The organism is Desulfosarcina sp., from assembly GCF_055467485.1.
The window spans coordinates 57,672-108,366 of record NZ_JBUOIV010000012.1 but is presented as its reverse complement, the minus strand read 5'-3'; the positions used below and the strand labels follow the sequence as shown (position 1 = coordinate 108,366).

General features: G+C 57.2%; 45 protein-coding genes and 1 tRNA gene (1 of these 46 running past the window's edge). 29 read left to right on the top strand and 17 right to left on the bottom strand.

All coding sequences use genetic code 11. The annotated features are described in order from the left end of the window. From ACZCED_RS08435 to gltX, 5 genes are all read right to left on the bottom strand, one after another. Positions 1-968 (bottom strand): porin family protein (locus ACZCED_RS08435; RefSeq protein WP_464860615.1); only part of this gene is annotated, 968 nt, incomplete at its 3' end. A gap of 722 nt (positions 969-1,690) precedes the next feature. Beyond that, positions 1,691-3,655 carry a B12-binding domain-containing radical SAM protein gene (locus tag ACZCED_RS08430; RefSeq protein ID WP_464860614.1) on the bottom strand — a complete coding sequence of 655 codons (1,965 nt, stop codon included), beginning with the start codon at positions 3,653-3,655 and terminating at the stop codon, positions 1,691-1,693. 187 nt (positions 3,656-3,842) lie between these two features. Then, on the bottom strand, positions 3,843-4,349 hold the full coding sequence (locus tag ACZCED_RS08425) for a hypothetical protein (protein WP_464860613.1): 507 nt from the start codon (positions 4,347-4,349) through the stop codon (positions 3,843-3,845). A 258-nt stretch (positions 4,350-4,607) separates the two neighbouring features. Continuing rightward, positions 4,608-4,681: transfer RNA gene (locus ACZCED_RS08420), tRNA-Gln, on the bottom strand. Positions 4,682-4,899: 218 nt separating this feature from the next. Continuing rightward, the gene (gene gltX, locus ACZCED_RS08415; protein WP_464860612.1) at positions 4,900-6,312 is read right to left on the bottom strand and encodes a glutamate--tRNA ligase; all 1,413 of its coding nucleotides are present in this window, start codon (positions 6,310-6,312) and stop codon (positions 4,900-4,902) included. Between the two features lie 409 nt (positions 6,313-6,721). On the opposite strand from gltX, the gene rpmF reads away from it, so the two are divergent. The 18 genes from rpmF (at position 6,722) to ACZCED_RS08325 (ending at position 24,144) form a co-directional block, all read left to right on the top strand. Beyond that, the gene (gene rpmF, locus ACZCED_RS08410; protein WP_319260488.1) at positions 6,722-6,904 is read left to right on the top strand and encodes a 50S ribosomal protein L32; all 183 of its coding nucleotides are present in this window, start codon (positions 6,722-6,724) and stop codon (positions 6,902-6,904) included. 181 nt (positions 6,905-7,085) lie between these two features. After that, complete coding sequence (locus ACZCED_RS08405; RefSeq protein WP_464860611.1) at positions 7,086-8,738, top strand: acyl-CoA dehydrogenase; 1,653 nt, start codon at positions 7,086-7,088, stop codon at positions 8,736-8,738. Then, a complete protein-coding gene (gene fabG, locus ACZCED_RS08400; protein ID WP_464860610.1) occupies positions 8,735-9,481 on the top strand; it encodes a 3-oxoacyl-[acyl-carrier-protein] reductase in 747 nt (248 codons plus the stop codon). Before ACZCED_RS08405 ends, fabG begins: the two co-directional genes overlap by 4 nt. Positions 9,482-9,614: 133 nt before the next feature. Further along, the gene (gene acpP, locus ACZCED_RS08395; protein ID WP_464860609.1) at positions 9,615-9,842 is read left to right on the top strand and encodes an acyl carrier protein; all 228 of its coding nucleotides are present in this window, start codon (positions 9,615-9,617) and stop codon (positions 9,840-9,842) included. 136 nt (positions 9,843-9,978) lie between these two features. Next, positions 9,979-11,220 (top strand): beta-ketoacyl-ACP synthase II, encoded by a 1,242-nt coding sequence (fabF, locus tag ACZCED_RS08390; protein WP_464860608.1) that lies wholly within the window; start codon positions 9,979-9,981, stop codon positions 11,218-11,220. 301 nt (positions 11,221-11,521) lie between these two features. Further along, a complete protein-coding gene (gene rpiB / locus ACZCED_RS08385; protein WP_464860607.1) occupies positions 11,522-11,974 on the top strand; it encodes a ribose 5-phosphate isomerase B in 453 nt (150 codons plus the stop codon). Between the two features lie 20 nt (positions 11,975-11,994). Beyond that, complete coding sequence (glyA, locus tag ACZCED_RS08380) at positions 11,995-13,272, top strand: serine hydroxymethyltransferase (protein ID WP_464860606.1); 1,278 nt, start codon at positions 11,995-11,997, stop codon at positions 13,270-13,272. Further along, positions 13,272-13,781, top strand: a complete 510-nt coding sequence (locus ACZCED_RS08375; protein WP_462971742.1) for a deoxycytidylate deaminase — start codon at positions 13,272-13,274, stop codon at positions 13,779-13,781. Before glyA ends, ACZCED_RS08375 begins: the two co-directional genes overlap by 1 nt. Positions 13,782-13,957: 176 nt before the next feature. Next, positions 13,958-14,419 carry a transcriptional regulator NrdR gene (nrdR, locus tag ACZCED_RS08370; RefSeq protein WP_462971740.1) on the top strand — a complete coding sequence of 154 codons (462 nt, stop codon included), beginning with the start codon at positions 13,958-13,960 and terminating at the stop codon, positions 14,417-14,419. Continuing rightward, the gene (gene ribD / locus ACZCED_RS08365; RefSeq protein ID WP_462971739.1) at positions 14,419-15,519 is read left to right on the top strand and encodes a bifunctional diaminohydroxyphosphoribosylaminopyrimidine deaminase/5-amino-6-(5-phosphoribosylamino)uracil reductase RibD; all 1,101 of its coding nucleotides are present in this window, start codon (positions 14,419-14,421) and stop codon (positions 15,517-15,519) included. The genes nrdR and ribD overlap by 1 nt, the downstream gene beginning before the upstream one ends. A 39-nt stretch (positions 15,520-15,558) precedes the next feature. Beyond that, positions 15,559-16,224 (top strand): riboflavin synthase, encoded by a 666-nt coding sequence (locus ACZCED_RS08360; RefSeq protein WP_464860605.1) that lies wholly within the window; start codon positions 15,559-15,561, stop codon positions 16,222-16,224. A gap of 149 nt (positions 16,225-16,373) precedes the next feature. Further along, positions 16,374-17,600: a bifunctional 3,4-dihydroxy-2-butanone-4-phosphate synthase/GTP cyclohydrolase II gene (locus ACZCED_RS08355; protein WP_462971737.1), complete on the top strand. Its 1,227-nt coding sequence runs from the start codon at positions 16,374-16,376 to the stop codon at positions 17,598-17,600. Between the two features lie 18 nt (positions 17,601-17,618). Beyond that, the gene (ribH, locus tag ACZCED_RS08350) at positions 17,619-18,092 is read left to right on the top strand and encodes a 6,7-dimethyl-8-ribityllumazine synthase (protein ID WP_462971736.1); all 474 of its coding nucleotides are present in this window, start codon (positions 17,619-17,621) and stop codon (positions 18,090-18,092) included. A 2-nt stretch (positions 18,093-18,094) separates the two neighbouring features. Next, positions 18,095-18,550 carry a transcription antitermination factor NusB gene (gene nusB, locus ACZCED_RS08345; protein ID WP_462971735.1) on the top strand — a complete coding sequence of 152 codons (456 nt, stop codon included), beginning with the start codon at positions 18,095-18,097 and terminating at the stop codon, positions 18,548-18,550. Positions 18,551-18,695: 145 nt separating this feature from the next. Then, positions 18,696-19,346, top strand: a complete 651-nt coding sequence (locus ACZCED_RS08340; protein WP_464860604.1) for an MBL fold metallo-hydrolase — start codon at positions 18,696-18,698, stop codon at positions 19,344-19,346. An 11-nt stretch (positions 19,347-19,357) separates the two neighbouring features. After that, complete coding sequence (gene ispG, locus ACZCED_RS08335; RefSeq protein WP_462971733.1) at positions 19,358-20,473, top strand: flavodoxin-dependent (E)-4-hydroxy-3-methylbut-2-enyl-diphosphate synthase; 1,116 nt, start codon at positions 19,358-19,360, stop codon at positions 20,471-20,473. A gap of 9 nt (positions 20,474-20,482) precedes the next feature. Further along, a complete protein-coding gene (proS, locus tag ACZCED_RS08330) occupies positions 20,483-22,003 on the top strand; it encodes a proline--tRNA ligase (RefSeq protein WP_462971732.1) in 1,521 nt (506 codons plus the stop codon). After that, positions 22,003-24,144, top strand: coding sequence for a RelA/SpoT family protein (locus ACZCED_RS08325; protein ID WP_462971731.1), 2,142 nt, complete (start codon positions 22,003-22,005; stop codon positions 24,142-24,144). Before proS ends, ACZCED_RS08325 begins: the two co-directional genes overlap by 1 nt. Here the strand turns inward: ACZCED_RS08325 and rpmB are convergent. From rpmB to ACZCED_RS08305, 4 genes are all read right to left on the bottom strand, one after another. Beyond that, positions 24,141-24,332 carry a 50S ribosomal protein L28 gene (gene rpmB / locus ACZCED_RS08320; protein ID WP_464860603.1) on the bottom strand — a complete coding sequence of 64 codons (192 nt, stop codon included), beginning with the start codon at positions 24,330-24,332 and terminating at the stop codon, positions 24,141-24,143. The two genes, ACZCED_RS08325 and rpmB, sit on opposite strands and share 4 nt — an antisense overlap. A gap of 167 nt (positions 24,333-24,499) precedes the next feature. Then, positions 24,500-25,177 (bottom strand): outer membrane protein assembly factor BamD, encoded by a 678-nt coding sequence (bamD, locus tag ACZCED_RS08315; protein ID WP_462971729.1) that lies wholly within the window; start codon positions 25,175-25,177, stop codon positions 24,500-24,502. A 134-nt stretch (positions 25,178-25,311) separates the two neighbouring features. After that, positions 25,312-25,641 carry a thioredoxin gene (gene trxA / locus ACZCED_RS08310; protein WP_462971728.1) on the bottom strand — a complete coding sequence of 110 codons (330 nt, stop codon included), beginning with the start codon at positions 25,639-25,641 and terminating at the stop codon, positions 25,312-25,314. Positions 25,642-25,825: 184 nt separating this feature from the next. Continuing rightward, positions 25,826-27,043 (bottom strand): EAL and HDOD domain-containing protein, encoded by a 1,218-nt coding sequence (locus ACZCED_RS08305; protein WP_464860602.1) that lies wholly within the window; start codon positions 27,041-27,043, stop codon positions 25,826-25,828. 202 nt (positions 27,044-27,245) lie between these two features. On the opposite strand from ACZCED_RS08305, the gene purN reads away from it, so the two are divergent. Next, a complete protein-coding gene (purN, locus tag ACZCED_RS08300) occupies positions 27,246-28,049 on the top strand; it encodes a phosphoribosylglycinamide formyltransferase (RefSeq protein WP_464860601.1) in 804 nt (267 codons plus the stop codon). A gap of 106 nt (positions 28,050-28,155) precedes the next feature. Here purN and ACZCED_RS08295 read toward each other — a convergent pair whose 3' ends face one another. Next, on the bottom strand, positions 28,156-29,325 hold the full coding sequence (locus tag ACZCED_RS08295) for a TraB/GumN family protein (protein ID WP_462971724.1): 1,170 nt from the start codon (positions 29,323-29,325) through the stop codon (positions 28,156-28,158). Positions 29,326-29,498: 173 nt separating this feature from the next. Between ACZCED_RS08295 and ACZCED_RS08290 the strand changes: the two genes are divergently transcribed. Genes ACZCED_RS08290 through ACZCED_RS08280 form a run of 3 tightly spaced genes read left to right on the top strand, consistent with a single transcriptional unit; the run spans position 29,499 to position 33,520 of the window. Continuing rightward, the gene (locus ACZCED_RS08290; RefSeq protein WP_462971723.1) at positions 29,499-30,311 is read left to right on the top strand and encodes an AAA family ATPase; all 813 of its coding nucleotides are present in this window, start codon (positions 29,499-29,501) and stop codon (positions 30,309-30,311) included. Between the two features lie 13 nt (positions 30,312-30,324). Next, positions 30,325-33,057: a nitric oxide reductase activation protein NorD gene (locus tag ACZCED_RS08285; protein ID WP_464860600.1), complete on the top strand. Its 2,733-nt coding sequence runs from the start codon at positions 30,325-30,327 to the stop codon at positions 33,055-33,057. Between the two features lie 22 nt (positions 33,058-33,079). Beyond that, positions 33,080-33,520 (top strand): hypothetical protein, encoded by a 441-nt coding sequence (locus tag ACZCED_RS08280; protein WP_462971721.1) that lies wholly within the window; start codon positions 33,080-33,082, stop codon positions 33,518-33,520. A 70-nt stretch (positions 33,521-33,590) separates the two neighbouring features. On the opposite strand, the gene ACZCED_RS08275 is transcribed toward ACZCED_RS08280, so the two are convergent. The 4 genes from ACZCED_RS08275 to ACZCED_RS08260 all read right to left on the bottom strand — a co-directional run bounded on the left by ACZCED_RS08275 (position 33,591) and on the right by ACZCED_RS08260 (position 41,148). After that, positions 33,591-35,006 (bottom strand): NAD(P)/FAD-dependent oxidoreductase, encoded by a 1,416-nt coding sequence (locus ACZCED_RS08275; RefSeq protein ID WP_462971720.1) that lies wholly within the window; start codon positions 35,004-35,006, stop codon positions 33,591-33,593. A gap of 407 nt (positions 35,007-35,413) precedes the next feature. Next, positions 35,414-37,804, bottom strand: a complete 2,391-nt coding sequence (locus ACZCED_RS08270; RefSeq protein ID WP_462971719.1) for a PAS domain S-box protein — start codon at positions 37,802-37,804, stop codon at positions 35,414-35,416. A gap of 99 nt (positions 37,805-37,903) precedes the next feature. Next, positions 37,904-39,538: an ABC transporter substrate-binding protein gene (locus tag ACZCED_RS08265; protein WP_462971718.1), complete on the bottom strand. Its 1,635-nt coding sequence runs from the start codon at positions 39,536-39,538 to the stop codon at positions 37,904-37,906. Positions 39,539-39,612: 74 nt separating this feature from the next. Then, entirely contained in the window at positions 39,613-41,148 is a 1,536-nt protein-coding gene (locus tag ACZCED_RS08260; RefSeq protein WP_464860599.1) for a YifB family Mg chelatase-like AAA ATPase, read from the bottom strand. A 323-nt stretch (positions 41,149-41,471) separates the two neighbouring features. Between ACZCED_RS08260 and lpxC the strand changes: the two genes are divergently transcribed. From lpxC to ACZCED_RS08225, 7 genes are all read left to right on the top strand, one after another. Beyond that, complete coding sequence (gene lpxC, locus ACZCED_RS08255; RefSeq protein WP_462971716.1) at positions 41,472-42,344, top strand: UDP-3-O-acyl-N-acetylglucosamine deacetylase; 873 nt, start codon at positions 41,472-41,474, stop codon at positions 42,342-42,344. 307 nt (positions 42,345-42,651) lie between these two features. Further along, positions 42,652-43,185: a DUF4390 domain-containing protein gene (locus ACZCED_RS08250; RefSeq protein ID WP_462971715.1), complete on the top strand. Its 534-nt coding sequence runs from the start codon at positions 42,652-42,654 to the stop codon at positions 43,183-43,185. 21 nt (positions 43,186-43,206) lie between these two features. Beyond that, positions 43,207-45,447: a sensor histidine kinase gene (locus tag ACZCED_RS08245; protein WP_462971714.1), complete on the top strand. Its 2,241-nt coding sequence runs from the start codon at positions 43,207-43,209 to the stop codon at positions 45,445-45,447. Between the two features lie 28 nt (positions 45,448-45,475). Beyond that, positions 45,476-46,819, top strand: coding sequence for a sigma-54-dependent transcriptional regulator (locus ACZCED_RS08240; RefSeq protein WP_462971713.1), 1,344 nt, complete (start codon positions 45,476-45,478; stop codon positions 46,817-46,819). Continuing rightward, positions 46,816-47,370 (top strand): 16S rRNA (guanine(966)-N(2))-methyltransferase RsmD, encoded by a 555-nt coding sequence (gene rsmD, locus ACZCED_RS08235; RefSeq protein ID WP_464860598.1) that lies wholly within the window; start codon positions 46,816-46,818, stop codon positions 47,368-47,370. The genes ACZCED_RS08240 and rsmD overlap by 4 nt, the downstream gene beginning before the upstream one ends. A 66-nt stretch (positions 47,371-47,436) precedes the next feature. Then, the gene (gene coaD, locus ACZCED_RS08230; protein ID WP_462971711.1) at positions 47,437-47,919 is read left to right on the top strand and encodes a pantetheine-phosphate adenylyltransferase; all 483 of its coding nucleotides are present in this window, start codon (positions 47,437-47,439) and stop codon (positions 47,917-47,919) included. Between the two features lie 3 nt (positions 47,920-47,922). Next, on the top strand, positions 47,923-48,828 hold the full coding sequence (locus ACZCED_RS08225) for a selenium metabolism-associated LysR family transcriptional regulator (protein ID WP_464860597.1): 906 nt from the start codon (positions 47,923-47,925) through the stop codon (positions 48,826-48,828). An 88-nt stretch (positions 48,829-48,916) separates the two neighbouring features. On the opposite strand, the gene ACZCED_RS08220 is transcribed toward ACZCED_RS08225, so the two are convergent. The 3 genes from ACZCED_RS08220 to ACZCED_RS08210 form a co-directional block, all read right to left on the bottom strand. Then, complete coding sequence (locus tag ACZCED_RS08220; protein WP_462971709.1) at positions 48,917-49,732, bottom strand: MBL fold metallo-hydrolase; 816 nt, start codon at positions 49,730-49,732, stop codon at positions 48,917-48,919. Positions 49,733-49,734: 2 nt separating this feature from the next. Then, positions 49,735-50,193: a dUTP diphosphatase gene (dut, locus tag ACZCED_RS08215; protein WP_462971708.1), complete on the bottom strand. Its 459-nt coding sequence runs from the start codon at positions 50,191-50,193 to the stop codon at positions 49,735-49,737. Between the two features lie 75 nt (positions 50,194-50,268). Next, a protein-coding gene (locus ACZCED_RS08210; RefSeq protein WP_464860596.1) for a M16 family metallopeptidase crosses the window boundary here: on the bottom strand, positions 50,269-50,695 show its final stretch. Its footprint extends 785 nt past the window's final position; 427 of the gene's 1,212 nt are visible here — the last part of the coding sequence; its start codon lies off the right edge, out of view; the stop codon is at positions 50,269-50,271.

Genomic DNA, 50,695 nt, shown 5'->3' with positions numbered 1-50,695 from the left:
TCCTGCGGGGCGGCGTCCTGGCTGGTTTTAATCATACCAACTTCGGGGACGATGAAGAAGCCCTTGGTGATGTTGATCGTGGCGTTCACGTAGATCTGATCAGCCTCTTGTGTATTGTTGAGGCCATCGTCCAGCTCGGTTTCTTCATGACCGTAGCCAGCTTCGATGGTGAACATGTCGGAGGCTTTGAAACCGACAACCGCCAGGTAGCCCAGACCGTCGTTGTCTACAACGTCGGTAGCCCCAACAGCGGCATCGTCGTTAAGATACGGCTGGTAGGCGCCGTAGTTGCCCAGGTTCTGGCCGATGTGGCCACCCAGGTTGACAAAAAGCGGGCCGAAGTTCAGGCCGACGCCGATACCGGCAACGTAGGAGTCGTAATCGAGATCGCCAAGTGCGGTACCCTCATCGGTGGTCGAGTTGTAACCGGCAAAACCCGTGATGGAGAACATGTCGGCTTTGAAGGTGTAGCCTGCTTCGATTTTGGGAAGGGTGGTGTCGGTATCAGTGGTCGGGCCAACGGTGCTGGGGGTAATGAAGGCCAGCTTGAAGCCGCCGAAAGACAGCTGGATCATGGGAACACGGCCTTCGTAGAACTCACCGATGCCGAGCAGGTCGCCGTCACCGTCGAAGACGCTGTTGGAGGCGAAGATGGCGCTGGGAGCGTAGGTCTGGCCGAGCAGCAGCTGGCCGGCACCAAAGTTGTAGGTACCGTAAAGTTTACGTTTACCGAAGGAGTCGCTCATTTCGAACCCGCCGCCGATCTCGTCGTTGAACTTGACGGTCGCGCCGATACGGCTGTTGCCCTGCTGGGCCCACTGGGTGTCGGTATCGCTGTCTGCACCGGTGTCGGGATCCACATCCACGCTGAAAGTGGCCATACGGGCGCTGCCGTAAAAGTTCCAATCGGCGGCCATGGCCGGAGCGGCCAGGCAAAGGATGGCAAAAATGATAAATAGTTTTTTCATCTGGGTCTTTCCTCCTTAACGATTTTAATCTGATTTACTGCAACCTAATAATTGTCATTGTATTGCGTATTACAGGTACTGCGCGTTGCTCTTGAACCACCTCCTTTCCATTGGTATTTATTTTAAAATTTCAGGTCCTCAGCGAAGGAAAGAATACCTGAAATCTTAAAATACAAAAAAATCCATTTTCAAAGCAGGTTCTGAAAGAGCGGGCGGTTTGTGATAAAACAATTGAATTTACATCACAATTTCACACAACCGCAGATATACACCTAATAATTTAGTGGATTTCTACCAGCAGCACTTGAGCCTGTCAAGCATTTTTACCTATGTGAACAGCATTGGGGACGCTGTTCATCATGGCCGCAGACGACCGTTTGGCGGGAAACGACACTACATCATGGGGAGCCTGCGCTACCAGTCGTCATATTTGGTGTTATTAACACTAATAACCTGCAATTAATCGTTAAAGAAATATTTCTATGTTTAATTACCTATAATTAGGCTTAACATCACTTTTGGGGTTTCAGGTACCGTTTGACAACTGAAAGCGGACAAATGGCTGGAAAGAGAAGCCGGAAAGCGGCCCGGAAGAACGTTCGACAGAATCTATACCGGGGGGATATCAGGCGGGCGTATCCGTGCAGCTTCCAGGTGCAAAAAACGGCGGCTGCATGATGCACGACCACGGCCGAAAACCGTTGTTGTGAATTTAAATGGTATTATTCGCACGTCGAAAGCTGCTGGTGAAAAAAATGCCTGAATTTCGAATAGGGGTAGGAATACCCGACGGCTGCCGTCACAAAGGCCTGCCGGTCACCGGCAACTAGGGGGTATTGACGCCCGGGCCCCATGTGGGTGTCCGAAAAGTGAAGGATGGTTTCCGCGGGCGCCAGATCTGCCGCTTCGAAAAAATAGTCCTGCCAGTTGTATCGGCAGATGATGGTTTTGCCGCGTCCGGGATCATATTCCGGTGCCAGCATGATCGCCTGCTGGTAATGCCACAGGTCATCCAGCGATGGATCGCGTTCGATTCCCCGTGAAGCCAGAAAGTCGGCCACCGACCGGTAAAATTCTGTCCGGTCCTCACAGATGCTCAGCCACAGCCAGGTCCACAACGGCCAGCCCCTGCGGGTCGGGTGATACCGCCGCAACAGTTGCAGCATATCCGGCTGGGTGAGGATCCGGTTGACCTGGGGCATGTCCGGATCCGCGTGGTAATCGTCGATGAGCTGTTTGAGACGGTTGAACGCGCGCCCGATGCCCCTGGCACTTGCCAGCAGGTGACCGAGGAGCCCGTCATAGAACTGCCGGTAGGACAACCGTCCTTCACGATCCAGGTAGATGGCGACAAACCGCGTAAAGGCCCCGTTGTGCAGGGCTTGAATCATCTCGGCAAACAGCAGGCAGTAAGCCCAGTCCGCATAGGGCATCGTCCGGGTGCCGAAAACCAGTTCCACGACCTCTCTTTGAAAACCGGCCTCGGTAATCCGAATGGGTTTGAATCGGGTCTGCAGGCCGTATCGTTCGCGCATGCCGGGCTGGCTGAGGGGCGCATTGGGCAAAAGGGCCAGTTCGAATACCCGGATGTCGTCATGCATGCCGATTTCCAGCAGCCGGCCGATGCCTTCCACAAATGTCTCCCGGGTTTCCTGGGGAAGCCCCAGGATCAGCTCCGTGTAGGTGGGGATATGGTGCCGCTGATAACGGTTTTTCAGTTCGGCATACACGCCGATATCGACATGGGGCCGCGCCACCGCCTCCAGCACATCCACATCGACGCTTTGCATCGACAACGTCGTTCCCCAGAGCATGTCGTTTTCGAACAACAGCCGGCTGATGGCAAACACCGTGTCATTGGACGTCTTGGCGAACTGGATCCGGACGCGCTTGGGGAATCCGGTTCGATGGCGCGCAGCGACCAGAAGCCGGGCGATCTCAAGATCCCGCTTGAACAGACCAAAATTGGAGTCGGTGATGTAGATGTCGGCGACGCCCTTCTCGGCCATATAGTCGATTTCTTCGGCGATCCGATCCATCGCGTGCAGGCGGACCTTGTTTTTGGTGCGCACACCCCAGTCGCAGAAACAGCAGGCAAAGGGACATCCCCGGTTGGTTTCCCACAGCGCGATCCGGTTGCCGAATTCCTCCCCGATAAACGGATCCAGGTCGCCGTTTAAATAGGGACTGGGCACCGGCAGGTCTTTGCCCAGCCGCTTCCCCATGGGGGTGGTGACGGTGGTGCCGGATTGGTTGAACGATATCCCCTCCAGGCGCCCGAAATCGGGATGCTCCTCGAGCAGTTCCTCCAACAGGCGAACGAAGGGAATCTCCCCCTCCCCGTGGACCAGGACGTCCGCCTGGGGAAACCGTGAAAAAAAGTCGCCGGGCCGGTCGGGGACGTGCGGCCCGCCGCAGACCACCAGACACCCTGGATAGTTCTTTTTCACCTGTTGGGCGATGGCCATCTGGTGGTTGTGATTCCAGACGTAACAGGAGAGGCACAACAGGTCGGGATCATGGATAGCCGCCGCCACGGCATCGACCGGCTGCGGTGTGGTCAACGGCGGATGCCAGCGGTAGGCCGCAGCGATCAGGGGGTTCTGCCGGGCGTAGCTCTTTAAAAAACCGAAGGCGTAGGGAACGAATGAAATCATGTTGAAACTGAGGAAATAGATCGATTTCATCCGGGTCTCCCGCCATCGTTAAATTGTATCGGCTTAACTGCCTGCATTCGGATACCCGCTTTATTGCCACTTCGATTGGGTGTCGATCAAATTTAATACTGTCGGCAATTCAGCCGGGCTGGGGTCCCCACCCTGTCGCGAACGGGATGGGGCGGCAACCCGGTTTGCCCGGTCAAGCAATCCGATTTCATTGCCAATCGCCATGACCGCTCAATCCGATCGAGAGGCTGCGGCTGTTTTCCGGGTTTGGAAACAGCACTTCGACCGTCCGGTTTTGCTGATCGACGCTCACGCTATAGTTGTAGACATTGGAAAACCAGACACCGATGATCGTTCCGTCAGGGTCCAGAATATGATACCCGGCAGGATCGGATGAAAGCTTCCCGTAAATATTGCCACTCATTTTCCTGAGCATTTCCGGTTCCGGGTCAAAAGGAACCCAGTAGCGCGATGGAACGGTGTAGCTGCGGTCGATGCCGATGATGGCATAGGGCATATTGTCTCTGCCCGCATAAAAATACTGGTAGTCGGCCTGGTGATTTCCCTGGCGAAATGCGCGATCGACCTCGGCGCTCTTGGAGAAATGACCGTAATTTTTAGAACATCCGGCAGCCATCAGAACGAAGGCAACCAGTGCAAGACACCCGCCAAGGCGGACGCGCATTTTTGCTTGGTGACGTTCAAGACGTGTCATGAAAACCTCCTTAGTCCGAAATTCGAGGTGTGGTTTGCCAGCAAAATATAGGCATGAATGGTTTCTAAACAACAACCGTCCCGCCGCTGCATGCATGTCAGCCACCGTTTCCGTCACCACAACCGATGATGCAGGCGCCGACACACCGGGCCGCAGCCGGCAGGGGGGCTCGTAGTAAGCGGTGTTGCACCCAGATCGTTGTCGGTCGTCAAAACCAAAAAAGGCTTACAGCGGATGCCGTAAGCCTTTGATGTGCAGTGGCTGAGGGACAAGGATTCGAACCTTGATTGACGGAGTCAGAGTCCGCTGTCCTACCATTAGACGATCCCCCAGTGACGGGTAGGTGCCCGTTTACACAAAAGCGGCAGGGGAGTCAAGACCAAATTGCCAACACCGGCTGGGATGCGGCGGCAGTCGGGAGGACGCGGGCCGAGTATGAAATCTCAAATCACAAGCACCAAATCCCAAACAAGACTCGTCCCCCTTTTGATTATAAATTCGATAATGGAATTTGGAATTGGTTTGAGATCTGAACATTGGGATTTGGAATTTATTTATCCTCCATGGACTCGATAAATGCGACCGCCGTTTTCAGCCTTGCCAGCACCCGGCCCTTACCCAGCACTTCTATCATTTCAAAGATGCCGGGGCTCACGCTCGTGCCGGTCAGGGCGACCCGCACCGGCTGGGCGATCTTGCCAAAGCCCAGGCCGGTTTCATCCATCACTCGTTGAAAGGCACCTTCCTGTGTCTTTTCCGACAGGTTGTCCAGCGCCTCCAGCTGTTCGGCAAGCAGGATAAGCACCTGCGCCGCCTCCGGCTTCAGGAACTTTTTGGCCGCCTTGTCGTCGTAGGGTCGTACATCCTCACGGTAGTAAAAATGGGCGCCGTCGGCCATCTCCACCAGCGTCTTACTGCGGGTATGCAGGGTGCCGATGACACCCGCCAGATAGTCGTCATCGGCGGCATCGTAACCCTTTTCCGCTAAGAAAGGCAGCACCCGTGGGGCGAGCTGCCGGGCAGACGCGGCCCGGATGTGGTCGGCATTTAAGGCGGTGAGCTTGTCCGTGTCGAACACACCGGCGGATTTGCCGATGTTCTTCAGGCTGAATTTTTCCACCAGTTCCTGGCGGGTGAAGAACTCCTGGTCGCCGTGGGACCATCCCAGCCGGGCCAGGTAGTTGATAAAGGCGTCCGGCAGGAAGCCCATGTCCCGGTAGGCGGTCACCGACATGGCGCCGTGGCGCTTGCTGAGCCGGGTCTTATCCTTTCCAAGCACCATCGGCACATGGCCGAACACGGGCAACGGCGATCGAAGCGCCCGGTATAAAAGAATCTGCTTGGGTGTATTCATTACGTGGTCGTCTCCACGGATCACCGTGTTGATGCCCATGGTGATGTCGTCCACCACGACCACGAAATTGTACGTGGGCGTTCCGTCGCTTCGGCAGACCACAAAATCGTCCTGCTCGGTGTTCTGGAAAACGATGTTGCCCTTGATCACGTCCTCCACCACCGTCGTGCCGGCAAGGGGGGCCTTGAAGCGGATCACGGCGTTGTCGGTCTTTTTCAGGCCGCGTTCCCGGCAGCGACCGTCGTATTTGGGCTTTCCGCCTTCGGCCATGGCCTTCTGGCGCATGGCCTCCACCTCCTGCTGGGTGCAGGTGCAGTAGTAGGCGTCCCCCGATTCCAGCAATTTTTGGAGGTATTCCCGGTACAGGTCGAACCGTTGGGTTTGAAAATAGGGCCCCTCGTCCCAGTCCAGTTCCAGCCAGCGCATCGCTTCGAAAATGGCATCCACGGATGCCTGGGTGGAACGCACTGCATCCGTATCTTCGATGCGCAAGACAAACTTGCCCTTGTTCTGCCGGGCGTACAACCAGTTGAACAAAGCCGTACGGGCACCGCCCACATGCAGGTAACCCGTAGGACTCGGGGGAAATCGGGTAACGATGGTTTCCATGTTATTCTACCTTATGTTAGTCGTTCTTGACCTGGCTACAAATGGCATATCTAGTAAAACGACAAGTTATTTGCCGGGTACAACGCGTCGTGCCGTTTCGATGCTCACCGGCAGCCGCTGGCCTTCAATCCGTAAGTCAACCGCCGGTCTGCCCGTGGCGCTCCGATCACATCAAGAAGACCTTAACCGGTCGTAATAACAGTCAATGAAAACGGAACCAGCCAGTCAGGGCCGGCTGTAGGCCACCTCATTATCACATCCCCAGATGGGGAACAAGGGTGCAGCAGGAAAGATTTTTTGGAAAAGCCTTGACATTCGCCGGCTTTTTAATTACTACAGGCGCAACCAATTGAAAACAGGGCTGATTCTGGAATAGTTATAAATATTTTAATAGGTTAGGAGATTACTAATGGCTGTACCAAAGCACAAGACATCTAAGTCAAAACGGGATAAACGACGCGCCCACGACAAAATTGACGCCCCGGCAGTGGGAACCTGCCCGGGATGCGGCGAAGCCAAACTTCCCCACCATGCCTGCCCCGAATGCGGCGAGTACAAGGGCAAAAGCGTTATCGTTAAGGACGACGACTGATTGATTGCTATCGGGTCACCCCCTTCAGTCGGTTTCGCAAGCAGCCTGAGTCAGAGCTGGCGAATCCCGGGGAAGGAGGCGCACTGGACATGCGCTGCAGTGGCCGGACGTGGAGCGTAGAGAAAATAGTGAACATCTTACGAAACCGTCAGGACTGATTTCCCCAAAGGAAAAGCCAATCATGACCGACACCGGATCCCATCGCCCGCAAGGGGGTTTGGACGAAGAGACCCGGCAGATGGTGGTCGACACCGTCCGCCAGCTGTCCAAACGACTGCTTACCAAAAAAGCCATCCTTGAATGGGACCGCGACGAAATTTTCCCCGAAGCCGCCGTCCGGGAGATGCTGAGCCCGGAGATCGGGCTCCAGCTGCTGTTCATTCCCGAGGCCTACGGCGGAATGGGCGGCGGCGCCATGGACTGTTGCGCCGTCACCCGGGAAATGAGCAAAATCTGCCTGGGTGTGGGAACCGCCTTTTTTGCCATCCAGCTGGGGTCGGACCCCATCATTGTCGGCGGCACCGAAGCCCAGAAAGAGAAGTGGCTGGGTGCCGTTGCCGAAGGCCACAGCCTGGTGGCCTACGCGGTGACCGAAGCGGAAGCCGGCAGCAACCTGGCATCGCTCAAGACCAAGGCCGAGCCGGTCATGGACGAATCCGGCGCGCTTACCGGCTACCGGATCAATGGTTCCAAGCAGTTTATCTCCACCGGCGGCTACGCTGATTTCGTGACCGTATTGGCGCAGACCCCCGAAGGCCCGACCTTTTTCGTGGTCGAAAAAGGCACCCCGGGCTTCGAGCAGCACAAAGGGGAAGAGAAGCACGGCATCCGGGCATCCAACACCTCCCCCCTGACCTTCACCGACGTCCATGTCCCCGTGGAAAACATGATCGGCGACGTCCCCGGCAAAGGACTCAAACAGGCCAACCAGGTGTTCGGCTACACCCGGCTCATGGTGGCGGCAATGGCTTTAGGGGCCGGAGAGGCCGCCCTGGAAGGGATCGCCATCCCCTATGCCCACGAACGGATCCAGTTCGGCGGCCCCTTGTCCGAAAAAAAGGGCTACACCAACAAACTGATCGTCCCGCACTGGGTCAACCTGAAGGCCGCCGCCGCCCACATCGAAGCCATCGCCCGCCGAATAGACAGCGAAGACGAGGACTTTCAGGTGGAAGGCTCCATCGCCAAGCTCTTCACCTCCGAAGCCGCCAACCGGGCGGCGGACGATGCCATGCAGGCTCTGGGCGGCTATGGCTACATCAGTGAATTCGGTGTGGAAAAGATCAAAAGGGATGTAAAAATAACCTGTATCTACGAAGGCACCAGTGAGATCCAGCAGAACATCGTATCCACGTTTCGCTGGAAAAAAACCCGCAAGACCAAAGGCGCCTTCTACGAAGAAATAGCCAAGCGGCTGGATGGACTCCACGGCGACTGCAATCGAGCCGGCTGCCGGACCCTGGCCGCCTGTGCACGGGCGTTGAACCGCACCATCGACTTTGCCCACGAAAACCGCCTCACCCGCCACCAGCAGGTCATGTTCGCCCTGGCCGACATGATGACCCACGTTGAGGTGGGGGAGAGCATGGCGCGCCTGGCCGCGACCCGGGCAGACGAAACCACCCTGGCTACGGCTCGGGTCTTTGCCAACACCTGCGCCCGCCTGGTGTCCGAAAAAATCAGGTTAATCGTGATGGGCAGCGACGTCGTCGCTGCTGAAACCGCGGATCAATTCATTCCATCGTTGAATCTGGCCGTGCTGGAAGACAGCTACCGGGGGCTGATCGACGACATGGACCGCATCGCCGACCGCATTTTTGAGAGGGCATCATGAGCGGACCGGACAATCGAATCGTCGTGGTAACCGGAGGGTCACGAGGCATCGGGCGGGCTATCTGCACCACCCTGAGCGCCCCGGGAACCACAGTTTATTTCAACTACAGCAGCAATCTGGATGCGGCCCTGACCACGGCAAAGGGCATTTCGGCCGGCGGCGGCAAGGCATGCTACCACCAGGTGGACGTAGCCTCGGAAAGCGCCGTCACCGACTACCTGGGCGCTGTGTTGAAGGAGGCCGGACGGATCGACGTGCTGGTGAACAACGCCGGCATCACCCGCGACGGTCTGCTGGTGCGCATGAAGGAAGCCGACTGGGACACGGTGATAGATGTCAACCTGAAAGGGACCTTCAACTGTATGAAGGTGGCCGCCAAGGCCATGATGAGACAGCGTTACGGGCGTATCATCAACATCTCTTCGGTGGTGGGCGTTTCCGGCAACCCGGGGCAGGCCAACTACGTGGCTTCAAAAGCCGGCATCATCGGTCTGACCAAGGCCGTGGCCCGGGAGCTGGCCAGCCGGAACATCACGGTAAACGCGGTGGCCCCCGGTTATATCGACACCGACATGACCGGTGATCTCGACGACAAGGCCAAAGCGGCCATAACCGCTCAGATCCCTATGGGACGCATCGGGACCCCCGAAGAAATTGCCGGGGTCGTCGCTTTTCTCGCCTCTGCCGCCGCGGATTATATCACCGGCCAGGTCATCCATGTGAGCGGAGGCATGTATATGTGAGAATCAATGAATTGGGGAATTGTGAATAGAGGAATTCAATGCTTTCAATTTCAAAATTCCTCAATCTCTTAATTCCTCATTTCCTGAATACCCAAATCCCTTAATTCTGTTTTATTCGTGAAAGGAGAACATCATGTCAGTTGAAGATAAGGTAAAAAAGATTATCGCAGAAAAACTCAGTGTGGATATTTCCGAAGTGATCCCGGAAGCTTCTTTTGTGGACGACCTCGGGGCCGACAGCCTCGATCTGGTGGAGCTGATCATGTCCATGGAAGAAGAGTTCGACGTGGATATTTCAGATGAAGACGCCGAAAAACTGGTCACTGTCAAAGACGCCTTCGACTACATTAAAAACCACTGAAGCTAATTTTGAATTGAGAATGATGAATTTTTAATTAATAAAAATCGGCTATTCTTCCTTAAAACGACAGAATACCTTCATTCACAATTAAAATTCAAATTGTTAACTGTATTGGGTACCAGAAGGGAAGGGATCGTTGAGCAGACGGGTCGTCATCACCGGATTGGGACTTATAACACCGCTGGGTATCGGCGTCGATGAAACCTGGTCGGCTTTGTGTGAAGGCCGGTCCGGCATTGGCGAAATCACGCGTTTCGACACCACTGATTTCATCACCAAAATCGCGGGGGAGGTAAAGCATTTCAACGCGGAGGATTTTCTTCCCAAAAAAGATGCCAAACGCACCGAAAGGTTTATCGCCTATGCCGTGGCAGCCGCCAGGATGGCCGTTGAAAACGCTCGCCTGACCATCGACGGCACCAACAGCCACCGGGTGGGTGTGATCACCGGATGCGGCCTGGGCGGGCTGGAAATGCTGGAGGTAACCGCCCGCACCGTTCAGGATAAAGGCCCCAAACGGGTCAGCCCCTTTTTCATCCCGATGATCATCGGCAATATGGCCCCGGGAATGATCTCCATCCATCTGGGCGCCAAAGGCCCCAACATCTCGGTGGCCACCGCCTGCGCAGCCGGCGCCCACGGCATCGGCGATGCCTGCAACACGATCCTGCGCGGACAGGCCGACGCCATGATCACCGGTGGTGTGGAATCGGTCATCACCCCCACCTGCATTGCCGGTTTCAACTCCATGAAGGCCCTGTCCACCCGCAACGACGATCCGCAAAAGGCCTCCAGGCCTTTCGACCGAGATCGTGACGGCTTCGTGGTCGGCGAAGGCGCCGGGATGCTGATTCTCGAAGAGTTGGAACACGCACTCGAGCGGGGGGCCCCGATTCTGGCGGAAATGGCCGGCTACGGCCAGAGCGGTGACGGCTATCATATGACCTCCCCGTCTCCGGACGGCGACGGCATGATCCGGTGCATGCAGGCCGCCATTGACAGCGCGGGGATTACCTGTGAAGCCATCGACTACATCAACGCCCACGGCACGTCCACCCCGCTGAACGACCTCTACGAAACCCGGGCGATCAAAAAGGTCTTCGGGGATTTCGCACCAAAGGTGCCTATTTCTTCCACCAAGTCCATGACCGGACACCTGCTGGGCGGAGCCGGCGGAATCGAAACCGCATTTACCGTAATGACCGTAAACACCGGCATCATCCCGCCGACCATCAATCTTGAGCACGCCGGTGACGAATGTGATCTGGACTACGTACCCAAGGTGGCCCGCAAGGCGGACATCACCTACGCCATGTCCAACTCCTTTGGCTTCGGCGGTACCAACGCCAGCCTCGTGGTAAAGCGATACGTCCCATAAACGGTTGTTGGCCGTCCATCGACCTTCATCGACAATTACACCGCGGACGCCCACGATGCCCCGCCACCTGCAGCGGGGCATCGTGGGGACGTTTAATCGTGGTTTGCAATTCGAAGCTGAATGGCCGACGGTCCGTTTGAGATCCGCCCCCCCTCTCCACCTTTGCCCGTCAGCCTTCATTTTCCCATAACCGACCTAAACACTTCCCTTTTTTTTCTTGCGGTGTTCGCTGGTTCTGGATATGTAAACACGTTAGGCCTTTTACCGATCACTCTTTTCCCACCGAAAGGAACCAGAGACCATGACCGAGGCATCCGGCCCAAAGCGAATCATCATCGGCTGCGACCATGCGGCCTACCAGCTCAAGGAAACGCTCAAAAAGGCAATGACGGCGCAGGGCATCGCCGTTACCGATGCCGGCACCCACAGCGAGGCCTCCATGGACTATCCGGAGACCGGCAGGGCCGTGGCCGCAAAGGTGTCCTCGGGCGAGTACGAGCGGGGTATCCTCATCTGCGGCACCGGACTGGGCATGTCCATGGTGGCCAACAAATACCCGCATGTTCGCGCGGCGCTCTGCAACGACCTGTTCTCCGCTGCCATGAGCCGTCGGCACAACAACGCCAACATCCTGGTGATGGGTGGCCGGGTCATCGGTGATGTCCTGGCCCTGGAAATCCTGAGGACCTGGCTGGAAACCCCCTTCGAGGCGGGTCGGCATCAGCGCCGCCTGGACATGTTTGACAGCATTTGATTGGAAAGCGAGAAAAGCTGATGATTGTCGACTTGATTCGAGAAACCGATCCTGAGATCGCACGAGTCATCCAGGACGAAGCGATGCGCCAGCAGTCTCACCTGGAGCTGATCGCATCGGAAAATATCGCCAGCCCGGCCGTCATGGCGGCCCAGGGTAGCGTCCTGACCAACAAATACGCTGAAGGCTACCCGGACAAACGCTACTACGGGGGCTGTGAGTTCGTCGACCGGGCCGAACAGATGGCCATCGACCGGGCTCTGGCCCTGTTCGGCGCCGATTGCGCCAACGTGCAGCCCCACTCGGGTTCCCAGGCCAACATGGCCGCCTACTTTGCCCTGCTCGAACCCGGCGACACCGTGCTGGGAATGGACTTGGCCCACGGCGGCCACCTGACTCACGGTGCCAAGGTCAGCTTTTCCGGTCGTTTTTTCCACTTTGTCCACTACGGCGTCAACCGGCAGACAGGAACCATCGACTACGACCAGGTGGAACAGCTGGCCAGGCAGCACCGTCCGAAAATGATCGTCGCCGGCGCAAGCGCCTATCCCCGGTTTTTCGATTTCAAGGCGCTGTCGGAAATTGCCCGATCGATCGAGGCGCTGCTGATGGTCGATATGGCCCACATCGCCGGACTGGTGGCCGCCGGGGTTCACCCCTCACCCATTCCCCATTGCGACGTGGTCACCTCCACCACCCACAAGACACTGCGAGGCCCACGCGGGGGCCTGATCCTGGCCCGGGAAGCCTGCGGTAAAAAAATCAACAGCCAGGTATTCCCCGGTATTCAAGGCGGTCCGCTGATGCACGTCATCGCCGCCAAGGCCGTGGCCTTCAAGGAGGCACTGGGCGCCGCCTTCAAACAATACCAGAAAAATACCGTAATCAATGCGGCGACGCTGGCCGACTGCCTGAAGGATAACGGCCTGGATCTGGTGTCCGGCGGAACGGACAACCATCTCATGCTGGTCGACCTCACCCGCATGGGCATTACCGGAAGGGATGCGGAGGAGGCCTTGGGACGTGCCGGCATTACCGTAAACAAGAATGCCATCCCCTTTGAAACGCGCAGCCCCCATGTGACCAGCGGTATCCGGATCGGCACCCCTTTCGTGACCAGCCGGGGAATGATGGCCGAGCAGATGAAGATCATCGGCGGCCTCATGGCCGAGGTCCTGCGCAACCCAGGAGACGAGGCACTGCTGAAAAAGACAGAGGGCCGGGTGCAGGCGCTGTGTGATGAATTTCCCCTTTATCCGCAGGCAGACGGCCCTGGACGGCACAAGGAACATTCGTGATGACTTCTACCGGCAAGGCCAAGCGATCGGGCTATCTCTCATGGGATGACTATTTCATGGCCGTAGCCCTGTTATCGGCCCAGCGCAGCAAGGACCCCAACACCCAGGTGGGCGCCTGTATCGTCAATCGCCAGAAGCGAATCGTTGGCGTCGGCTATAACGGCTTTCCAACCGGTTGTTCCGATGACACCCTGCCGTGGTGCCGCGAGGGAGAATTCCTTGACACCAAATACCCCTATGTCTGCCACGCGGAGCTCAATGCCATTTTAAACAGTGTCCCCGGAAACCTTGGCGATTGTTGTATCTACACAGCACTGTTTCCGTGTAACGAGTGCGCCAAGGTGATTATCCAAGCGGGAATCCGCGAGGTGGTCTACCTGTCTGACAAATATGCCGGCACCGATTCCGTGCGTGCCTCAAAAAGGATGTTCGACCAAGCCGGGGTGGCCTGTCGCCGGCTGGTGCCGGCCACTGCGGTGGTGTCCATCCAGTTTTCGGAAAACGGATAGTGTCTGATCCGTTGCATGATGAGCCGGTGATTGACCCCTCCCCGCGGCAAGCCGCGGGGAGGGGTCACCGTAAAGATAAAAATCGATTTTCAGTTCGCTCGCTTACCCGCCGGAAGCGGCGGGTAATGCGCTCGCTATCGCGGTTCAACATTACGCAGCCATCGGGAGGGTATTGAATGAAATGTCCATTTTGCGGGGAGCTTGACAACAAGGTTATCGATTCTCGAGTGAGCAAGGATGGCAGCGTGATCCGACGCCGACGGGAGTGCATCGACTGCAGCCGGCGCTTCACCACTTACGAGCACATTGAAGAGATTCCCATCATGATCATCAAAAAAGATGGCCGCCGGGAAGTCTTCAGCCGCGAAAAGGTGGGGTCAGGGATCCGCAAGGCCTGCCAGAAACTGGACATCAGCATAAATACCATCGAAGAGTTCATCGAAGACCTGGAACGGGATCTTCGGGAGACCGGCGAAAAAGAGATCCCTTCCCACGAGATCGGTGAGCGCGTCATGGTCAAATTGCACGAACTCAATGACATCGCCTATGTCCGTTTCGCATCCGTCTATCGCGAGTTCAAGGACGTCAACGACTTTGTATCGGAACTCAAGCGCCTGTTGAGCCATCCGGCCAGATAATGAACGACCTGAGCTACATGAAGCAGGCATTGGCCCTGGCCGAAAAGGGCCGGGGCTGGACCTCGCCCAACCCGATGGTCGGTGCCGTGCTGGTCAGGAACGACCGGGTTGTGGGCCGGGGGTATCATCAGCGGCCGGGCGGGCCACACGCCGAAGTCAACGCCATTGACCATGCGGGCGAAAAGGCCCGGGGGGCGACCCTTTATGTCACCTTGGAGCCGTGCAACCACTTCGGCCGCACCCCTCCCTGTACCCGCAAAATCCTGGATGCCGGCATCCGGCGCGTGGTAGTGGCGATGGCCGACCCGAACCCCGCCGTCCGGGGCGGCGGCAACACGTACCTGCAGGACAACGGTCTTGACGTGACCACGGGCATTTGCGAACAAGAGGCCCGGACACTGAACGAGGCCTTTATCACCTGGGTGACCACCGGCCGACCCTTTGTGGTTGCCAAATGCGCAGCCACCCTCGACGGGCGCATTGCCACCCGCACCGGCGACTCTCGCTGGGTCACCGGCCCGGCCTCCCGTCAGTTCGTCCACGGGCTCCGCCATGCTGTCGACGGCATCATGGTGGGCGTTTCGACCGTCAAAAAAGACAATCCCAGCCTGACCACGCGCCTGGATGGGGCCGCCGGCTCGGATCCGACGCGCATCATCCTGGACACCCACTTGTCGATCCCGCTGGCGTCCAAGCTGCTGCACCAGACGTCACCCGCCCCCACGTGGGTGGTCTGCGGGGCGGAAGCACCGGCCGACCGCCAGATGGCAGTGGAGGCCAGCGGCGCGCGGGTCGTCACCGCCGCGTTAACAGAGGGGCGCATCGACCTGTCGGCACTGATGCAGCAACTGGGAGAAATGGGCATCACCAGCTTGCTGATCGAAGGGGGCGGTACGGTCATCGGTTCAGCGTTTGCAGCCGGCATCGTGAACAAAATATGTTTCTTTTACGCGCCGAAAATATTGGGCGGCGATGATGGGATTCCCATCTGCCGGGGAGTGGGTCCGGAGCGCATGAACCAGAGCATCGCCGTGCATGATTTGTCGGTGCACCGGTTCGACACGGACGTTATGCTGCAGGGCTATCTGAAACCCTTTTGATTCATTGACAACAAGCGTTTACACATTATTTTAACGGACATGTTCACAGGAATCATTGAAGGTCTGGGCACCATCTCAGCCATCCACCCGTCCGGCCAGGGAAGCCGGATATCAATCGCTTCGGATTTCGATCTCACAGGAACCCGCATCGGGGACAGCATTGCCGTAAACGGCGCCTGCCTGACCGCCGTGACGCTGCAGGGGAACCGGTTTACCGTGGACGTCTCCCCCGAAACCCTGAAGCGCAGCGTGTTGGGCAACATCAAGCTCGGTGAGCGGGTCAACCTGGAACGGGCACTGCGGTTGTCGGACCGGCTGGACGGCCACCTGGTTTCGGGTCATATCGACGGGATCGGCACCCTGCGCGAAAGAAAAACGGTGGCCAACGCCATCGTCATCACCTTTGGCGTAGGCCAACCCCTTTCCCGATACATGATTGAAAAGGGTTCCGTGGCCGTGGACGGCACCAGCCTGACGATCAACCGTTGCGACAGTACCACGTTCGAGGTAAGCATCATTCCCCATACCGCGGGCCTGACCACCATCGGCCTGAAAAAAGTGGGCGATGCGGTCAACATCGAAACCGATATGATCGGAAAATACGTTGAACGCTTTGTTCTGAACCGCGAACCATCGGGACGTCGGTCCGGAAAATCCGATGGCGGCGTCGATATGGCCATGCTGGCCAAGTCCGGGTTTATCTGATCCTTCGGACTGATCAGGCCGATTGATCAGGAAAGCCCTGACCCAACTCGGCAAGGGGGACGTTTTCGTCAACCCCGCGCCGAAAACCCTATTATCCATCGCCTGACAAGGCGATCGACGATCAACGCACTGCAGGAGAAAGATCCACCATGCCAAAAATTACCATCGACCAGGCCATCGAAGATATCCGTAATGGTAAAATGGTCATCCTCGTCGACGATGAAGACCGGGAAAACGAAGGCGACCTGACCATGGCGGGGGAAAAGGTGACCCCGGAAGCCATCAACTTCATGGCCAAGTATGGCAGGGGCCTCATCTGCCTGTCACTGACCGCCGAAAAATGTGCTCAGTTGAACCTGCCCATGATGGTGCAAAACAACACCAGCCCTTTTGAAACCGGATTCACCGTCTCCATCGAGGCCAAATGCGGGGTCACCACCGGTATCTCGGCCGCCGACCGGGCCACCACCATCGCCGCCGCCGTGGCCGACGACGCCAAACCCGGCGATCTGACCCGGCCCGGCCACATCTTCCCGTTGCGGGCGCGTGATGGCGGGGTCATGGTTCGGGTGGGTCAGACTGAAGGAAGCGTGGACCTGGCCCGGCTGGCCGGACTCAGGCCGGCAGGCGTCATCTGCGAAATCATGGACGACGACGGCAGCATGGCGCGGATGCCGGCGCTTGAAGAATTCAGCCGGCAGCACGGCATCGGCATCTGCACCATCGCCGATCTGGTGGAATACCGCATTCGAACGGAAAGTTTCGTTCACCGGGCCGCGGAAACCATTATCCCCACGCTGCACGGCGGCGACTTTAAGATGATCGCTTTCGAAAACGACATAGACAACCTTACCCACATCGCCCTGGTGAAGGGGGAGATCGATCCGGAAATGCCCACCATGGTGCGGGTGCACTCCGAATGCATGACCGGTGACATTTTCGGTTCCATGCGCTGCGACTGCGGCGATCAGCTGCACAAAGCCATGGCGATGGTGGCTGCCGAAGGGTCCGGTGTGATTCTCTACCTGCGCCAGGAAGGCCGGGGCATTGGCCTGATCAACAAACTCAAGGCCTACGAGCTGCAGCGATGCAAGGGCATGGACACGGTGGAAGCCAACCTGAAGCTGGGGTTCAAGGACGACATGCGTGACTACGGCATTGGCGCCCAAATGCTGGTCAACATCGGCGTGCGCAAGATGCGCCTGTTGACCAACAACCCCAAAAAGATGGTTGGGCTTCAGGGCTATGGACTCAGCATGGAGGAACAGGTCCCCATCGAGGTCGAACCCAACGAGCACAACCGTTGCTACCTCGAGTGCAAGAAGCTTAAGATGGGCCATACGCTCAGTTTTGAAGAAACCGTCAATCATCAATAAGGAGAGGAAAACCGTCCTATGCCGAATATCATCGAAGCCGGCCTGGTCGCCAAAGGTAAACGGTTCGGTATCATCGCCAGCCGTTTCAACGATTTCATTACCGACCGACTCGTGGGAGGCGCCATCGACGCGCTGACCCGCAGCGGTGCCGACGACGCGGACATCGATCTGGTCAAGGTGCCCGGTGCCTTCGAAATTCCCATGGTTGCCCAGCGCATGGCCAGAAGCAGCAAATACCATGCGATCATCTGCCTGGGAGCAGTCATTCGCGGGGCCACGCCCCACTTTGACTATGTATGCGCCGAGGCCTCCAAAGGCATCGCCCAGGTGAGCATGGAGACTCAGGTGCCCGTTATTTTCGGCATCGTGACCACAGACAGCATCGAACAGGCCATCGAACGGGCCGGCACCAAAGCGGGCAACAAGGGCTGGAGTGCGGCCGTATCAGCCATCGAGATGGCCAACCTGATGGAGACGGTGGACAAGGGCTGACTATGGGAACCCGCCGATTATCCAGAGAGCGCGCCCTGCAGGCCTTGTTTTACATGGACATGCACCGGGACCCGGTGGAGGACCCCGTCGCCCAGTTCTGCAGCAGTTTCGCCCCGGACAAGCCCACCCAGCCGTTTTTCCACCGCCTGGTGGACGGGGTACGGGAAAACCGCAAACGGATCGACACGGTGATCGAACAGTTCTCCAGCAACTGGAAACTCTCGCGCATGTCCTGCGTGGATCGCAACGTATTGCGCATCGCCGTATTCGAACTGCTCTTCTGCGCAGACATTCCTCCCAAGGTTACCATCAACGAAGCCATAGACGTCGGGAAACGCTTCGGCACCGATGAATCCGGCGCCTTCATCAACGGCATCCTGGACAGCATCCGCTTGGCCATGAAGGAAGACAAGATCGTCTTCATCCCCAAGACACCGGAGGATGGTTCCCAGGGCTGAGTGCATGGGTCAAAGGACTTAATGATTTATTTTACATGTTGAAAACGGTATGCTGCCCGTCTGAAGACAGACATCAGCCACTGATTCCATCAACATCACCCGGGATGTGCAATCACCCGGGTTTATTTCCGTCAGGAGGAACGCATTGATTATCCGTCAAATGGCCCTGGGCCCCATTCAGGCAAACTGTTTCATTTTAGGATGTGAAGAGACGCGCCAGGCCGTGGTCATTGATCCCGGGGACGATGCCGACCGCATCCTCACCAGCCTGGCAGGTGACAGGTTGACCGTCGTTCAGATCATCAACACCCATGGCCACTTTGACCACGTTGGCGCCAACAAGCGGCTCAAGGATGTCACCGGTGCAGATATACTCATTCACCGTGCCGACGCCCCGATGCTCACTCAGTTGTCGGCCACGGCGGCCGCCTGGGGACTGGCGGCGGAAAACTCACCCACAGCGGATCGACTGCTGGAGGACGGGGACACCATCTCCTTTGGCACTCACTCCCTGAAGGTGCTTCACACCCCAGGCCACACCACCGGCGGCATTTGCCTCTACGTCGAATACATCAACGAGGGCGCCCCGAAAAAGGCGGTATTTGTTGGCGACACCCTCTTTGCCGGCTCGATCGGCAGAACCGATTTCCCCGGCGGCAATTTCGACACCCTGATCAACAGCATCCGGACCAAGCTGTTTACCCTGGATGAAGACGTCAAGGTTTATCCAGGGCACATGGGCAATACCGCCATCGGGGTCGAAAAGCGAACGAATCCGTTCTGCGGGATGGGATAACCGACACAACCATGCCTCTATCCGTATCCAGAAAGAAAACCCGCCGCATCACGGTGGGTAGCGTTGCCGTGGGTGGCGGGGCACCCATCAGCGTTCAGTCCATGACCAATACCAAAACCGATGATGTCACGGCTACCGTGGGGCAAATTAAGCAACTGGCCCAGGCCGGCTGTGAAATCGTCCGCGTGGCGGTCCCGGACCGATCTGCTGCCGACGCCATTACCCGGATCAAAAAACAAATTACCATCCCGCTGGTTGCGGACGTCCATTTCGACCATCGCCTGGCCATTGCATCGGCCAGGAGCGGTGCCGATGGCCTGCGGTTCAACCCCGGCAACATCGGCAGCCGAAGGCACATCAAAGCACTGGTCGATTGCGCCAGGGACCACCGGATTCCCATCCGCATCGGCGTGAATGCCGGATCCCTGGAAAAGGACATTCTCGACGCACACAAGGGGGTGACCGCCGCAGGCATGGTCCAAAGCGCGCTGCGGCATGCGACCCTGCTGCAGGAATTGGATTTCCACGACATTAAGATATCCATCAAGGCCTCGGACGTGCCCAGAACCCTCGAGGCATATCGCCTGCTGTCGCAAAAGACCGACCTGCCCCTCCACGTGGGTGTTACCGAAGCCGGATCCCTGTATTCGGGCATCGTAAAATCGGCCCTGGGCATCGGCACCCTGCTGGCCGAGGGCATCGGGGACACCCTGAGGGTTTCGCTCACCCGCGATCCGGTAGAGGAGATCCGGGTGGGCTACGAAATTCTTCGGGCGCTGGACATCCGCCACCGCGGACCGGAAATCATCTCGTGTCCCACCTGCGGACGATGCGATATCCCCTTGTTCGACATCGTGGATAAGGTGGAAAAAGCGCTGATGACACGCACCACCCCCGTCAAACTGGCGATCATGGGCTGCGTGGTCAACGGACCCGGAGAAGCCCGCGAAGCAGACATCGGTGTGGCCGGCGGATGCGGCGTGGGTATCCTGTTCAAAAAGGGGAAGGTCGTAAAAAAATTTCCCGAAGACCGCCTGGTGGAAGTGGTATTGGAAGCCGTGGACGAATTTGAACGGTACGCCGAAACTGCGCGGACAACGTTTTCTGAAACCGATAGAAAGAGTTAGGAACGACACATGGGCAAACCGCAGAAAAACGCCATCTCTCCCTCACGGGATGAAGATTACCCGGAATGGTATCAAGAAGTGATCAAGGCATCCGACATGGCCGAACGCGCGCCGGTGCGCGGCTGCATGGTCATCAAACCGTGGGGATACGCCCTGTGGGAAAACATCGTGGCCCGCATGGACCGGCTGTTCAAGGCCACCGGCGTGAAAAACGCCTATTTTCCGCTCTTCATTCCGATCAGTTTTCTGGAAAAGGAGGCTGAGCATGTGGAAGGGTTTGCCAAAGAATGCGCCGTGGTCACCCACCACCGGCTGGAAAAAGGGGCCGGCGGCGGACTGGTTCCGGGCGGACCCCTCACCGAGCCCCTGGTAGTCCGCCCAACGTCGGAAACCATCATCGGCGATTCTTTTTCCAAGTGGGTGAGCAGCTACCGTGACCTGCCCCTGCTGATCAATCAGTGGGCCAACGTGGTGCGCTGGGAAATGCGCACAAGGATCTTCCTGCGCACCAGCGAATTCCTGTGGCAGGAGGGGCACACCGCCCATGCCACGGACACGGAAGCGATCGAGCGAACGAAAATGATGCTCAAGGTTTATACCCGCATGGTCCAGGACGATCTGGCCATACCGGTCATCGAGGGCAGCAAGACGGCGGCGGAGCGGTTCCCCGGCGCCGTGGACACCTTGTGCATCGAAGCCATGATGCAGGACCGCAAAGCCCTGCAGGCGGGCACTTCCCACTTTCTGGGGCAGAACTTCGCCAAGGCCTCCAATATCCGGTTCCAGACCGAAAAAGAAACCGAGGACTTCGCCTGGACTACATCATGGGGCACCTCCACGCGCATGATCGGCGGACTGATCATGACCCATGGCGATGACGACGGCGTGATCATGCCCCCGCGGGTCGCCCCGGCACACGTGGTGCTGCTGCCCATCTTCAGAACCCCGGACGACCGGCAACAAGTGATGGATTACGTCAATGGACTGGCCGCGACCTTAAGGGAGATGGTCTACGCAGGCCGGGACCTGGTTGTGGAAGTGGACGAACGGGATATCGGCGGCGCCCGGGGCTGGGACTGGATCAAAAAGGGCATCCCCGTACGGGTCGAAATCGGCCCGCGGGACATGGCCGAGGATTCCGTTTTCGTTGGCCGGCGCGACAAATCGCATCGCGATAAAACGGCCATGAAGCGCGAAGCCTTCGTGGCCCGGCTGCCGGCCATCCTGGACGAGATTCAGGGCCACCTCTTCGAGCGGGCCTGCCGTTTCAGGGATGAACACACCCGCACGGTGGATGACCGCAGTGATTTCTATGACTGGTTCACGCCCAAGAACCTGGAGAAACCGGAGATCCACGGTGGCTTTGCCATGTCCCACTGGTGCGGGGAGGGCGCCTGTGAAGCCAAAATCAAAGCGGATCTCAACGTCACCATCCGCTGCGTCCCGCTGGGGGCCGAAGAGGAACCGGGGACCTGCATCTGCTGCGGCAAACCCAGTCACACGCGTGTGGTATTTGCAAAAGCATACTAATGATTCGAATCACCGACATCCTTGACAAGGTCCTCGAAAACCATCCGGATGCGGACGTGGACATCGTCGACCGGGCCTATATTTTCTCGGCCCGGGTCCATGACGGACAGGTGCGCCTGTCCGGCGAGCCCTACCTCTCCCACCCGCTGGAGGTCGCCGGCATCCTGGCGGAAATGAAGCTGGATTCGGTTAGCATCGCCGCCGGCCTGCTCCACGATGTCATCGAGGATACCCATGCCACGGAAAAGGAAATCGGTGAGATGTTCGGACGTGACGTTCTGCACATCGTCTCCGGGGTCACCAAGCTTAGCAAACTGCCCTTCAACAGCGCCCAAGCCAGGGAGGCGGAGAGCATTCGCAAGATGCTGCTGGCCATGGCCGACGACATCCGGGTCATCCTGATCAAGCTGGCCGATCGTCTCCATAACATGCGGACTCTTCAATTTCACAAAAGTGAAGCCAAAAAGAAGAAGATCGCCCGGGAAACCCTGGATATCTATGCGCCCATCGCCTCCCGGTTGGGCATCTACTGGATCAAGAACGAACTGGAGAACCGATCCTTTCAATTCCTGAACCCCGAAGCCTACGAAGACATCCACCGCCGGGTGGACAAGGACAAGGAGGACAGGGAGAACTATGTGGAAACCGTCAAGCGCTATATTCAGAAAAAGCTGGACGAGAACGGTCTGAACGCCGAGGTCAGCGGACGCTACAAGCATTTTTACAGCATTCACCAGAAGATGATGAACCAGAACCTGCCTTTCGAAGAAGTTTACGACATCATCGCCTTCAGGATCATCCTGGACACCATCCCCCAATGCTACGAAGCCTTGGGGCTCATGCACAGCCTGTGGCGTCCCATCGCGAAAAAGTTCAAGGACTACATCGGCATGCCCAAGCCGAACATGTACCAGAGCCTGCACACCACCGTCATCGGCCCTTTTGGCGAACGCATCGAAGTCCAGATCCGCACCCACGAGATGGACCGGGTGGCAAAATCCGGCATCGCCGCCCACTGGAGCTACAAGGAAGGCAAGGTCATCGACGAAAATGTCTCAAAAACCTTTGCCTGGGTGCAGAATCTGGTTGAAAACCAGGAAGCCTTCAGGGACCCCAATGAATTTCTTGAGAATGTGCGCATCGATCTTTTTCCCGACGAGGTCTACGTATTTACCCCTCAGGGGCAGATCAAGTCGCTGCCAAAGGGAGCCACACCGGTGGATTTTGCCTACCTGATCCACACGGAAGTGGGTGCGCAGTGTGTCGGTGCCAAGGTAAACGGCCGGATGGTGCCCCTGAAATACGAGCTTCAAACCGGTGAAATCGTCGAGGTGATCACCAGCAAAGGGCATCACCCGTCAAAGGACTGGCTCAATTTTGTCAAGACGGTCAAGGCGCGGTCCCGCATCCGCCAATGGATCAAGACCCAGGAAAAGGAACGCAGCGTCTCATTGGGCCGGGAGATGTGCGAGAAGGCTTTCCGCAAGTTTCGACTCAACTTCAATGCCCTGATCAAAACCGAAGAGATGGAAAAGGTTGTGGAGAGCTTCGGGTTTAAGCAGACCGAAGACCTGATCGCCAGCGTGGGCTATGGCAAGATCACCCCGCTGCAGATTATCCGGAAGATCACGCCCAAGGAAGAGGTGGACGACACCGAGTCCCTCTTCAACAAGATCGTCGCCAAAGACAAAAGGAAAAAGGAAAAAGGCGGGGTGGTGGTCAAGGGGGTGGACGACATCCTGGTCCGCTTTGGCAAATGCTGCCAGCCGGTGCCCGGCGACCCGATCACCGGCTACATTACCCGGGGATACGGCGTAACCGTGCACCGCACCACCTGCGTCAATGCAATGAAATTGAATCCGGAACGCCAGATCGAGGTGGAATGGAACCAGGAGATGACCGAATCCTACCCGGTCAAAATAGTCGTGCGTTCATTAGACCGGGTAGGCTTGCTGGCGGATGTGGCGGCCAATATCAGCAAGAGCGGCGCCAATATATTGAGTGCCCATACGGAAACCCAGGACAATCAGACCGTGGACAGCTATTTTACGCTGTCGGTCCAGGGCACGGAACATCTGACCCGCGTGGTGGAGTCGCTAAAGCATGTCAAGCAGGTCCTGGAAGTCAAACGGTTGGGTTAGGCGGCCTTGACCACATTGCCCGATTTGATGCATTGGGCGCAAACCACTATCTTTTTCACCTGCCCCTTATGAACTGCCCGAACGCTCTGCAGATTGGGGTTGAACCGGCGTTTGGTGATGTTATGGGCATGGCTGATGTTGCTTCCCACCATGGGTTTCTTGCCACATATTTCGCACATTTTTGACATGATTGGTAATCTCCCTCGCTTGGCTTTGTCAAATCACGGGCCATTCGGCGCCGACTGGTTTTCAAACTCGGACTTGTTACATTAAATCTAAACGGTTGTAAAGCACTTTTGCACTGCGTTTAGGAATCGAAGCATCCCCCACAAGCCAGAACAGGCGCGGACGAGAATCACGGAGCCGAAGGCACTTCCGGCGGCTGCAATTCGGATTGAAGCCAGGCGTCACAGTTGGCCAGGTAGGTCAGGGCCTCGTAAAGATAGCCCACATCCGGATACTTCTCCACCACAGCCGTGAACCGGGCCTTGGCCGCCTTGTAGTTCTTGTTCTTGTAGTAGAAACGCCCCACGTAGAACTCATGCCCGGAAAGGCTCTGGTAGCAGGCCACCATATCACTCCTGGCCATGCCGGCATAGGCATCATCCGGGTATTGCTGGACCAGTCGCTGGTAGGTGTCCAAGGCCTTGGCGGCATTGGACTGGTCCCTGTCGATCGTGTCGATCTGGTTGAAATATGAACGACCGATGCGAAAAATCACATAGGGAACGGCCTCGTTGCGAGGGTGGAGTTGCTCGAACTCTTCGTAGGCGAAAATGGCATCGGCATAGGACTCCATATTGAAATAGGCATCGGCAATCTTAAGCTCCGCCAGAATGGCATACCGGGAAAACGGATACCAGTCCCGCAGTTTCTCGAAGGATTCGACGGCTTTTTTGTATTTGCCGGCCTCAAAAAAATCGACACCGTCTTGTACCAGCTCCTGGGCGGACTTTTCCTCTTTGGATTCAAACCACGCGCACCCGGAAAGAATCAGCAGGCCAGCAAGGCAGGCGAGCAGCAACCGTTTCATGATCAGCGACACCCCGCTGCTAAATGGAACGCAATGGTTCCCGTTGGTATAACCGACACCGGCGGTGTTCCCTTGCGGGTACCGCCGGCCAATCGCCCCATAGGTGAAAGGGCGTAAAAGTAGACGATGTCACATCATGACAGAACGTTTTTCAGGGCCTCTTCCAGTTTTGATTTGGCCACCATGCCGGTAATCTGGTCCGACACTTCACCATTTTTGAAGAATATCAGGGTGGGAATCGCCTTGATGCCGAATTTTCCCGGGGTTACCGGATTGTCGTCGACATTGCACTTGGTGAATTTCACTTTATCCCCATAGGATTTGGCCAATTCATCGAGAATGGGGCCGATGGCCTTGCACGGGCCGCACCAGGGAGCCCAGAAATCAACAACAGCGGGTTTATCGCTTTTGATTACCTCTGCATCAAAGCTGCTGTCTTCTATTTCCATAATACTTTCTGCCATGATAAGATATCCTTTCAATATTGGTTGGGGAAGCTAAAAATTCTAATCAAGATAATAATACGGCCCTTGATTGTCAACCGTTCCTGTAGGTTTCCGGAATAGGCGACCGGGTCGCCAGACGGCCAGCTGGTATTTCACACCAAAGGCGCTTGAAGGCCAAAGGAATGGCTGTCGCGGCTTATCCTCAAGACGCTTTAGCGGCGGTGTCGCTCCATTGGCAGGCCTGCAGATACAAGGCCGGGAGGATTGTGCCGTCTATCTTCAGCGCCTGGGACAAGCGGGCCACCCGGTCCCACTGCCCGGCCTCATATGACCGCACCAGCTCGATGTATCCGGCCAGGCGCCCCTTGGCGTTAACCAGGGCGTGTTTGATCGGGTTGGAAAGGGGCAGTTCGTCCAATATCTTTTCCATAGGCTGGTCAATGACTGCATCGATCAGGGAAAACATACCCAGGGTGAACATCTCCGATGGGCATGCTAGCTCATGGGCGTCGGCGCCCAGGAACTCGCAGAACTTGCCCCGGATGCAGGCCGCCCGGATCAGCTCGTCCGGCTTCCCTTCCGCCAGTCTCGACATGGCAACAAGAGAAACAAAGCGGCGGATCTCTTTTTCTCCCAAATAAACGAGGGCCTGCTTCACGGAAGTCACTTTGTTGGCACGTGCAAAAAAGGCCGAGTTGAGATACTTGAACAATTTGTAGGAAAGTCCCATGTCCCGGGCAATCAGCCGTTCCAGTTCGTCGCAATTGAACGTATCGCTGTTGATCTGGGCCATGATCATCATCAGCGTAAGCTGGGATCCTTGGATTTCACGCCCCTGAATAATTTCCGGCTTGCAGAAAAAGTAGCCCTGGAACAATTCGAAGCCCATTTCCTGGGCCGCCTCAAATTCTTCGTGGGTCTCCACTTTTTCGGCCAGCAGGCACAGGCTGTTTCTGGAAAGCTGTCTCAGGTAGTCTTCGATCGCCGCTTTTGGCGTAAGCCGGAAATCGAACTTGATGATGTCCGCCATGGCGATGAGCGGTTCCAGTTCCGGCAGGTACACGAAATCATCCAAGGCGATGGTGTAGCCTTCGGCCGCCATTTGAACGCAGGCATCCACCAGCACCGGGCCCGGCTTGACGTCTTCGAGAATTTCGATCACCGTGGTTGCTTTGGGCAACAGCAGGGGAACCCTCTTTTCCAGCAGGTTCTGGGTGAAATTGATAAACGCTTTTCTTCCGGACGCCAGCGCATCGATCCCGATGGTGAAGAATGTGTTGGCCAGCAGGCTCGTGGTGGCCACATCCCCGTCGATTTCGGGAACATAGTTGGCTGTTCCGTCACGAAACAGGAGCTCGTAGGCGAAGATTTTCTTGTTTTTATCGAATATGGGCTGCCGCGCGACGTAAACATTTTGCATATGGGTTTCCACCACGTTGTTTCCGCAGGGTTATTTCGCGAGGGGCATTGACCGGATCCCGCAGGGTTCATTATCGACCGCAAGGACCGTAACTTTAACCATTGCCGGACCACCTGCAAATTGACATGAACCGGCCATCTCTGCTACCTCTTTTTCAACGGCGCAATCACCCGGAAACACACTTCAAAAAAAGGGGATGCAAATGGCTGAAAAAATCCGAATCGGTTCACTGATTTCAGGCGGGGGGACCAACCTTCAGGCGATTATCGACGCCTGTGAAGACGGCCGGATCGATGGCGAGATGGCCTTCGTGGCATCGGACCAACCCGGGGTCAAAGGCCTGGAACGGGCCCGCAGCCACAACATCCCCAGTTTCGTGGTGGAATATGGGCCGTTCATTCAAGCCTACCGGGAGGATCCGGAAAACTTTTCGCTGCCGGACGATTTCGACTACTCCGAGATCCGTGCCAAACAGCACCTGGTTCCCGCCGATAGCCCGGCGGAGCGCATCCGGTCATTTCTTTGCACCCGGGCGGCTGCCGAGAATCGCCTGCTGTCCGAAATGAAGTCTTACGGACCGGTGGACCTGCTCGTCCTGGCCGGCTTCATGCGCAATCTGACCCCCTATTTTATCGACCGGTTCAATACCGATCCGGGCAATCCGCGGATCATGAACATTCATCCGGCCATTTTACCTTCATTTCCCGGCGTTGACGGCTACGGGGACACCTTCCGTTACGGGTGCAAGGTGGGCGGATGCACGGTACATTTTATTGATTACGGGGAGGATTCGGGACCCATCATCGGCCAGCGGGCTTTTCCCATCCTGGAAACCGACACCCTGGACGACGTCAAGCGCAAGGGCCTGGAAGAGGAGTGGCAACTCTACCCCAGTTGCATCCAGAATTTTGCCCGGGGACTGCTGAAAACCGTGAACATGACCCACCGCCTCGACGACGGCCGGGTCGTCCGGCGCACGGTGGTCAAAATCGCTCAACCCGCATAGCGGGATTGAGGTAGTGGGGGAATTAAGGGCAACAACCGATCTTGATCAACATTCGAAGACAAACCGTCAATCCCTCAATTCCCGAATCCCGGAATTTCTCAAGTCTTTACAGATACTTCATCATCATGGGGATGGCCACGAAGGTACCGGCGGCGCTGCCCAGATTGGTAAACACCACCACCAGCAGGATGCGGGTCACTTTATTGCGCCAGAAGCCCTTGACCGAGAGGATATCCAGGGGCAGGCTTTCGAAATCCTTTACCTTGGGCCTGCGGGAGAAGGCCTCCACGAGGCCGGACACCCATCCGGCGGCAATCATGGGGTTGAGGGAGGTCAATGGTGCCGCCAGGATGGACGAAAGGATCGTCAGCGGGTGACCCAGGGCGACGAGGGCGCCCAGTCCGGCCAGAATGCCGTTGGCCAGGATCCACCAGGTGACCATATCGGCACCGGCGCCGGCACCGCCACGGAAAAAGCCATAGATGATCAGTATGCAGATAAAAAAAGGGATGAACCATTTGAAAAATTGGGGCAGCGCGCCCTTGGCCGGCAGGGACTCCAGGGATTTGATGTCGATAGGTTGGTCCCAGTATTGCTTGATGCCGGGTACGTGTCCGGCACCCACCACGGCGACAATGGTCTGCCCGGGCGCCGTTCGGATTTTTTCAGTCAAGTAGCGATCCCGTTCGTCGATGAGGCAGGTGCGCACCTGGGGCATGGATTTGCCCACCTCGTCCAGAATAGAAGCCAGCATGTCCTGCTGCTTCATCTTTTCCACATCCGCTTCGCTGATCTCGTCAACCTCTCCCAAAGACAGGACCAGTTGGAAGAGCAACTTGACCTTCCCCCAGAGCCCCATGCTCCGCCAAGTCCGCGACAAGGTGATGCGGATATCCCGATCCGCCAGATGAACAGCGGCGCCGACGGCTTCGGCTGAATCCATGGCCTGGATCATCTCCTGGCCAGGGGCCACCTCCAACCGGTTGGCAATGCGTTTTTGAAAGGATGCCAGCATCAGGTTGGAAAGCAGGAGAAAGGCCTTTTTTTCTTTGATCACCTTGACGATGTCCATCTCCTGCCAGCGGTCCTTTTGGCGAATGGACTGGGCGCGGCTCTCGCATAGCTCCACACAGACCGTATCGGGCTTCACGTCGGCTATCGTTGCTTCGACCAGGTCCACGCTCTCCTTGGACACATGGGCGGTGCCGACGACAATGATCCGTTTGCCGTCGTGATCCAGATGGTGGAGCATCTCGCTGTTGAGTTTATCGTTCATCGAATATATGCTACTTTCCTTATCGTCCGGGATGTTCCCGGCAGTTAAAAGCTGAGCCAATATATACGCTCTGCCGGTGATGTCAAATAATGAATCCCGACGCGCTGCTCTATCGAAAGCGATAAGCCGGCATCCATGGTGTCGGCAAACACGAAACTGGGATGGACAACCTGATGCCGAACCATCACCCTTCCAAAAACCCGTTTACCATCGACACCGAACCCTTTTACCTGGAAACCGGCGACGAGATCCGCATGTTCGACGCCGCGGCCTCGGCCCGCCTGCCGGTCATGCTCAAAGGCCCGACCGGATGTGGAAAAACCCGTTTCGTGGAGCACATGGCTTTCAGGCTCAAGCGTCCGTTGATCACCGTGGCCTGCCACGAGGACCTGTTTGCTTCGGACCTGATCGGCCGCTACCTGTTGAAAAACGAGGAGACCGTCTGGGTGGACGGCCCCTTGACCCGGGCCGTGCGCATGGGCGCCATCTGCTATCTGGACGAGGTGGTCGAAGCCCGCAAGGATACCACCGTGGTCATCCACCCCTTGACGGACAACCGCCGAACCCTCTCCATCGACAAAAAAGGGGAGGTCATCCAGGCGCATCCTGACTTTCTCATGGTAATCTCCTACAACCCGGGCTACCAGTCGGTGCTCAAAGACATCAAGCAGAGCACCCGCCAGCGCTTCGTGGCCCTGGCTTTCGATTACCCGGACCCGGAGGACGAGTCCCGGATCGTGGCCGTCGAAGGCAAGGTGGACAGCGACATGGCTGCGCGCCTGGTGACCCTGGCCGGAAAAATCCGCAACATCAAGGAATACGGCCTCACCGAAGGGGCATCCACCCGACTGCTGATCTATGCCGCCAGCCTGATCCGAATGGGTGTCGCCTTTAAAAGTGCCTGCACCGCAGCCCTGTGTCAGCCGCTCACCGACGACGATAGGCTGCAGGAAACCCTCAACGACCTCATCGACGACCTGCTGTAATATGGATCCGGCCATGCCCATCGACACCGATCGGACGGTGAGGGACCTGATGGACCACCTTGCCGTTGCTGATCCGAAGGCCGCCCGGCGGATGATCCGCCACCTGATTGGCTCCGATCACTCACTGGTAGCCAACCGACTGCCCCTGATTGTGGATGAGGTGATCGACGCCCTGGCCATGGAGGTCTCCTACGGGCGCGACCTGGCCGACGGGATGGGCCGGATGATGGCTGCCGGTCGCCTGGCCGAACTGGACCGATACCGCAATGAGGTAAAAATGGCTGCCGCCAGAGGTCCCGCCCTGGCCGCCATTTTTGCCCGGCACCTAGTGCCGGTGCTGATCTGCGGCGATGCGCACCTCGCCGACCGGTTCGGGGAAACCACCCTGATCATGCTGCAAAAGGGCACCTACACCCTCAAAGCCCCGCTGGAAACCCTCTCCACCCTTATCGATGAAAAGGAGATGGCCTGCGCCCACGCCTTTCTCGACCTTCTGTCCACCACCTATGCCCTGGACACCTCTTACAACCGTACGGTTTACCTGACGCACACCCTGCCCCGAGCCGTGGACGGCTTTGTCCGTTCCCGCCGGATAGGCCAGATCCGGGGGTTGGCGCGCATCATGCGGGTGGATGAACGCCTGGCCGACAACTACCTCGACGGGTTGGCCGCCGGCCTGGGTCTGCTGTCGGAATCGGCATTGAACGAATTTATCGATCAGGCGGTCCGGCTGTATCAAAAAAAACCGGATATGGGCGCCCGTTTCCTCTCCCTCGAATCCCGGCCGGCCATAGACCGTTGCCGCGACCTTCAGGTGGCCGTATCCCTGTCAACGGTCCGTTCCGTGCTGGAGCGCTACCTGCATGCCCGCACAGGACTGGCCGTGGCCATTCGCCCCCTCTCCTCGCTGCTGCAAAGACAACGAGCCAGCGACCCGGACGCGCCGCTGGTTCGCTGCGACGGGCGGACCATCTATCTGCCTGACGAGATGGACCTCATGCAACGGCGGACAGACAATGCCAGCCTTTACAAGCTGCTGGTCAAACTGGAAGCGGGCGCCATCGAATTCGGCACCTATGACCTCGATGTGGAAAAAATCCTCGATACCGCCGGCGTAGCCCCACCGCTGGATGACGGTGACGCCGTCGCGAACGAATCCGACCTGAGCCGTTTACTGCGCCAATTCGAACACCCCATCCTGGCCCTGGACCTGTTCACCCTTTTCGAACACGCCCGCGTCGCCCGCAAGGTAAGCCACCATTATTCCGGCCTGTTTCGGCGACTCACCAAAGCACTCACCGATCCCCATCTTCAGGCCAAAACCGGCATCAGGATCGGTGGCACATGGTTTTGCCTCTACCGGAAGCTGGTCATGGAAGAAGAAACGGTCGCGGATCCTCGCTTGACATCCACGGGGCAGGCCATGGCGGATCGCCTGGACCAGGTGACATCGTCAGGTGACGACACGGCGGAGACCAGCGCGCGGTTGACCATGGAATTCTATCCATCGCTGGCCGGTCTTGTGGGAGCATCCGATGCGTCCGCCTACCTCCCCCTGTCTCTGCCTTTCGGGCGCCGGCTGGAACCGTTTTTTTTTGGCCCTTTCCACACCACCTATCACCGCCTGGCCACAGATATACGCAACCACCTGGCCCGGCGGAACCTTCACGTCTTCCGCTCGGATCTCCTGAGCCTGCTCGTCAGGCAGGACGGCCGGGTCTCGGCGGCGGAGCTTCGTCAACTGATCGTGAACGCCTCGACGGCAGCTGCCGTCGACCTGTCCCGGCTGGATATAGCGTCTCTGGTATGCAGCCACGGACTCGGCCAGTCGGCCGATGGTAACGGCAATACCAATGCCTTCCGTTATCGGGAATGGGACTGTTGCATGGGCGACTATCTTCAGGACCGGGTCCGGGTGCTGGAGCGCGACACCACCGGATCGTCCCCCGGATTCTACCAACGAACCCTCGATCACTACCGTGGGCTGGTCAGGCGCATCCGCTATGCCTTCGAACTGCTGCGCCCAGAAGAGATAACCATCCTGCGCCAGTGGCGGGAAGGAGACGATTTCGACTACCGGGCCCTGCTGGACTATGCCCTGGACAGGAAAGCGGGACTGATTCCCTCGGACCGCCTGTTCATCAAACGAATGAAACAGACCAGGGACGTGGCCACCCTGCTGCTGGTCGACCAATCCCGATCCACGGCGAATGCCGTGGATGATCGCGGTACGACAGTCCTGGATGTGGAAAAGCAGGCCATCGTGTTGCTCTGCGAAGCCCTGCGGGTGGTGGGAGACCGGTTCGCCATCGCTGGTTACTCCGGTACCGGCCCCTTGGGTGTGGATTATTACCGGATCAAGGACATGGATGCATCCCTTGACGACGCCGCCAAAGCGCGCATCAGTGGCATGGCCCCCCAGCGCAGCACACGCATGGGGGCGGCCATCCGCCACGCCACTGCCCTCATTTCCCCAGTGCAGGCCCGGGTGCGGATGATCATCCTTTTGGGGGACGGGTTTCCCAACGACCTGGCCTACAAGGGGCCTTATGCGGTGGAGGACACCCGCCGGGCGGTCATGGAGGCCCGCGCTGCCGCCATCCACGTCAAGGCCATCACCGTCAATGCCGTCGACAACGGACAATTGGATCGACTCTACGGCAGTACCCATCACACGCGCATCGGTAATATCCGCGACCTGCCGGACAGGCTGGTGGGGGTTTACAGTAGGCTGACCCGACATTAGATTAGAAAAAAAAGGAGCGGTTTTGAAAATCTTCGACGACGTCTTGAACTGGGACGGATATGGCGGGAAATTCAACCTGGCGGCCGGGCGTTGCCGGCTGCGGCTCTTTGACCTGTCCATGGACGACACGGCAGGGGTGCCGCTGCTCAAACCCATCATCGCCGTGGTTTCCGACCTGCCCGGCGACCGTCAACCTGCCATGAAAAAAGTTTCCGTACGGGCCTGCATCAGCCACGTGGCCACCACCATCGTCCACCGCTTTAAGATTGATCATAACCGCATGGTGCTGGTCGAATACTACCCCCGTGAGACCTATGGACGGGAGTCCGAAAAAGTCATCCCGGAAAAGTACGATGTGGTCGATCTGAAATGGCACGGAGACAAAGCCCTGTTTCCCGGCTGGCGCCCCCTGAAGCCCCCTCTGCTGGACATCGTCCGACCCCTGGTGGCCGGCAACCCTTAGAAGGACGGGCCGCAGGACGGCAATTCATCACGAACGCAGCCGGACGTCAACCGGCACCATCGCCCTTGATCTAATTTTCAGACCGCTGTCGATGTTCCAGGATGGCCTTGGCCGGAATCAGGCCGGTGGCGGCAGCAGACACGATATTGCCGGCCACACCTGGCCCGTCGCCGGCCACGTACATGCCCTTGATTTCAGTTTCCAGCTGGGGTGAAGTTTCCACCTGGGTGGCAAAAAACTTGATCTCCGGGGCATAGAGCAGGGTTTCATCGTTGGACACCCCCGGCACCACACTGTTCAATTGCTTTAACCCGTCGATGATATTGGTGAGGATGCGCTCGGGCAGTGCCATGGCGATGTCGCCGCATACCACGTTGGTCAGCGTCGGCTCGATGTAACCCTTGCTGATGCGGTTCCAGGTGCTGCGCCGGCCCCGCTTCAGGTCACCGAAACGCTGCAGGATCGGTTTGCCGCCGCCGATGAGGGTCGCCAGGCGTCCAATGGCCTCGCCGTAGGCCTGGTTGTCGGTAACCGGTTCGGTAAGCACCACCTTGGAGAGGAAAGCGAAGTTGGTGTTGGTGGATTTGCGGTCGTGGTAGGCGTGACCGTTGACGCAGACGAAGTCGCTGTAGCTCTCCAGCGAAACGAAGCCCCCCTGGTTGGTGCAAAAGGTACGGGTCTGGTCGTCATACTTGCCGGTCTGGATGAAAAAGGTGGGATCGTAGATCACCTCGCACAGGTCCTGCATGATGTCGTTGTGCACCTCCACCCGCACCCCCACTTCGATGCCCCGCTGGGTCAGGCCGATGCCGTGCTTTTGCGCCACACGCGCCACCCAGTCCGCCCCGATCCGCCCGGGTGCCAGAATCACGTTGTCGCAGCGATGTTCCCCCCGGCTGGTCTGAACACCGACGACCCGGCCTTTCTCGACGATGACGTCCTTTACCTCTTCGGAGGTGTGAATGGTCACGCCCTTGGATTTGATATGGTCGGTCATGGCGGCGATGTAACTGGGCAGGCGGTCGCTGCCCAGGTGCTTCTGTTTGATCAGCAGCAGGTCGATGCCGAAGCGTTTGGCATGCTTTCTGATCGTTTTAGCCTGCTCCATGTCCGTCGGGTAGACCGGACCGTCCATGCCGAAACGGTTGAAGATGGCTTCTGTTTCATCAATCAGGGCCTCGGCATGGGTGATAGGCATGAACTGGGTCAAATCGGTCTTGCCCAGTTTGTGAATAAAATTGAGCTTGCCGTCGGAAAACAGGCCGGCCCCACCGATTCCGCAGAGGATGTTGCAGGGCCTGCACTGGGTGCAGTACTGTCGGTCCGCCACCGGACAGGCGCGTTTGCGCGGTCCTTTGCCCCGCTCCAGGAGCAGCACCTTGAGGTCGGCGTGTTCGCTGAGGTGATAGGCCGAGAAAAGACCGGCGGGGCCGCCGCCGACGATGATCACGTCAAAACGATTCACGTTCGCAGATGTGGCTGACAATGGACAACACTCCCTGGTTGACTTTCCGCGGCGAATCCCGCACCATGCATGAACATGTAAACGGTGATTCTACCCAATGAAAAAAAGACCCTCACACCGATCCAAGCCGTTCCTCAAGCCCCGGGTCATCCAAAAAGGCGATTCGCCCCCGTGTCTCCACAACGGATGCCAATGCCGCGGATGCTTCGGCTGGCAGAACATGCTGCGCGCCGCAGAAGACAGACCGACGTGGCGAAAATATCTTCTTTGCTGTCAGATGACCGGACTGACGCTGAAGTACTGACGACCGCAAATGGATGTAGGCGAAGATCGACCGGCGATCCATTCATTACGATCCATGCGGTGCGCCTGGCGGCAACGCATCGGAACACATTCGCCATGCAGTTGATGCCACCGACAGCACCTCGTCAATTCCACGCATCAATAATCGTTCTTACTTTCTCGGACAGGGAGTGCAGGTCAAAAGGCTTTTGAATGAACCCGTCGCACCCCCGGTTCATGATGGCGGTCGCTTGTCCATTGATGCTGTACCCACTGGAAAGCAGCACCTTGACAGCGGGGTCGATCTCCTTGAGCTGATCGTAGGTTTTGCCGCCGCCCATATCCGGCATGATCATGTCCAGAATGACCAGACAGATCCGATCCCCATGATTCCGGTAGATTTCGACTGCCTCTCTCCCCCCTTTCGCAACGACAACCGCATAACCCAGCGCGGCCAACATCGCCTTGCCGACATCGAGGATCAGCGGATCGTCATCGACTAAAAGGACGGTCTCGCTTCCTGCTTGGGCCGGCGCGTGCGTCACGGTTGCGTCGCCCAGCTGTTCGTCGGATGCCCTCAGGTGGATGGTAAAGGTGGTTCCCTGCCCCTTCCGGCTGCTCACATCGATAAACCCACCGTGATTACGCACAATGCCATAAGCTGACGCCAATCCCAGGCCAGTCCCCCGACCAACGGTTTTAGTGGTAAAGAACGGGTCGAAAATTCGCTCCATGGTTGCCGGATCCATCCCCGTCCCGGTATCGGTGATGGTAACTTTTACGTAGTTTCCCGGCTCGGCCTGATGGGGCGCCGCCTGACGGTCGTCCAGGATCTCATTGGCGGTTTCCAGATAAAGACTGCCGCCGTCGGGCATGGCTTGCCAGGCGTTGATCAACAGGTTCAACAGCACCTGTTCGATCTGGCCTCGATCCACCTCCACGACCCTCACCTTTTCCTCACAATTAAGCGTAATCCGGAGTTCCTGCCGGGTCCGGCCGAACATATCGATGCTGTTTCGGACCAGCGCATTGATGTCGGTGGGTCTGACTTCATATTTTCCCATGCGGGCAAATCCGAGCAGCTGTTGCGTGAGGCGGGCGCCGCTGTGCACACACTCCCGAATGGTTTTGAGCCTGTCGCTGTTGGCGTGGGTCGGTCCCAAATCCAGCGTCATCATTTCCACATTTCCCTGGATGCCCATGAGCAGGTTGTTAAAGTCGTGGGCAATGCCCCCGGCCAGGGTGCCGATGGCTTCCATTTTGTGAGCGTGAAGCAGTTGGTCATGCAGGTCGTCTTTCTCCCGGGCCATCTGTTCACGCTCCTGGATCTCCTGTCGCAGCCGCGCGTTGGTCTTAAACAGCTCTGCGGTGCGTTCCGCAACCCGGTCTTCCAACTGCTGGTGCGACCGCTGCAGCGCCGCTTCGGCCGTTTTGCGTTTAGTAACGTCACGGGCATTGACAACCAGCCCCTGAACCGCGGGGTGGTCGAGCAGGTTGTTGCTGGTAGCTTCAATGATCCGCCACGAGCCATCCTGGTGCCGAAAGCGGATTTCCGATGGCGGCTCGATACGAACGGATGCAATGCGATCGTTGAATATCGTATGGGCACGCGCTAAGTCATCAGGATGGATAAAATCGAACGCCTGCTGACCCATCACCGAATCCCGGGGATATCCGAGAATCCGTTCGATGGAGGGGCTCAAATAGGAGATGCGTCCCTCGGCGTCCAGAATAGCGATGAGATCGGACGAATTTTCGATCAAAGACCGAAAATGCGCTTCCCGATGCTGCAGTTGGGTCAACGTTTCCTGAAGCCGGCTGGCCATATTGTTGAACACCCGGGCAAGCCGACCGAATTCATCACTGGTGCGGATGGCAATCCGGGTGTCGAGATCACCCTCGCCGATTTTCTCAGCCCCGACAGTCAGCAGCCGCAGCGGAGCTGTCAATCGTCGCGTCAGCAACATCAATGCCCCGGACATGGCGACGAATCCGACCAACCCCAGGAAAAGCAGATAAGGCCTCATGCGGTTGGCAACGCCATAAACCTCCTGCTCGGGATCGCTGGCCAGTACGTACCATTCCCAGGGCTCGAAATAGTCGACCATGGCCAGGTTCCTGCCCGTCGGCGTCAGGTGGGTCAGCCTGCTCCTAATCGGTTTAAGTGCCTTGAACCATTCTTTTTGGCTCACATCCCGTCCCACCATGGCAGGATCGGGATGCACGGCCAGGATGCCTTGCCGGTCGATGGCAAAAATAAAGCCACGCTCTCCCACCTCAATGGCGGCCATGGCCGTGCCGGCATCCATCTTCGCCTTGGTGATACTGGCTGGAATATCCTCAAGTCCATACCGGTGGAGCATGTCGTCGTGCCCGACGGCAACCTGGAGCGCCTCTGAAAGGCGGGTATCCAGCCAGGTCTCGGCCAGTTCCGTGAGCGCCGTGCGTGAAAAATGGTAGGCGATGCCCACGGTCGCAAGAAGCAGAAGGAATACCAGCGGCAGCGTGGAGATCAAGACTTTGGAATAGGTGTTCATCGGCCATTCCTCTATGCGGCCTGCGGTGCAAGGTTGACAGTTCCGTAAAAGCCCGGTATCGGCGTCACGCTTCTTTTTCAGCGCGTTCACCAACGTTCTCTACCGGTTGAGCTTCATCCTTGTTTTCTCGGTAAACTGGGGGTAAAGCGCCATGGTGGAAACCAACGGGTGTCCGTAATCAACGCTTGTTCTGCGGGCATAGCACTGCTTGGTGAACATGATCGGAAAAGCGGCCATGTCATCCAGAATCCGAATTTGGGCCTGCACCCAAAGCTGGGTCTGTCTTTGCGGATCGATCTCCAGCCGGGCCGCCTCGATCAGTTGGTCAACCTTGTCGTAATGCGAAAAATTGGTATCAGGCTTGGCTCCGCTGATAACAATGGCGTCGGAATGGAAAAACTGGCTCAGATAAGCATCCGCGTTAGGGCGCCAGGCGACATAAATCACAATGGGTGTCAACGTCCGCCGAATCTGCTTGTGCATGTTTGAATGGGTTGCGACGGTGATCCGGCAGTCGATGCCGATCGAGGACAATTGCCTTTGCATGACTTCATAGTAGGTTCGATAAAGCCGCTTTTCAGAGGTCACCAGATCAAGTCTAAAACCGTCAGGATAGCCGGCATCGACCATGAGTTGCCTGGCCTTGGCAAGATCCTGCGCGTAAGCCAGGTTGAGGCTTACGGCCTCTGTTTGCGTGAGACCGCCGGGCAGGAACTGGGCCGGTACCGGCGAATAGACGCTTCCCACGAACTGTTTGCTCACGGTATCCAAAAACGCCTCCCGATTTAATGCAAAGGCGATGGCGCGACGCACGCGGATGTCGTCCAGCGGTTTCATGCGGGTGTTGAGATAGATGGTGGCCACCTCTCCGACCCCGTGGGTATCGACCGCTATGCCTGGTTCGTGGGCCATCTTTTCGGGCCAGCCTTTCTCGCCGGACCCCATGATCACATCCAGCCGACCGGCTTTTATTGCGGCTTCACGCCGGTCGATCTCAGGAATGAAATGGAATTCAACGCCGTCGAGCTGTGGGCGTCCCCGAAAATAGCCATCGTGGGCCCTTAAAACCAACTTTTCCCCGGATGTGTATTGGCTGAAGACAAAGGGTCCGGTTCCCACCGGATGCCGCTTGAACCGTTCATATCCCATGGTTTCAATGGCCCGCTTGCTGACGATGAAGCCCCCGGCGTAATTGGTCAACTTAGGCAGGAAAAGGATGGATGAAACAGGTTTTTCAACCGTGATCCGAACCGTATATCGGTCAACCGGGCTGACGGTCATACCCTCGTACTCCCCGGCGTATGCACAAAATTCACGACGGGCTGATTTTTGAAGGGAAAAGGCCACATCGTCGGCGGTCAACTCATAGGATGCGGTTTGCGGGCCGGGGTGAAACAAAATCCCCTTGCGCAGCTTGACGGTCCACACCTGCTGGCCGCCAATCATTTCAAATCCCGGAATCTGTTCAGCCAGATCCGGTTCTATTTTTGGTGCATTTCCCGGCTGGTAACGCAGCAGCCCGTTGAAGACCATGTCCGCCAGGGCCCGATCCTGGGAGCCAGCGGCAAAATGGGGGTCCAGGTTGCCCATCTCACTCACATGAATACCGAACCGAAGCATGACAGGGGGTTTACCTGCAGCCATTTCCGCGGCTGCCGGCATGGCGCAATGGAACAGCGGCCCTAAAAGAAAAAATAAGAGAAGCCACACGGACGTCAGCACCTTAGTTTTCATGATGGAAGCTCCACAATTTTGATGATCGCAACGATGCCTTCAATTATTGCTTCAATATCCCACGCGGTCAAGGATCAGAGATTGTGCCGGGTGCGATCAAGGCTGCGATATTGAATCGCTTCGGTAATGTGGTGGACCTGGATGTCGCCCCTTTCATCCAGATCGGCAATGGTCCGGGAGATCTTTAAAATTCGGTTGTAGGCTCTGGCCGACAGACCCAGGCGGTCGATGGCCGATTCCAGGAGACTGCGGGCATCATCACCGATGCGGCAGTGGGCGCGGATATGGCGGCTGGCCATCTGGGCATTGCTGTAAATCTTTGTGCGTTTGAACCGCTGGATCTGGATCCGGCGCGCCGCCACCACTCGCTGCCGGATGGCCTCTGAAGGTTCGGCCGGTTCCTCCACCATTAAATCCTTATGGGGAACGGCGGGGACCTCCACATGAATATCAATGCGATCCAACAGTGGTCCGGAAATTTTAGACCGGTAGCGGTGGATCTGGTGGGCCGTGCACCGGCAGGCATGGCGCGGGTCGGCAAAATAGCCGCACGGACAGGGGTTCATGGCAGCGATGAGCATGAAACTGGACGGATACGTCAGGGTGGATGCCGCACGAGAGATCGTTACCTGAAGATCCTCCAGCGGCTGGCGTAATACCTCCAGCACATTCTTCTTGTACTCGGGCAGTTCGTCCAGGAAGAGAACCCCGTTGTGGGCCAGGCTCACTTCCCCGGGTCTGGGAATGTGGCCGCCGCCGATGAGGCCGGCATCGGAGATGGTATGATGGGGGGAACGGAAAGGCCTGCGGATGGCCAACGGCTGATCACGATTTAACATCCCGACCACACTGAAAATTTTTGTGGTTTCGATGGCTTCTTCAAAAGACAGGGGCGGCAGGATCGTCGGAATCCGTCGGGCCAGCATGGTCTTACCCGATCCGGGAGGTCCCACCATAAGCACATTGTGGCCGCCGGCCGCAGAGATTTCCAGCGCTCGCTTGGCATGCTCCTGACCCATCACTTCGGCAAAATCCGTCCCGGAACGATCCGGAGTGTCGAACACGGCCCGCAAGTCTGTCTTCAACGGTGCAATGGACGCGAACCCTCTAAGGAAATCCACGACCTGACCCAGGGTGCCCACCGGATAAACGGACAGATCCGACACCACGGAGGCTTCCTTGCCGTTATCAACGGGAACCACAATGCCGCGGTATCCCGCCTTTTGCGCCGCGATGGCCATGGGCAGGGAACCATTGACCGGCTTGATGCGGCCGTCCAGGGACAACTCACCCAGAAACAGGTAACCGGAGATGGATTGTTCGGGAAGGATACCGGTGGCGGAGAGAATACCCAAGGCCATGGGCAGGTCGAAGCCTGTCCCTTCCTTTTTAATGTTTGCCGGGGCCAGGTTGACCGTAATTCGATCCGCCGGAAATCGATAGCCAGAGTTGGTAATGGCAGATTTAACCCGTTCTCGACTCTCCTTGACCGCCGCTTCCGGAAGCCCCACTGTAGTGAAGGTCGGCAACCCCTGGGCGATATCCACTTCCACTTCCACCAGATAGGCATCGATGCCGATGACGGCGCTGCTCAAAACCCTGGCCAGCAAAGGCCACCTCCCTTGACAGCAATTGATTACTTCGTGCTAAATTTACGTGGTAGCACATATACCAAGCCTGACGGCCAAGAACAACGGTTTTGTACACGAATCAAATTCCTGAAGGAATGACAAATAATGGTTGTCAAAAGAAAGGCGGGTGATTAAGATTGCCAATAAGCGTGATTTTCCAGTTGACGCCCATTGTCAGCACGAACGTGTCGGCCTGAAAAAAGACAGTGGCGTGATTCAGCCACGCATTAGCCGAAAAGATCCATGCGGCGGCTCAACCATCCGGGCAGGAAAATTCCCTGCCTGCCAGGACAAGAAAAAAGATGAAACACCACCAGCAAACCATTGCCACGCCGGCAAGCTGTTCCGGTGTCGGCGTTCATTCGGGGAAAACCGTTAAGCTGACCATCAAGCCTGCACCGGTCAACCACGGCATCCGGTTTGTCCGCATCGATCTTCCCGGCCGTCCCGGGGTTACCGCCCATTTCAATAACGTCGTAGACACCAGCCTTGCCACCGTCATCGGAGCCGAAGGCTGTATCGTATCCACGGTAGAGCATTTGATGGCCGGATTTACCGGTATGTCCATCGACAACGCCATTGTTGAAGTGGACGCCTATGAATTGCCCATCATGGACGGCAGCGCCGGCCCGTTTACCGAACTGATCAAATCTGCGGGATCCCTTCGCCAGGAGGGGAACAAATGCTTTTTTAAAGTGAACGCGCCCATTTCCCTCTCTGAAAACGGCAAGACCGTAACCGTCTACCCGGCCGACGAATTCAGGATTACCTGCACCATCGCCTACGATCACCCGCTCATCGGCACGCAGACATGCGATTTTGTCATCGACAGTGAAACCTTCGCGCAGGAGATTTGTGCGGCCCGGACCTTCGGTTTTCTTCACGAGGTGGAAATGATGAAGCGCTATGGCCTGGCACGGGGCGGATCATTGGACAACGCCGTGGTCATCGACGGAAACCACGTCCTCAACGAGGGTGGACTGCGTTATCCGGATGAGTTCGTTCGCCACAAAGTACTGGATTGCATCGGTGATTTTTCCCTCATCGGTATGCCCATCATGGGGCATGTCGTCGCCAGCAAATCCGGTCACGCCTTCAACCATGCCTTCCTGGAGAAATTCTTCAAGGAAAAAGGATCCTGGGAAACCTGCACCTTGACCGCCCGGCCGGAATGATTCGGTCGCACGTCCTTGCCCCTGCCGCAAAACACCTTGCCATTTTCCAGCAGTTCCGGTATGTTTTTTTTCGTATTGTTTTCTTCTATTTAGATAACCGCCCGATAGATAGGATGCTGGCTCAGGGTCAAAGTGGGAGCATCGCTTGAACCCTAAGGCATAATTGCGTATGGCGAAGAGATGAGACGGGGAACCAACGCATTAAAGGATCCAATAAACATATTTGAGATCACCTATCGTTAACCTCGAAATTTATAGCGGCACGTCCATGAACCGATCCGGTCAACGAGTAGCAGGCTTTCTTGTGATGGTTATTCTGCTGATGTCCGTCTGTGGGTTGGCCATTGCCAAGGATGCCACCCTCACCAACATCATCGTCACCAACACCCGGGATGATCTGTTGGTGTACCTGTCGGTGGACGGCGCCTTTACCAGAAAAATGGAGGATGCCGTCAAAAATGGCGTGCCGGCATCATTCTCCTTTTTTATCCACCTGTATCGAACCCGAAACCTCTGGTTAGACAAAGAATTGGCGGACCTGACCATCACCCACACCATCAAATACAACAGCCTTAAAAAAGAATATGCTGTTTCTCGATCATGGGATAGCAACAGCCCCGTTGTGCTTCAATCCTTCGATGCAGCCAAGAAACTCATGACCGAAATCGACAGCCTAAAGGTGATCCCGCTGGGATTGCTGGAAAAGGGCAAACAGTATCAAATCCAGGCCAAAGCAAAACTCAGCCGGGTAACGTTGCCCTATTACCTGCATAACGTCCTTTTTTTTCTCTCCCTCTGGGATTTTGAAACCGATTGGTATACCATCGATTTTATCTATTAACCGTTTTTCGTATATGCCCTCATGATATTCGGCAAACGCAGTCCTACGCCAAAACCGATCCTTTCGGTAGAAGAACGCAAACGCCGGAAACGGGAGGCGGTGCTCTCGGTCATCATCATTGTGTTGGTGGCAGTACTCACCCTGGTGGAAAACCGGGTGATCACTTTCGGTGCCGATATTCCCGTTTCCAACACCATTTTGATGTTCATCCTGATCAACATCAACATGCTGCTGTTGATCCTATTGATCTTTCTGGTTTTCCGAAACCTGGTGAAGCTGCTTTACGCCCGACGCCGAAAAGTCATGGGTGCCCGGCTGCGATCGCGGCTGGTCATGGCCTTTGTGGCCCTTTCCCTGCTGCCCACCATCATCCTGTTTTTCTTTTCCATCAACTTCATCACTAACAGCATCGAATTCTGGTTCACCGTACCCGTGGAACAAGCCCTGGAGAAATCCCTTCTGGTGGGCCAGCAGTTCTATCGTGAAAACGAAATCCGCCAGCGCTTTTTCCTGGAGCGGATCTCCTATCAGCTGCAACGCAAAGCCCTGACCGAACCGGACAAGCTCAAAGAACTCAATCATTACATTCAGGTGGTGCAGCGCGAGTTCGACCTTGATTCAGTGGAAGTCTATTCGGCCAATTACAACCGCCTGACCTATGCCCTGGGAAAAGACCTGGAGAATATCTCCATGGAGGCAGCGCCCCCCGGCGCCTTTTCCAAAGACGCCGGTGAAAAGGAGGTGCGCACCCTTACCGATACGCTGAGCGACGGAGAATTGCTCCGAACGATCGGAACCGTGCCCTTTGGGGTCGCGCCTGAAACGGCAACCGCCCATGTGGTGCTGGGACTTTTTATTCCACCGGACCTGGCGCTGAACCTTGAATCCATTTCCAGAGGAATCGACGAATACCAGCAGATCAAGCTGCTGAAAAAACCGATCCAGATCACCTACTACATCACCCTTTCGATCGTGGCCCTTCTGGTGATCTTCTGCGCGGTTTGGTTCGGCTTCTACCTGGCTAAAACCATCACTATTCCGATCATGGAACTGGCCGCCGGCACCCGCCGGGTGGCCGAAGGGGACCTTACCGTCTCAATCGACAGCAATGCGGCGGACGATGAAATTGGCAGCCTGGTGGATGCATTCAACAAGATGACGCGGGATCTGAGGTCCGGCCGTCAGATGCTGGAATTGTCCGCCCGAAAGCTCACCGAGCAGAACCAGGAAATCGAAGCACGGCGACAGTACATGGAGATCGTGTTGAAAAATGTCTCCGCCGGCGTCATCACCCTGGATGCCAACGGAATCATCACCACCTTCAACAAGTCGGCGGAACGGATGCTCAATCTCGAAGCCGGAAACATATTGGACAAGCACTATGGCGATTTGCTGATCACCGATCATCTCCAGTTCGCCGAAGATATCATGGATCGCGTCACCTCGGTTCGGGACCAGACCCTGGAAATCCCCCTGCGGGTAACGGTAAACCGGCAACCACGGACATTTCTCGTATATGTCAATGCCTTGAAAGATGAAAAAGGAAGCCCCATGGGCATCGTCATGGTATTCGATGACCTCACGGAACTGGAAAAAGCCCAGCGCATGGCCGCCTGGCGGGAGGTGGCCCGGCGCATTGCCCACGAGGTGAAAAACCCGCTCACCCCCATCAGTCTGTCTGCCCAGCGGCTCAAGCGGCGGTATTCAGAGCGGATCAACGAACCGGTGTTCGACGAGTGCACCCGCATGATCATCGATCATGTCGAACTGATCCGAAACCTGGTCAATGAGTTCTCCACATTTGCCCGCTTTCCGACGGCCGATCCCAAGCCGTGCCAACTGTCACCCATTATCGAAGAGACCGTTTCCCTTTACCGTGAAGGCCACCCGGATATCGTCTTCAATGTTCGGATCGGTGACGATATCCCTCAGATGAACCTGGATCGTCAGCAGTTCAAGCAAGCCATGATCAACCTGGTTGACAACGCCGTCGCCGCTGTCCGCAACCAAGGGAACATTGCGATCACCGCGGCCTTTGATCCGATTTTGAAGCTGGTCCGCCTCGAGGTGGCCGACGACGGTACCGGCATTGCCGACAGCGACAAAATACGGCTGTTCGAACCCAACTTTTCCACCAAGAAGGCCGGCATGGGCCTGGGCCTGACCATCGTCAACTCCATTGTCACCGACCATAGCGGTATGATACGGGTACAGGACAATTTACCCAAAGGGGCGAAATTTGTTATCGAACTGCCTGTTTAGGTTTGGTTCTTGAGAAAGGAGAACCCCGATGTTCCCCTCTATATTGATCGTCGACGACGAACCCTCCATTCTGCAGTCTCTCAGCGGCTTGCTCACCGACGAAGGGTTCGAGGTCATCACCGCCAACAATGGTTACGAAGCCCTTAAGGTTATCGATACCGAAGCGCCGGACCTGGTGCTGCTAGACATCTGGATGCCCGGGATCGATGGCATGGAAACCTTGAAAGAGATCAAAAAAAACAGCGCCGCTCTGCCGGTGATCATCATTACCGGCCATGGCAACGTGGAAACCGCCGTCAAAGCGACCAAACTGGGCGCCTTCGACCTTATTGAGAAACCATTGAATATCGACAAGGTCATCGTTGCCATCAATAACGCGCTCAACTTCCGCCGTCTGGAGGAAGAAAACCGCTACCTGCGCAAAAAGACCATCGAAAAGCACTCCATCAGCGGCGGCAGCGAACCGGTGCAGGCGCTGAAGATGCAGATCGCCGCCGTTGCCCCCACCGAATCGTGGGTGCTCATCAAAGGGGAGAATGGCACCGGCAAGGAACTGGTGGCCAGGACCATCCACCAGTTGAGCCCGCGCGCCGAATCCCCGATGATCGATGTCAACTGTGCCGCCATTCCAGAAACGCTGATCGAAAGCGAACTGTTCGGACATGAAAAAGGTGCCATTGCCGGCTCCAGCACCAAAAAGCGGGGCAAGTTCGAACTGGCCAATACCGGCACCATTTTTCTGGACGAGATCGGTGACATGAGCCTGGTCACCCAGGCCAAAATCCTGCGGGTTCTCGATGAGAAAAAATTCCAGCGGGTGGGCGGAGGGCGTGTGTTGACAACGGATGTCCGGGTAATCGCCGCCACCAATAAGGATCTGGAGGCGGAGATCGAGAACGGCAGTTTCAGGGAAGATCTGTATTACCGCCTCAACGTGGTCCCCATCGACGTCCCGCCCCTTCGGGATCGGGCAGAAGACATCCCCGCCCTGATTGAAATATTCCTGGCCGAGGCCGCCGCCAGTAACCGAGAGAAGCGCAAGACGATCGCTCCCAATGCGCTTGACATCCTGACGAAATACACCTGGCCCGGCAATGTTCGGGAGCTGAAAAACCTCATCGAACGATTGGCCATCATGGTTCAAAAAAGCACCATCACCATCAAGGATCTGCCCGCCAACCTCTCGGACCCTAAAACCGCAGCGGGTGAGCTTTTCTCAATTGAGGGCATGGATCAGGCCCGCATCGCTTTTGAAACCGAATATGTCCGCAAAAAACTGGCCATCCATGACAATGATGTGGGCAAAACCGCTAAGGCCATCGGCGTGAAGCCGAAATACATTCGTTCGTTGATGAAGGTAAAAAAAGGATGAGGGTGATCAGCGGGACGTTGAAAGGCCGCCGGTTGACGGCTCCTGCCGGCATGGCCACGCGACCTACGGCTGACCGGATCAAAGAGTCCGTGTTCAATATCCTGGCCGGCAACGTCCAGACCAAGCGGGTGCTGGATCTGTTTGCCGGCAGCGGTGCCCTGGGTATCGAGGCATTGAGCCGGGGCGCGGCATCTGCCGTCTTCGTGGACCAGGCCAAGGCGGCCGTTTCCGCCATCCGGCGCAACATCCGTGATCTGGGACTGGAAGATCGTTCCCGCGTGATCCAATGGAATATCTTAAAAAACCTCAACTGCCTGGTACCGGAGCGAGACGCCTTCGACCTGGTCTTCCTGGACCCTCCCTATGAAACCGCTGCCGTATCACCCGCCTTGGCCGGGCTTTCGTCATGCGGGATCCTGACTCCCGGCGCCCGTGTCATCATCGAACACAGCAGCCGCGAGCCCATCGTCCAACCCATGGGCACGCTGGTCCTTATTGACCAGCGCCGATTCGGGAAAACCCTTGTTTCATTTATGGATAGCGTGCTATAGACCGTTCCCGACAAATGTTCAGTGCCATCCAATCCCCTTTGCCGTTTTCAATCGCTGGGAGCCTTCATGCAACGAATCGCCGTCTATCCCGGATCCTTTGATCCGGTTACCAACGGACACATCGACATTGCCAAACGCGGCTTGAAGCTGTTCGACCGAATCATCATCGCCATTTTGCACAACCCTGGCAAGCAATCGCTGTTCACCGTCGAAGAACGCCTGGAAATGCTGGATGAATCCATGTCAGGCATCGCCAACGTCGAATTTGATACCTTCGATGGGCTTTTGGTGGACTATGCCCAGAAGCGGCGTGCCAACGCCGTTCTGCGGGGAATGCGTGCCGTGTCCGATTTCGAGTATGAATTCCAACTGGCGCTGATGAACAGGAAACTCAACCGGGAGGTCGAAACGGTCTTTTTGATGACCGGCCTGCGCTGGATTTTTACCAGCTCATCCATCATCAAGGAGGCCGCCCGTTTTGGCGGCGACGTCTCGGACATGGTGCCCTCCGGAGTCAATCGCCGAATCAAAGCCAAATTCGGATTTTAAGCCATGGACCTGTGGCAGCTTCAAATTTTCTGCAAGGTGGTGGACCTGAAAAGCTTTTCGCGGGCAGGCCGGGCCGTGCATCTCTCCCAGCCCACCGTCTCCAGCCATATCAAGGATCTGGAGGATCACTTCGACTGCCGGCTAATCGACCGCCTGTCCAAGGAGGCCTTGCCAACCCAGGCCGGACGCCTGCTATACCGCTACGCCAAGCGGATGATCGCCCTGCGAGATGAAGCCGACAGCGCCATGGCCGAGTTCATGGGCAAGGTCAAAGGCCGCCTCGATTTAGGTGGCAGCACGATCCCCGGCGCCTTCGTGCTGCCGGCGATCATCGGCGCATTTACCGCCCGCTTTCCGGAAGTCAGCGTCAACCTTACCATTGCCGATACCCGCCAGGTCATTGAGGCGATACTGGGCGGGGATCTGGAAATGGGTGTGGTAGGTGCCGTTTCCAGCAATAAAAGTATTCTGCAGACCCATTTGGTTGACGATGAAATGTGCCTGGTGGTGGCGGCTGATCACCGTTGGTCCGGAAAAACGAGGGTTTCGACAAAGCAGCTGCGCACCGAGCCCTTTATCATCCGTGAACCCGGATCGGGGACCCTCAAATCCATCCAGGCCAGTTTTTCCGAGGCGGGTCTGAATTTCAACGAGTTGAACGTGGTGGCCCGCATCGGCAGCACCGAGGCAATCCGCCAGGGAATCAAGAACCGTATGGGGGTATCCATTCTCTCGGCCATCGCGGTGTCCGACGATGTAGCGGCGGGAAAAGTGAAGACACTGGCCATCGACGGCCTGAATCTTAAACGGGCCTTTTACCTCACCCGCCACCGCCAGCGAAGCCTATCTCCCCTTTGCCAGGCTTTTATCGAGTTCATCAACAACCAAATCCGGACACCCCCCACCTGAAGGCGCCAGGTGGAGTTAACGGATGGAAGCGTTGAAGCATCGATCGCCGCCATGATTGATCAGGGGTCGCGCTCCATTGCGCGTTGACCTAAGGCAGGGTCAGGACGCTGCTGCCTGCTGCCTGGGACGCCACATGAAGCCGGACCCTGGCACCGTTCAAAACGGTCCTTACCGCCTGTCTGGCCTTTTCCGGCGTATTGTTCTCCTCGCTCAAATGAGCCAGAATCACATGGGCCAGGCGGTCATGCTGGAGCGCCTCCAGCAACAGGGCGGTGTCGTCATTGGACAGATGGCCGCTGCGACCGCGGATGCGCTGTTTCAAGGGCCACGGGTAGGGCCCGTCGATTAACATCTGGGGGTCGTGGTTGGCTTCGAGAATGAGGATGTCGCAGGCCTGCAGGTGAGTCTTCACCACACCGGTAGCGATTCCCAGATCTGTGGCCACACCTACTTTGGCCCCGTTGCATGAAATCGTGAAACCTGCCGGGTCTTCGGCGTCGTGGGAAATGGAAAAAGGGTGAATGGCCAGGCTGCCGATGGTAAACGTGCGGCCGCACGAAAACGGGAATAAACCGTAAAGCTTGCCCAGGGCGTTTCCCGATGCCTGCCGGGTTCCATCATTGATGCACACCGTCAGTCCAAACCGCCGGGAAAGGACTCCCACGCCGTGGATGTGATCGGCATGTTCGTGGGAAACGAGAATGGCATCCAGGTTTTTCGGATCCAACCCCTTGCGGGCCATCCGCCGCTGAATCTCAACCCCGGACAGACCGGCATCGACTAAAATGGCGGTGCGGCCATCGGAGATGTAGGTGGCATTTCCCCGGCTGCCGCTGGCCAGCACGCTGACCGACAGACAGCCATTGCCTTCGGCCGAACCTTGCGTCGCATTCGCATGGCTCATGGTCATCGGCCGGTATGCCCAAATCCGCCGACACTGCGGTCGGTATCGTTGAGCTTTTCGACGATGTTGATCCGGACGTGGCAGACCTGCTGGATCACCATCTGGGCGATGCGATCTCCCCGTTTGAGCGTCACCGGCTCCGGACCCAGGTTGATCAAGGCGATTTTGACTTCTCCCCGATAGTCGGCGTCTATGGTTCCCGGTGCATTGATAATGCTGATGCCGTGTTTGACCGCCAATCCGCTGCGGGGACGGATCTGGGCTTCGAAGCCATCAGGCAGGGCCATCGCGAAACCGGTGGGCACCAGGCTGATACGACCCGGGTCCAGCACCAGGTCCTCGTTCAGGGCGGCACAGACGTCCATGCCGGAGCTCTGGGCGGTCATGTAGCGGGGTAGAGGGATGTCCTTATTTTTATCCGGGTCCAGCCGGAGTAACTCGATCGATGGCGAAGGGTGCATAGAAGGCCGCTCGCAGGTAGTTGTTCGGGTTCGGGTGGAAACGGGATGCCGATGTCTGTCCAGCGGGCCTGTGCGCTATAGGCTCAGTTTTCCGGAAAGGTCGGTCCGGTCGACACCGGGTCCCAGCATGGTCAAGGCGGAATTCCCGCTGCTCCAGAGGTCTTCGGCCAGGCAAAGCAGGTCAGCGGCCGTAACCGCATCAATGCTGTCAATCACCGACTGGATGGGAATGGTCCGGCCGAAGTAATATTCATTTTGAGCCAGGCGGACCATCTGGTTGTCAGGACTTTCAGCGGCCATGAGAAGATTGCCTTTGGTGAACGCCTTGGCATCCGCCAACGCACTGTCCGATACCGGCTCCCGTTTAAGCCGGCGCATTTGGTCCATGATCAAATCGATGCAGGTATGAACATCCGTGGGGGCCACTGCCGTATACACACCGAACATGCCGGAATCGGCAAAAGCGGTTAAAAAGGAATAAATGGAATAGGCAAGCCCGCGC

Coding starts and splice junctions, on each gene's coding strand:
- ACZCED_RS08430 (WP_464860614.1), bottom strand. CDS start 3,655: ATGAAATCGATCTATTTCCTCAGTTTCAACATGATTTCATTCGTTCCC.
- ACZCED_RS08425 (WP_464860613.1), bottom strand. CDS start 4,349: ATGACACGTCTTGAACGTCACCAAGCAAAAATGCGCGTCCGCCTTGGC.
- gltX (WP_464860612.1), bottom strand. CDS start 6,312: ATGGAAACCATCGTTACCCGATTTCCCCCGAGTCCTACGGGTTACCTG.
- rpmF (WP_319260488.1), top strand. CDS start 6,722: ATGGCTGTACCAAAGCACAAGACATCTAAGTCAAAACGGGATAAACGA.
- ACZCED_RS08405 (WP_464860611.1), top strand. CDS start 7,086: ATGACCGACACCGGATCCCATCGCCCGCAAGGGGGTTTGGACGAAGAG.
- fabG (WP_464860610.1), top strand. CDS start 8,735: ATGAGCGGACCGGACAATCGAATCGTCGTGGTAACCGGAGGGTCACGA.
- acpP (WP_464860609.1), top strand. CDS start 9,615: ATGTCAGTTGAAGATAAGGTAAAAAAGATTATCGCAGAAAAACTCAGT.
- rpiB (WP_464860607.1), top strand. CDS start 11,522: ATGACCGAGGCATCCGGCCCAAAGCGAATCATCATCGGCTGCGACCAT.
- glyA (WP_464860606.1), top strand. CDS start 11,995: ATGATTGTCGACTTGATTCGAGAAACCGATCCTGAGATCGCACGAGTC.
- ACZCED_RS08375 (WP_462971742.1), top strand. CDS start 13,272: ATGACTTCTACCGGCAAGGCCAAGCGATCGGGCTATCTCTCATGGGAT.
- nrdR (WP_462971740.1), top strand. CDS start 13,958: ATGAAATGTCCATTTTGCGGGGAGCTTGACAACAAGGTTATCGATTCT.
- ribD (WP_462971739.1), top strand. CDS start 14,419: ATGAACGACCTGAGCTACATGAAGCAGGCATTGGCCCTGGCCGAAAAG.
- ACZCED_RS08360 (WP_464860605.1), top strand. CDS start 15,559: ATGTTCACAGGAATCATTGAAGGTCTGGGCACCATCTCAGCCATCCAC.
- ACZCED_RS08355 (WP_462971737.1), top strand. CDS start 16,374: ATGCCAAAAATTACCATCGACCAGGCCATCGAAGATATCCGTAATGGT.
- ribH (WP_462971736.1), top strand. CDS start 17,619: ATGCCGAATATCATCGAAGCCGGCCTGGTCGCCAAAGGTAAACGGTTC.
- nusB (WP_462971735.1), top strand. CDS start 18,095: ATGGGAACCCGCCGATTATCCAGAGAGCGCGCCCTGCAGGCCTTGTTT.
- ispG (WP_462971733.1), top strand. CDS start 19,358: ATGCCTCTATCCGTATCCAGAAAGAAAACCCGCCGCATCACGGTGGGT.
- proS (WP_462971732.1), top strand. CDS start 20,483: ATGGGCAAACCGCAGAAAAACGCCATCTCTCCCTCACGGGATGAAGAT.
- ACZCED_RS08325 (WP_462971731.1), top strand. CDS start 22,003: ATGATTCGAATCACCGACATCCTTGACAAGGTCCTCGAAAACCATCCG.
- rpmB (WP_464860603.1), bottom strand. CDS start 24,332: ATGTCAAAAATGTGCGAAATATGTGGCAAGAAACCCATGGTGGGAAGC.
- bamD (WP_462971729.1), bottom strand. CDS start 25,177: ATGAAACGGTTGCTGCTCGCCTGCCTTGCTGGCCTGCTGATTCTTTCC.
- trxA (WP_462971728.1), bottom strand. CDS start 25,641: ATGGCAGAAAGTATTATGGAAATAGAAGACAGCAGCTTTGATGCAGAG.
- ACZCED_RS08305 (WP_464860602.1), bottom strand. CDS start 27,043: ATGCAAAATGTTTACGTCGCGCGGCAGCCCATATTCGATAAAAACAAG.
- purN (WP_464860601.1), top strand. CDS start 27,246: ATGGCTGAAAAAATCCGAATCGGTTCACTGATTTCAGGCGGGGGGACC.
- ACZCED_RS08295 (WP_462971724.1), bottom strand. CDS start 29,325: ATGAACGATAAACTCAACAGCGAGATGCTCCACCATCTGGATCACGAC.
- ACZCED_RS08290 (WP_462971723.1), top strand. CDS start 29,499: ATGCCGAACCATCACCCTTCCAAAAACCCGTTTACCATCGACACCGAA.
- ACZCED_RS08285 (WP_464860600.1), top strand. CDS start 30,325: ATGCCCATCGACACCGATCGGACGGTGAGGGACCTGATGGACCACCTT.
- ACZCED_RS08270 (WP_462971719.1), bottom strand. CDS start 37,804: ATGAACACCTATTCCAAAGTCTTGATCTCCACGCTGCCGCTGGTATTC.
- ACZCED_RS08265 (WP_462971718.1), bottom strand. CDS start 39,538: ATGAAAACTAAGGTGCTGACGTCCGTGTGGCTTCTCTTATTTTTTCTT.
- lpxC (WP_462971716.1), top strand. CDS start 41,472: ATGAAACACCACCAGCAAACCATTGCCACGCCGGCAAGCTGTTCCGGT.
- ACZCED_RS08250 (WP_462971715.1), top strand. CDS start 42,652: ATGGTTATTCTGCTGATGTCCGTCTGTGGGTTGGCCATTGCCAAGGAT.
- ACZCED_RS08245 (WP_462971714.1), top strand. CDS start 43,207: ATGATATTCGGCAAACGCAGTCCTACGCCAAAACCGATCCTTTCGGTA.
- ACZCED_RS08240 (WP_462971713.1), top strand. CDS start 45,476: ATGTTCCCCTCTATATTGATCGTCGACGACGAACCCTCCATTCTGCAG.
- rsmD (WP_464860598.1), top strand. CDS start 46,816: ATGAGGGTGATCAGCGGGACGTTGAAAGGCCGCCGGTTGACGGCTCCT.
- coaD (WP_462971711.1), top strand. CDS start 47,437: ATGCAACGAATCGCCGTCTATCCCGGATCCTTTGATCCGGTTACCAAC.
- ACZCED_RS08225 (WP_464860597.1), top strand. CDS start 47,923: ATGGACCTGTGGCAGCTTCAAATTTTCTGCAAGGTGGTGGACCTGAAA.
- ACZCED_RS08220 (WP_462971709.1), bottom strand. CDS start 49,732: ATGAGCCATGCGAATGCGACGCAAGGTTCGGCCGAAGGCAATGGCTGT.
- dut (WP_462971708.1), bottom strand. CDS start 50,193: ATGCACCCTTCGCCATCGATCGAGTTACTCCGGCTGGACCCGGATAAA.